At 64.6% G+C, this 56,428-nt stretch carries 52 protein-coding genes and 1 pseudogene (2 of these 53 cut by a window edge); 11 read left to right on the top strand and 42 right to left on the bottom strand.

The features are described 5' to 3' along the window. Positions 1 to 562, bottom strand: the 5' portion of a protein-coding gene (locus ACVWYQ_RS05530) for a peptidoglycan DD-metalloendopeptidase family protein (protein ID WP_404540959.1). The gene continues 824 nt to the left of window position 1, outside the view; the window shows 562 of its 1,386 coding nt (coding positions 1-562); it begins with the start codon at positions 560 to 562; the stop codon falls past the left edge of the window. A gap of 109 nt (positions 563 to 671) precedes the next feature. Further along, complete coding sequence (locus tag ACVWYQ_RS05535; RefSeq protein WP_271537845.1) at positions 672 to 1,322, bottom strand: protein-L-isoaspartate(D-aspartate) O-methyltransferase; 651 nt, start codon at positions 1,320 to 1,322, stop codon at positions 672 to 674. Positions 1,323 to 1,552: 230 nt separating this feature from the next. Between ACVWYQ_RS05535 and ACVWYQ_RS05540 the strand changes: the two genes are divergently transcribed. Next, positions 1,553 to 1,924 carry a response regulator gene (locus ACVWYQ_RS05540; RefSeq protein ID WP_157286091.1) on the top strand — a complete coding sequence of 124 codons (372 nt, stop codon included), beginning with the start codon at positions 1,553 to 1,555 and terminating at the stop codon, positions 1,922 to 1,924. 3 nt (positions 1,925 to 1,927) lie between these two features. Here the strand turns inward: ACVWYQ_RS05540 and surE are convergent, their stop codons facing one another. The 12 genes from surE to ACVWYQ_RS05600 all read right to left on the bottom strand — a co-directional run bounded on the left by surE (position 1,928) and on the right by ACVWYQ_RS05600 (position 13,931). Further along, positions 1,928 to 2,695, bottom strand: coding sequence for a 5'/3'-nucleotidase SurE (gene surE, locus ACVWYQ_RS05545; RefSeq protein ID WP_271537842.1), 768 nt, complete (start codon positions 2,693 to 2,695; stop codon positions 1,928 to 1,930). A 111-nt stretch (positions 2,696 to 2,806) separates the two neighbouring features. Further along, on the bottom strand, positions 2,807 to 3,169 hold the full coding sequence (locus ACVWYQ_RS05550; RefSeq protein WP_157286092.1) for a hypothetical protein: 363 nt from the start codon (positions 3,167 to 3,169) through the stop codon (positions 2,807 to 2,809). A 119-nt stretch (positions 3,170 to 3,288) separates the two neighbouring features. Next, positions 3,289 to 4,620 carry a serine--tRNA ligase gene (gene serS / locus ACVWYQ_RS05555; RefSeq protein WP_271537839.1) on the bottom strand — a complete coding sequence of 444 codons (1,332 nt, stop codon included), beginning with the start codon at positions 4,618 to 4,620 and terminating at the stop codon, positions 3,289 to 3,291. A gap of 137 nt (positions 4,621 to 4,757) precedes the next feature. After that, positions 4,758 to 5,570, bottom strand: coding sequence for a twin-arginine translocase subunit TatC (gene tatC, locus ACVWYQ_RS05560; RefSeq protein ID WP_157286094.1), 813 nt, complete (start codon positions 5,568 to 5,570; stop codon positions 4,758 to 4,760). Further along, the gene (gene tatB, locus ACVWYQ_RS05565) at positions 5,567 to 6,061 is read right to left on the bottom strand and encodes a Sec-independent protein translocase protein TatB (RefSeq protein ID WP_271537832.1); all 495 of its coding nucleotides are present in this window, start codon (positions 6,059 to 6,061) and stop codon (positions 5,567 to 5,569) included. Before tatB ends, tatC begins: the two co-directional genes overlap by 4 nt. An 89-nt stretch (positions 6,062 to 6,150) precedes the next feature. After that, positions 6,151 to 6,384, bottom strand: coding sequence for a twin-arginine translocase TatA/TatE family subunit (locus ACVWYQ_RS05570; protein WP_036012762.1), 234 nt, complete (start codon positions 6,382 to 6,384; stop codon positions 6,151 to 6,153). Between the two features lie 165 nt (positions 6,385 to 6,549). Then, a complete protein-coding gene (scpB, locus tag ACVWYQ_RS05575; RefSeq protein WP_271537830.1) occupies positions 6,550 to 7,305 on the bottom strand; it encodes an SMC-Scp complex subunit ScpB in 756 nt (251 codons plus the stop codon). Between the two features lie 21 nt (positions 7,306 to 7,326). Continuing rightward, complete coding sequence (locus tag ACVWYQ_RS05580) at positions 7,327 to 8,166, bottom strand: segregation and condensation protein A (RefSeq protein ID WP_172783664.1); 840 nt, start codon at positions 8,164 to 8,166, stop codon at positions 7,327 to 7,329. After that, positions 8,163 to 9,191 (bottom strand): beta-N-acetylhexosaminidase, encoded by a 1,029-nt coding sequence (nagZ, locus tag ACVWYQ_RS05585; RefSeq protein ID WP_271537828.1) that lies wholly within the window; start codon positions 9,189 to 9,191, stop codon positions 8,163 to 8,165. Before nagZ ends, ACVWYQ_RS05580 begins: the two co-directional genes overlap by 4 nt. Before the next feature lie 46 nt (positions 9,192 to 9,237). Next, on the bottom strand, positions 9,238 to 10,782 hold the full coding sequence (locus ACVWYQ_RS05590) for an SPOR domain-containing protein (protein ID WP_271537826.1): 1,545 nt from the start codon (positions 10,780 to 10,782) through the stop codon (positions 9,238 to 9,240). 140 nt (positions 10,783 to 10,922) lie between these two features. Next, a complete protein-coding gene (gene argS, locus ACVWYQ_RS05595; RefSeq protein WP_271537824.1) occupies positions 10,923 to 12,713 on the bottom strand; it encodes an arginine--tRNA ligase in 1,791 nt (596 codons plus the stop codon). A gap of 9 nt (positions 12,714 to 12,722) precedes the next feature. Then, positions 12,723 to 13,931: a deoxyguanosinetriphosphate triphosphohydrolase gene (locus ACVWYQ_RS05600; protein ID WP_271537822.1), complete on the bottom strand. Its 1,209-nt coding sequence runs from the start codon at positions 13,929 to 13,931 to the stop codon at positions 12,723 to 12,725. A 110-nt stretch (positions 13,932 to 14,041) separates the two neighbouring features. Between ACVWYQ_RS05600 and erpA the strand changes: the two genes are divergently transcribed. Continuing rightward, positions 14,042 to 14,371, top strand: coding sequence for an iron-sulfur cluster insertion protein ErpA (erpA, locus tag ACVWYQ_RS05605; protein ID WP_024342679.1), 330 nt, complete (start codon positions 14,042 to 14,044; stop codon positions 14,369 to 14,371). A 5-nt stretch (positions 14,372 to 14,376) separates the two neighbouring features. Here the strand turns inward: erpA and ACVWYQ_RS05610 are convergent, their stop codons facing one another. Beyond that, on the bottom strand, positions 14,377 to 16,686 hold the full coding sequence (locus ACVWYQ_RS05610) for an ATP-binding protein (RefSeq protein ID WP_404540955.1): 2,310 nt from the start codon (positions 16,684 to 16,686) through the stop codon (positions 14,377 to 14,379). A 155-nt stretch (positions 16,687 to 16,841) separates the two neighbouring features. Here ACVWYQ_RS05610 and xth point away from each other — a divergent pair, with 155 nt between their 5' ends. Continuing rightward, on the top strand, positions 16,842 to 17,639 hold the full coding sequence (gene xth, locus ACVWYQ_RS05615) for an exodeoxyribonuclease III (protein WP_271537818.1): 798 nt from the start codon (positions 16,842 to 16,844) through the stop codon (positions 17,637 to 17,639). Positions 17,640 to 17,654: 15 nt separating this feature from the next. Here xth and ACVWYQ_RS05620 read toward each other — a convergent pair whose 3' ends face one another. From ACVWYQ_RS05620 to ACVWYQ_RS05645, 6 genes are all read right to left on the bottom strand, one after another. Further along, positions 17,655 to 18,482, bottom strand: coding sequence for a tetratricopeptide repeat protein (locus ACVWYQ_RS05620; protein WP_157286102.1), 828 nt, complete (start codon positions 18,480 to 18,482; stop codon positions 17,655 to 17,657). After that, positions 18,469 to 20,190 carry a dihydroxy-acid dehydratase gene (gene ilvD / locus ACVWYQ_RS05625; protein WP_404540953.1) on the bottom strand — a complete coding sequence of 574 codons (1,722 nt, stop codon included), beginning with the start codon at positions 20,188 to 20,190 and terminating at the stop codon, positions 18,469 to 18,471. Before ilvD ends, ACVWYQ_RS05620 begins: the two co-directional genes overlap by 14 nt. A gap of 1,516 nt (positions 20,191 to 21,706) precedes the next feature. Further along, on the bottom strand, positions 21,707 to 21,964 hold the full coding sequence (locus ACVWYQ_RS05630; protein WP_036009816.1) for a hypothetical protein: 258 nt from the start codon (positions 21,962 to 21,964) through the stop codon (positions 21,707 to 21,709). 121 nt (positions 21,965 to 22,085) lie between these two features. Next, complete coding sequence (locus tag ACVWYQ_RS05635) at positions 22,086 to 22,298, bottom strand: hypothetical protein (RefSeq protein ID WP_036044357.1); 213 nt, start codon at positions 22,296 to 22,298, stop codon at positions 22,086 to 22,088. Between the two features lie 151 nt (positions 22,299 to 22,449). After that, positions 22,450 to 22,626, bottom strand: a complete 177-nt coding sequence (locus ACVWYQ_RS05640; RefSeq protein WP_167361664.1) for a hypothetical protein — start codon at positions 22,624 to 22,626, stop codon at positions 22,450 to 22,452. Positions 22,627 to 22,748: 122 nt separating this feature from the next. Next, positions 22,749 to 24,485, bottom strand: a complete 1,737-nt coding sequence (locus tag ACVWYQ_RS05645) for an adenylate/guanylate cyclase domain-containing protein (RefSeq protein ID WP_404540950.1) — start codon at positions 24,483 to 24,485, stop codon at positions 22,749 to 22,751. Positions 24,486 to 24,803: 318 nt separating this feature from the next. Here ACVWYQ_RS05645 and ACVWYQ_RS05650 point away from each other — a divergent pair. Beyond that, positions 24,804 to 26,985, top strand: a pseudogene (locus ACVWYQ_RS05650) (lytic transglycosylase domain-containing protein). Positions 26,986 to 27,161: 176 nt separating this feature from the next. On the opposite strand, the gene ACVWYQ_RS05655 reads toward ACVWYQ_RS05650, so the two are convergent. The 3 genes from ACVWYQ_RS05655 to ACVWYQ_RS05665 are packed head-to-tail and all read right to left on the bottom strand — an operon-like array spanning position 27,162 to position 28,098. After that, on the bottom strand, positions 27,162 to 27,524 hold the full coding sequence (locus tag ACVWYQ_RS05655) for a hypothetical protein (protein ID WP_157283653.1): 363 nt from the start codon (positions 27,522 to 27,524) through the stop codon (positions 27,162 to 27,164). After that, positions 27,521 to 27,709 carry a hypothetical protein gene (locus tag ACVWYQ_RS05660; protein WP_271537802.1) on the bottom strand — a complete coding sequence of 63 codons (189 nt, stop codon included), beginning with the start codon at positions 27,707 to 27,709 and terminating at the stop codon, positions 27,521 to 27,523. The genes ACVWYQ_RS05655 and ACVWYQ_RS05660 overlap by 4 nt, the downstream gene beginning before the upstream one ends. Next, positions 27,706 to 28,098, bottom strand: a complete 393-nt coding sequence (locus tag ACVWYQ_RS05665) for a hypothetical protein (protein WP_244941489.1) — start codon at positions 28,096 to 28,098, stop codon at positions 27,706 to 27,708. Before ACVWYQ_RS05665 ends, ACVWYQ_RS05660 begins: the two co-directional genes overlap by 4 nt. Before the next feature lie 639 nt (positions 28,099 to 28,737). Between ACVWYQ_RS05665 and ACVWYQ_RS05670 the strand changes: the two genes are divergently transcribed. The 3 genes from ACVWYQ_RS05670 (at position 28,738) to ACVWYQ_RS05680 (ending at position 31,874) form a co-directional block, all read left to right on the top strand. Then, positions 28,738 to 30,723, top strand: coding sequence for a PAS domain-containing sensor histidine kinase (locus tag ACVWYQ_RS05670; RefSeq protein WP_456725500.1), 1,986 nt, complete (start codon positions 28,738 to 28,740; stop codon positions 30,721 to 30,723). Beyond that, complete coding sequence (locus ACVWYQ_RS05675; protein WP_404540945.1) at positions 30,720 to 31,391, top strand: response regulator transcription factor; 672 nt, start codon at positions 30,720 to 30,722, stop codon at positions 31,389 to 31,391. Before ACVWYQ_RS05670 ends, ACVWYQ_RS05675 begins: the two co-directional genes overlap by 4 nt. A 96-nt stretch (positions 31,392 to 31,487) precedes the next feature. Beyond that, positions 31,488 to 31,874: a response regulator transcription factor gene (locus ACVWYQ_RS05680; protein ID WP_404540943.1), complete on the top strand. Its 387-nt coding sequence runs from the start codon at positions 31,488 to 31,490 to the stop codon at positions 31,872 to 31,874. A gap of 54 nt (positions 31,875 to 31,928) precedes the next feature. Here the strand turns inward: ACVWYQ_RS05680 and ACVWYQ_RS05685 are convergent, their stop codons facing one another. From ACVWYQ_RS05685 to eno, 15 genes are all read right to left on the bottom strand, one after another. Then, a complete protein-coding gene (locus tag ACVWYQ_RS05685; protein ID WP_456725501.1) occupies positions 31,929 to 32,900 on the bottom strand; it encodes a tripartite tricarboxylate transporter substrate binding protein BugD in 972 nt (323 codons plus the stop codon). A 174-nt stretch (positions 32,901 to 33,074) separates the two neighbouring features. Next, positions 33,075 to 34,316 (bottom strand): threonine synthase, encoded by a 1,242-nt coding sequence (locus tag ACVWYQ_RS05690; protein ID WP_271537789.1) that lies wholly within the window; start codon positions 34,314 to 34,316, stop codon positions 33,075 to 33,077. Positions 34,317 to 34,460: 144 nt separating this feature from the next. Beyond that, entirely contained in the window at positions 34,461 to 35,882 is a 1,422-nt protein-coding gene (gene lpdA, locus ACVWYQ_RS05695) for a dihydrolipoyl dehydrogenase (RefSeq protein ID WP_275499688.1), read from the bottom strand. Positions 35,883 to 35,899: 17 nt separating this feature from the next. Then, positions 35,900 to 36,106 carry a hypothetical protein gene (locus tag ACVWYQ_RS05700; protein WP_404546205.1) on the bottom strand — a complete coding sequence of 69 codons (207 nt, stop codon included), beginning with the start codon at positions 36,104 to 36,106 and terminating at the stop codon, positions 35,900 to 35,902. A 49-nt stretch (positions 36,107 to 36,155) separates the two neighbouring features. Next, complete coding sequence (locus ACVWYQ_RS05705; RefSeq protein ID WP_157283647.1) at positions 36,156 to 37,505, bottom strand: pyruvate dehydrogenase complex dihydrolipoamide acetyltransferase; 1,350 nt, start codon at positions 37,503 to 37,505, stop codon at positions 36,156 to 36,158. A 63-nt stretch (positions 37,506 to 37,568) separates the two neighbouring features. Beyond that, on the bottom strand, positions 37,569 to 38,021 hold the full coding sequence (locus ACVWYQ_RS05710; protein ID WP_157283646.1) for a nucleoside deaminase: 453 nt from the start codon (positions 38,019 to 38,021) through the stop codon (positions 37,569 to 37,571). A gap of 2 nt (positions 38,022 to 38,023) precedes the next feature. Continuing rightward, positions 38,024 to 38,326 carry a DUF5076 domain-containing protein gene (locus ACVWYQ_RS05715; protein ID WP_008547332.1) on the bottom strand — a complete coding sequence of 101 codons (303 nt, stop codon included), beginning with the start codon at positions 38,324 to 38,326 and terminating at the stop codon, positions 38,024 to 38,026. 3 nt (positions 38,327 to 38,329) lie between these two features. Beyond that, positions 38,330 to 39,712, bottom strand: coding sequence for a pyruvate dehydrogenase complex E1 component subunit beta (locus tag ACVWYQ_RS05720; protein ID WP_074447972.1), 1,383 nt, complete (start codon positions 39,710 to 39,712; stop codon positions 38,330 to 38,332). A 28-nt stretch (positions 39,713 to 39,740) separates the two neighbouring features. Beyond that, positions 39,741 to 40,763 (bottom strand): pyruvate dehydrogenase (acetyl-transferring) E1 component subunit alpha, encoded by a 1,023-nt coding sequence (pdhA, locus tag ACVWYQ_RS05725; RefSeq protein WP_404540938.1) that lies wholly within the window; start codon positions 40,761 to 40,763, stop codon positions 39,741 to 39,743. Between the two features lie 362 nt (positions 40,764 to 41,125). After that, complete coding sequence (gene adh / locus ACVWYQ_RS05730) at positions 41,126 to 42,643, bottom strand: aldehyde dehydrogenase (protein ID WP_275499695.1); 1,518 nt, start codon at positions 42,641 to 42,643, stop codon at positions 41,126 to 41,128. A gap of 151 nt (positions 42,644 to 42,794) precedes the next feature. Beyond that, positions 42,795 to 43,754 (bottom strand): GAF domain-containing protein, encoded by a 960-nt coding sequence (locus ACVWYQ_RS05735; RefSeq protein WP_404540936.1) that lies wholly within the window; start codon positions 43,752 to 43,754, stop codon positions 42,795 to 42,797. A gap of 201 nt (positions 43,755 to 43,955) precedes the next feature. After that, a complete protein-coding gene (locus tag ACVWYQ_RS05740; protein WP_025036496.1) occupies positions 43,956 to 44,273 on the bottom strand; it encodes an FtsB family cell division protein in 318 nt (105 codons plus the stop codon). 178 nt (positions 44,274 to 44,451) lie between these two features. Next, positions 44,452 to 45,003 (bottom strand): NADPH-dependent FMN reductase, encoded by a 552-nt coding sequence (locus tag ACVWYQ_RS05745; protein ID WP_271537770.1) that lies wholly within the window; start codon positions 45,001 to 45,003, stop codon positions 44,452 to 44,454. Between the two features lie 203 nt (positions 45,004 to 45,206). Then, positions 45,207 to 46,340, bottom strand: coding sequence for a zinc-binding dehydrogenase (locus ACVWYQ_RS05750; RefSeq protein WP_271537768.1), 1,134 nt, complete (start codon positions 46,338 to 46,340; stop codon positions 45,207 to 45,209). 46 nt (positions 46,341 to 46,386) lie between these two features. Next, a complete protein-coding gene (gene eno / locus ACVWYQ_RS05755) occupies positions 46,387 to 47,670 on the bottom strand; it encodes a phosphopyruvate hydratase (protein ID WP_157283638.1) in 1,284 nt (427 codons plus the stop codon). 174 nt (positions 47,671 to 47,844) lie between these two features. Between eno and ACVWYQ_RS05760 the strand changes: the two genes are divergently transcribed. From ACVWYQ_RS05760 to ACVWYQ_RS05770, 3 genes are read left to right on the top strand one after another with little or no spacing between them, the layout of a single operon-like run. Continuing rightward, a complete protein-coding gene (locus ACVWYQ_RS05760) occupies positions 47,845 to 48,822 on the top strand; it encodes a Vgb family protein (protein ID WP_271537766.1) in 978 nt (325 codons plus the stop codon). Between the two features lie 40 nt (positions 48,823 to 48,862). After that, entirely contained in the window at positions 48,863 to 49,327 is a 465-nt protein-coding gene (gene queF, locus ACVWYQ_RS05765) for a preQ(1) synthase (protein ID WP_271537764.1), read from the top strand. Between the two features lie 15 nt (positions 49,328 to 49,342). Further along, positions 49,343 to 50,140, top strand: a complete 798-nt coding sequence (locus ACVWYQ_RS05770) for a substrate-binding domain-containing protein (RefSeq protein ID WP_271537762.1) — start codon at positions 49,343 to 49,345, stop codon at positions 50,138 to 50,140. A gap of 48 nt (positions 50,141 to 50,188) precedes the next feature. Here the strand turns inward: ACVWYQ_RS05770 and ACVWYQ_RS05775 are convergent, their stop codons facing one another. Further along, positions 50,189 to 53,572 carry an autotransporter domain-containing protein gene (locus ACVWYQ_RS05775; RefSeq protein WP_456725502.1) on the bottom strand — a complete coding sequence of 1,128 codons (3,384 nt, stop codon included), beginning with the start codon at positions 53,570 to 53,572 and terminating at the stop codon, positions 50,189 to 50,191. A gap of 465 nt (positions 53,573 to 54,037) precedes the next feature. Further along, positions 54,038 to 55,126 carry a cyclase family protein gene (locus ACVWYQ_RS05780; RefSeq protein WP_456725503.1) on the bottom strand — a complete coding sequence of 363 codons (1,089 nt, stop codon included), beginning with the start codon at positions 55,124 to 55,126 and terminating at the stop codon, positions 54,038 to 54,040. A gap of 116 nt (positions 55,127 to 55,242) precedes the next feature. On the opposite strand from ACVWYQ_RS05780, the gene ACVWYQ_RS05785 reads away from it, so the two are divergent. Next, the gene (locus ACVWYQ_RS05785; protein ID WP_271537756.1) at positions 55,243 to 56,313 is read left to right on the top strand and encodes a CobW family GTP-binding protein; all 1,071 of its coding nucleotides are present in this window, start codon (positions 55,243 to 55,245) and stop codon (positions 56,311 to 56,313) included. A 57-nt stretch (positions 56,314 to 56,370) separates the two neighbouring features. On the opposite strand, the gene ACVWYQ_RS05790 is transcribed toward ACVWYQ_RS05785, so the two are convergent. Further along, positions 56,371 to 56,428 carry the end of an MFS transporter gene (locus ACVWYQ_RS05790; RefSeq protein ID WP_271537754.1) on the bottom strand. The gene runs 1,151 nt beyond the window's last position, so 58 of the gene's 1,209 nt are visible here — the last part of the coding sequence; the start codon falls outside the window, past its right edge — the gene reads right to left on this strand; the stop codon is at positions 56,371 to 56,373.

The raw sequence follows: 56,428 nt of genomic DNA on the forward strand, positions 1-56,428 counted from the left end.
TCGCCGGCGACGGAATGATCAGCTGCTGGCCGGGCGAGAGCGTCCGCGGACCCTTGTAGCCGTTGGCGGCAAGGATCGCCTGCGGCGTGACGCGATAGCGCTTGGCGAGCACGTCGAGCGTGTCGCTGGTACCGACGATGATCTTGGTTCCGCCGGCCGGCTGGGCGGCCGCGACCGACCGCGGCGGGACGGTGGCCGTGGTCTCCAGGTGCGGTTGCGCCGGGGGCGCATATGAGCTGACGCCGCGTCCGCCACCGGACACCCCGCCCCCGGAGGCAACGGGATAGGACTGCGGGGCAGACACCGCGGGCGGAGGCAAAGCCTGCGACTGGTAGTAACCGGGCTGCGTCTGCGGCCGCGCATATTGCGGCAGCTCACGCTGCGGCGGCGGTGGCTGCTGCACCGAACCGGTCTGCTCGGAGGCGAAAGGATTGGAGAAGTTCGTCTGGGACAGCCGCGACGACATGTCGGCGCTGCACCCTGCAAAGCTGAAGGAGATCAGCGCCAGCACCGCGACCTGCGGCACGCGGCGCGAGTAAAGCAACTCGGCGACAGCGGACATGGTTACTCACTCGTACGCAACAGAACTGGTGTTTTAAGTAAACACGCGCCGAGTAAATAACGGCTTAACCCTCACAATAAGATGTTGGCGGCACTGCCGATCCGGGATTCTACAGCTCCCGCGCCACCCCGGGCAGTGCCGGCACGAAGCGGACCTCGACGAGTTCCTTGCGCTCGATTCCGGTTTCGCTGCGGGCCAGGCGGGTCAGCGTCTGCACGCCCTGATGCGGGCCGACCGGGGCGATCAGGATGCCCCCGACCTCCAGCCGCTCGACCAGGTTCTCCGGTATCTGCTCCATCGCGGCGGTGACGATGATGCGGTCAAACGGGCCGATGTTGGGAGGCAGATTGAGACCGTCACCGAGCATCACCTCAACATTGTGACAATCGAGCTTCTCAAGCCGGGCGCGTGCCGTGTCGGCGAGCTTGCGATAGCGCTCGACGGTCAGCACCTGGCCGGCGAGCCGCGACAGCACGGCGGCCTGGTAGCCGGAGCCGGTGCCGATTTCGAGCACCCGGTGCTGCTTCTGGAGCTGGAGCTGCTCGGTCATGTAGGCGACGACGAAGGGCTGGCTGATGGTCTGCCCGCAGGCGATCGGCAGCGCGCTGTCATGATAGGCGCCCTCGCGATCGGCCTCGTCGACGAAAAGCTCGCGCGGCACCTCTTCCATGGTCCGGAGCACGGCCTGATCGCTGATGCCCCGACGCCTCAGGGTGAGCTGAAACATCATCTTTTCCGGCGGGTGCTGGTGGGGCGTCATTGCTGCTATTGCTCATCTCGTCCGGGCGGATCGCGGCACTGCACCGCAAGAACCCGAGACGAGAATCTTGTTCCGGCTCAGGAACTCATGATAGCGTTTCAGTGCAGCATTTGACCACAACAAGGCTTTCAAAGCGCTAAGCCATTTGCGAGGTTTGCGTTCGCCGAAACGCGCATTGCGTCGCCTATCGTTATCTGCGAACGTTTACGGGAATGGGCAAGGACTCAACCATGACTGCGACAGGGCTTTCGGGCCGCTCTGTTTTCCTCGTCGAGGACGAGGTCATGATCAGAATGATGGTTGCGGACATGCTGGAGGAGCTCGGCTACAGGGTTGCCGCCGAAGCGGGCGACATCAATGAGGCCATGCGGCTTGCGCAATCCACCGAGTTCGATCTCGCCATTCTCGACGTCAACGTCAACGGCAAGGTCATCTCGCCGGTCGCCGATGTCATCATGGCCAAGGGCTGCCCGTTCATCTTCGCTACCGGTTACGGCTCCTCCGGCTTGCCCGAGCAATATCGCGACCGGCCGGCGCTCCAGAAGCCGTTTCAGCTCGACGCGCTCGGCAAGACCATCGAGGCCGCGCTTCGCGGCAGCTAACCCTTATTTCAGGGTGAGGCCAAGCGCTTCCGAAAACGCCTCGTCGGTGCGGTCGAGCCTGAGCGGGGTGACCGAGACGTAGCGCTCGCGCAGCGCCGCGAGATCGGTGCCGTCGGCGGGCGTGTCGAGCATCGCGGTCCGCTCGAATCCGATCCAGAAATAAGGATTGCCGCGGCCGTCCCGGCGCTCGTCGATCCTGAGGAAGCCGAGATTGCGCTTGCCTTGCCGCGTGACGCGGATGCCCAGCACATCCTCCGGCGCGCAGGACGGGAAGTTGATGTTGATGACGGTGTCCTTCGGAACGCCGGCGGCGATCACCTTGCGCAGGATATCCGGCCCGAATTTGCGGGCCGTGTCCCAGGGCGGCCGTTCGCGGGTCTCGACGCTGAACTCCTGCGACAATGCGAATGACGGCAACCCCAGGATGGTGCCTTCCAATGCGCCGGCAATGGTGCCGGAATAGACCACGTCCTCGGCGACGTTGCGGCCCTTATTGACGCCGGACAGCACGACATCGGGCAGCTTGGCTCCCAGAATATGGCGCGCTCCCATGATGACGCAGTCGGTCGGCGTGCCGCGCACGGCGAAGTGCCGTGGGCCGACCTCGCGCAGACGCAAGGGATCGTTCAGCGACAGCGAGTGCGACACGCCAGACTGGTCGAGCTCGGGCGCCACCACCCAGACATCATCGGTCAAAGCGCGCGCAATCTCCTCCACGACCTTGAGGCCGGGAGCGTGGATGCCGTCGTCATTGGTGCAGAGAATGCGCATGCGGAAGGTTCGATTCCTGAAAGCGGGTCTGAGCCGTCTTATCCGGCCAGCGCCGATCAGGCAAACCGGACGATTGCGGCGGGCCGGCGGCTGGTTCCCTGGCTGGTCCCGCTAGCGGCGAACGCGCCATTGCGGCAGGAAGCGCGCAAGCCGGCCTTCTGCACGCAGTTGCATCGCCGGCACGACCGGGTTCACGACGGAAGCCTCGATGACGCCGAGCGCCTTTAGCTGCGCGACGAACGGATCGGACGTCGGCTCCTGCGGAAAGCGTTCGCGTGCCACGCTCAGCGCCTTGTCGAAATCCGCAGCATTGACCCCGGGCTTGGCCCGCCGGCTCTGCACGAGATCGTCGTCCCAGAGCCGCGCGATCTCGATGTCGAGAACGCCGCGGAGGCGCTGATCGATGGCCTGGATCCCGGCCCCCGTCACCGCCCATTGTCTGCCGACCCAGAAGATGTCGCGGTGCAAGGCCATGAACGGAGGGTTCGCGTGGACGGGCCGGCAGGATAGCGGGCCGCCCGATCTTCGCAACGCGATTCTCGTCATGCCGCGTTTTCGGACGCGAACCGGTGTCCACTTCGCAGGAAAACGCTTTAGTCGCGCGCGATCACCTTCAGCCCGCCCATATAGGGCTGGAGCACGTCCGGAACCGCGATCGAGCCGTCCTCCTGCTGATAGGTTTCCATCACGGCGATCAGCGCGCGGCCGACGGCGGTGCCGGAGCCGTTCAGCGTGTGCACGAAGCGCGGCTTGCCGTCGGGCCCGCGCGAGCGCGCATCCATGCGCCGTGCCTGGAAGTCGCCGCAGACCGAGCAGCTCGAGATCTCGCGGAACGCCCCGCCCTCGCCCTGCCCGGGCATCCAGACCTCGATGTCGTAGGTTTTTTGCGCCGAGAAGCCCATATCTCCTGCGCAGAGCGTCATCACACGGTAATGCAGGTCGAGCTTCTGCAGCACCTGCTCGGCGCAGGACAGCATCCGCTCCAGCTCGTCCTTGCTCACTTCCGGCGTCGTGATCGAGACCAGCTCGACCTTGGTGAACTGGTGCTGGCGGATCATGCCGCGGGTGTCGCGCCCCGCCGCACCCGCCTCGGCGCGGAAGCATGGCGTCAGCGCGGTCAGCCGCATTGGCAATTGCTTCTCATCGAGGATGGATTCGCGGGCGAGATTGGTGAGCGACACTTCGGCGGTGGGGATCAGACCGAGGCGCTCGGTCTTCAGCCGCTCATGGTCCGGCGAGGCGAGCAGCTCGCCCTTGATCGCCCAGAACTGATCGTGCTCGAATTTCGGCAATTGTCCGGTGCCGAACATCACCTCGTTGCGCACCAAGAGCGGCGGATTGATCTCGGTGTAGCCATGCTCGGTGGTGTGCAGATCGAGCATGAACTGGCCGATGGCACGCTCGAGCCGCGCCAGCCCCTTCTTCAGCACGACGAAACGCGCGCCGGAGAGCTTTGCCGCCGCTTCGAAATCCATGTAGCCGAGAGCGGTGCCGAGATCGTCATGCAGCTTCGGCGCGAATGCGTAGTTGCGCTTGTTGCCGTACACGTGGTGCTGCACGTTGCCGTGCTCGTCGACGCCGTCGGGCACGTCGTCGAACGGGATGTTCGGGATCGCGGCCAGCTCTTTGTTCAGCTCATCGTCGGCGGCTTTCGCCGCCGCTTCGAGCTCGGGCATCGTGGTCTTGAGCTCGGCGACCTCGGCCATCAGCTTGGCCGCACGCGCCTCGTCCTTGGCCTTCTTGGCATCGCCGATTTCCTTCGAAGCTGCATTGCGCCGCGCCTGCGCCTGCTCGGAGGCCAGGATCGCCGCACGCCGCTTCTCGTCGATCGCGAGCAGCGAGGCCGACATCGGCGTCAAGCCACGCCTCGCGAGGCCGGCGTCGAAGGCTTGCGGATTGTCGCGGATCGCTTTGATGTCGTGCATGGCTGTCTTCCCGTCATGGCCGGGCTTGTCCCGCCCATCCACGTATCTGCCGCCTTAGATCAAGTCGTGGATGCCCGGGTCAAGCCCGGGCATGACGAATCATGGGCTGGACAACGACATGATAGTGCGAAAGTGCCCTACTCCGCCGGATTGGCCGGCGTCGACACGTCAGTGCCGGTGGCAGCCTGTGCGGCGGCCGCTTTCCTCTCCACCATCGCCACCGCGAGGATCGAGCCCTCGTAGAGCGCCATCAGCGGAAACGCGAGGGAGCACTGGCTGAGCACGTCGGGCGGCGTCAGCACGGCTGCGATCACGAAGGCCATGACGATGAAGTAGCGGCGCTTCTCGCGCAACATTGTCGAGCTGACGATGCCGATCCGCCCGAGCAGCGTCAGGATCACCGGCAATTGGAAGGCGATGCCGAAGGCAAAGATCAGCGACATCATCAGCGACAGATATTCGCCGACCTTGGGCAACAGCTGGATCTGCGCAGTCTCGTCGCCGCCGGACTGCTGCATGCCGAGCGAGAAGCGCACCAGCATCGGCAGCACGACGAAATAGACCAGCGCCGCGCCCAGGACGAAGAAGAACGGCGTCGCGACCAGATACGGCAGGAACGCCTGCTTCTCGTGCTTGTAGAGGCCGGGCGCGACGAACTTGTAGATCTGCGTCGCCACGATCGGGAACGAGATGAAGCCGGCGCCGAACAGCGCGAGCTTGAGCTGGGTGATGAAATATTCGAGCAGCGCCGTGTAGATGAATTTCGAGTTCTCCGGACCCGCAATCCACACGAACGGCCAGACAAGGACGTTGTAGATCTGCTTGGCGAAGAAGAAGCAGAAGATGAACGCAATGCCGAAGCCGAGCAGCGCCTTGATCAGCCGCGAGCGCAGCTCGATCAAATGGTCCATCAGCGGGGCTTTGCTGGCCTCGATATCGGCGTCGGTCATGACGCTTTGGCGTCCTTGATCGCTTCGGATGGCGCGGTGTCCTGCGCAACCTTTGCCTGTTCGACCTCACGGGTGATCGCGAGCGGCTCGTCCGCGGCCGCATGCGCTTCGGCTTCCATGAAGGTCGACGGCGTCGGGGTCTCCGGTGTCGTGGGCGTGACGGGCGGATCGACGGCGGTGGCCGCCGGCGTCTCGGCCGGCTTGTCCAGCGCATCGATGCGAAGCGCGTCGCTCACGTCCTTCTGGAGCGAGCTCATCGGATTAAAACCCGTGGCGGCTTCCTTGACCTCGTCGAAGCTTTTCTTGAGGTCGGCCATCTCGGCCTCACGCATCGCCTCCTGGAACTGGCCTTGGAATTCGGCCGCCATCTTGCGCGCCTTGCCCATCCACTGCCCGACCATGCGCAGCACGCCCGGCAGCTCTTTCGGGCCGATGGCAATCAGGGCCACGACCCCGATGAGGACCAGTTCACTCCACCCGATGTCGAACATGAGGTCTTCCGTTCACGCGAAGCCGGAGCCGGCCCATCCCTTGCGCGCAGGATCGGGCCGCTACCCGCGTCTCGCGTGCTTCTTCCGGCTCAGACGGCCTTGCTGCCGACGTCGGACCGTGTCGCGGTCGGCGCAGCATTGTGCTCGATCGACTTCGCCGGCTCGGGCTTCTCGGCAGCCTTGTCGTCGTCCTGCATGCCCTTCTTGAACGCCTTGATGCCCTGAGCCACGTCGCCCATCAGATCCGAAATCTTGCCGCGGCCGAACAGCAGCAGGACCACTGCGATCACCAAGATCCAGTGCCAAATGCTGAGTGAACCCATCCTGCAACCCTCCAAACGCGCATAGCCGGGGACCCGGCCGATCTCACCGAAACCTAGGCTTGGCAGGCCTCAAAAACAAGGACCAAGGCAGCGCCAATTCGCTGTCGGTGCTACGCAATCTTGCTAGTGTTAACTGGTCGCAGGGGCCCGTAATTCGCCGGTACGTCAGTCCTCGGCGCCGCCTTCGCTGCCACCCTCATTGCCGCCTTCTGGCGGGCTCTCAGGCTCGACCGCAGGCGCAAGGGCGAGATCGAGGTCATCGCCGGGTTCCAGCGGATCCTCGTCCTCACGCAGCGCCGGATCGTCCGACGGCGTCGGCACGCTGAACCCGGTGGGCAGGCGCGAATCCAACAGGCCCGTCCCCTTCAGCTCTTCCAGGCCCGGCAGGTCGCCGAGCTGTTCCAAGGTGAACTGCGACAGGAACTCCTCGGTGGTTCCGAAGGTCAAGGGCCGGCCCGGCGTCTTGCGTCGGCCGCGCGGCTTGATCCAGCCGGTCTCCAGCAGCACGTCGAGCGTGCCCTTTGACGTGACGACGCCGCGGATCTCCTCGATCTCGGCCCGCGTCACCGGCTGGTGATAGGCGATGATCGCGAGCACCTCGATTGCGGCCCGCGACAGGCGGCGGGTCTCGGTGCTCTCCCGCGTCATCAGCCAAGCCAGATCGCCCGCGGTGCGGAACGTCCATTTGTTGGCGACGCGAACGAGATTGACGCCGCGCGAGGCATAATCGGCTTGCAATTGCTCGAGCGCCGTCTTGACGTCGACGCCCTCGGGCATGCGCTTGGCCAGCGTCGCGGTGTCCAGCGGTTCATTCGAGGCGAACAGCAGCGCCTCCAGCAGCCGCAACTCCTCAGGACGCGCCTGGGATTCGTTCTCCATCGGCTCGGCCTCTTCTACCCGCACTTCAGCCAGGCTTGCCATGGCAGATTCTCCTTCTTGCACTTAAGCGACCGGCGCATCAGGCGCAGGAGCTGCGTCCGGGACCGGTTTTGGGCGCCCCTTCCGGAAATAGATCGGCGCAAACGCTTCCTTCTGATTCAGCTCGAGCTGACCTTCGCGCACCAGTTCGAGCGCGGCGGCAAAGCTTGAGGCGAACACCGTCGCGCGCTGCGTCGGGTCGGCGACATGCCGGATCAGGAAGTCGTCGAGAACACCCCAATCGTCCTGCTCGGTGATGCTGCCGACCAGCCGCTCCAGCGTGGCGCGCGCTTCGGCGAGCGACCACACCGTGCGCTTGGCCAGATGCACGCTCGCCAGCACGCGCGACTGGCGTTGCGCGGCATAGGCGGTGAGCAAATCATAGAGCGTGGCCGTGTATTTCGGGTGCTTGATCTCGGCGATGTGCTCGGGCTCGCCACGCGGGAAGATGTCGCGCTGCAATTGCGGCCTGTTCATCAGCCGGTTGGCGGCTTCGCGGATGGCTTCCAGGCGGCGCAGCCGGTTGGCGAGCGCCGTCGCCATCTGCTCGGCGCTCGGGCCTTCCGCGCTCGGCGGCTCCGGCAGCAGCAGGCGCGACTTCAGGAAGGCAAGCCATGCGGCCATCACCAGATAGTCCGCGGCGAGCTCCAGCCGGATCTTTCGCGCGGCTTCGATGAAATGGAGGTACTGGTCGGCGAGCGCGAGGATCGAAATCTTGGCGAGATCGACCTTCTGCTGCCGCGCCAGCGCGAGCAACAAATCGAGCGGGCCCTCATAGCCCTCGACGTCCACCACCAACGCCGGCTCACCCTCGGCGAGCTCTGCGGGCCGCCCGGTTTCGAACGATAGGATTTCTGCAGTCATGCCGATGCCGTGTTTGCCCGTGCGATCAATGCATCCAGTTCGGCGCGTGCGGCCACGCGGTCGAACGGCTGCGGCGGCTTGCGTGCGGCGAGCGCGGCGTTCGCCCGCTCCAACGCCCCACCGGCCAGTTCAGGTGTCTCGCCGGCGACGTCGCGCATCTCCTCGATGTTGCCGTTGCAATGCAGGGCCACGTCGCAGCCGGCCGCCAAGATCGCGCGAGTCCGCTCGGCGATATTCCCCGACAGCGCGTTCATCGACACGTCATCACTCATTAACAAACCCTGGAACCCGATTGCGCCGCGAATCACGTCAGCAATCATTGTCGCAGATGTCGTCGCCGGATGGGCGGGGTCGAAGGCGCTAAACACAACATGTGCAGTCATGGCCATCGGCAGATCAGCCAGCGGCTTGAATGCGGCGAAATCGGTCCGCTCCAGCTCGTCCCGGGGCGTGTCGACGGTCGGCAGCTTGAAATGGGTGTCGGCGGTGGCGCGGCCATGCCCGGGAATATGCTTGAGCACCGGCAGCACGCCGCCCTGCTCCAGGCCCTCGGCGACGGCGCGGGCGATCGCCGCGACCTTGCCCGGCTCGGTGCCGTAGGCTCGGTTGCCAATGACCGCATCGGCGCCCGGCACCGGCACATCGGCCAGCGGCAGGCAATCCACGGTGATGCCCAGATCGACGAGATCGGCTGCGATCAGGCGGGCACTGAGGCGCGCCGCGGTGAGCCCGAGGGCCGAATCACTGTCGTACAAATTCGCGAATACGGCCCCCGGCGGATAAACCGGCCAGTGTGGCGGCCCCAGCCGCTGCACCCGTCCCCCCTCCTGGTCGATCAGGACCGGCGCGTCGGGGGCCTTCGCGACCGAACGCAATTCCGCAACCAATGCAGCAACTTGAGCCGGTGTCGCGACATTGCGCTTGAACAGGATGAAGCCCCATGGGCGTTCGGCACGGATAAACTCCCGCTCGGCGGCGGTCAGTTCCGTTCCGGATACGCCGGTAATGAAGGCCCGCGTTCTCATAACGGCCGATTAACCCTGCCCCGCGAGGGGGTCAAGGAAACGGCCGTTAATTCCTCTGGACGAAGCAGGCAGACAGGCCTGCGGACTTCAGATTGTTGCAGGCCTGCGTCGCTTCCTCGGCCGAACCGTAGGGGCCGGCGAAGGCGCGGTAGACGACTCCCTTGCCCTTGTCGGTGAGGTCGACACGCTTGATGACGGGCGAACGGGAACCGAGCACGCTGCCGTATTTGCTCTGAAGCACCCGGTAGGATGCGGCGGCGCTATCCTCGCTCTGCTGCGAGGAGACTTGCACGATGTAGCCGCCACCGCTGCTGGTCGGCGCGATCTGCGTCGGGTTGGTCGCAGCCATCCGCTGCGGCGGCTCGGCCGCCGGGGACGATTGCGGCGCCAGCGACATCGGCTGGTTGGCGCTGGCATTGGCCGAGGTCGGCGGATTGCGCGGCGCGGCGGGCGCAACCGGCGCGGCAACGGGCTTCGGCGCCGCGGGCGCCGGCTTGGCGGCGGCAGATTGCGGCACGGCGCTATCGGTCTGATCGCCCTTCACCGCAACGGTCCTGATCGCGCGCGGCGAATTGTTCGGCAGCGTGCCGTTGCTCGGGCTCGGACCCGCGCTCGGCGGCGGCACGGTGGATGGCGACACGCTCGCCACCGAGGGCGGGTTCGCATTCTGGTTCAGCGGCGGGAACACCACGCGCGGCCCGCCCGCCGTGGCGTTGACGTCGACGGGCGCCTCCTCGCGCGGCACGATCTTTTCAGTGCCGTCACCGCTGACCATGCGGTCCGGCACCTTGGCCGCGGAGTCCGTCGGCGCCGGCACGATCTTGGTCGGGGTGTTGTCGGCCTTGATGATCGGCGGCTCGCCGCTACGAGGCGAGCCGATATAGGTCTTGTAGGCGAATGCAGCACCGGTGCCGAGCACGGCAAGCGCCAGGATCGCCGCAACCGTCATCATGCCGCCGCGCTGCTTCTTCGGCTCCTCGACCTCTTCCTCGGGATAGTCGCTTTGGTAGGCGTAAGGGTCGTCGGGATAGGCCGGCTCGCGCTGATAGTCCTGCTCGCTCGTCTCCAGCCGACCATAGAGCGCATCGTCGTAGCGCGACGGATCGGGCTGCGCATACGGTTCCTGATAGGACTGCTCCTGGTAGGCCTGACCATGCTGCTGATAGGCCTGCTCCGGATGAGCCTGATCTTGATAGGAGTCCTGGTAGGCCTGCGGCTGATGAACGACAGGCTCGGGCGCGGCGGGCTTGGCCGCGTAGCGATGCAGCGGATGAACCGGGCTTACGGTGACCGGATAGTCAGGCTCGGGCGCGGGTGCCGGCTGCGGTTGTACGTTGGCACGCCGCATCCATGAAGGCGGCGACGGTGCCTGCTCCGCGTAGTCCTGCTGATCATCGAGCTGGCGGTAATCGTGGTCCTGATAGCTATGGGCGGGCGCCGCCGGCGGACGCGACTGCGCTGCAAACGGATCGGTCTGCCCGATCAGACGGGCGAGCTCGGCCAAGGGATCGCTATCCGCCTTCCCATGCTGGTCGCCGCCGCGACCATAGTCATCGGAAGGAAACGGTCTGTCCTGATATCGTTCGGCCATCGTGATGATGCGTCCCTTCGGGAAAGCCGCGCGCCCCTCGACCAAGGCACGGCTTTCGACCCACAAGGCTTTCAACCAAGTCTAAGCGATCCGGCTTCTGCCGGTTACCCCCGAATTCCCCTTAAGTAGTTCGCCCCAAACTACCGCATCTCGTCCGGGGCATGGACGCCGAGGATGGCGAGGCCCGATGCCAGGACCGAGACGACGCCCTGGACCATTGCCAATCGCGCCTTTGTAAGATCTGCATCATTATTGATAATGAAGCGTAAATAGGGCAAATCGCGCCCTTTCGTCCAAAGTGCATGAAATTCGCTGGCTAAATCATAGAGATAAAAGGCAATTCGGTGCGGCTCATGGGCAGCGGCGGCAGCTTCTAGCATGCGCGGATAAATTGCGAGGCGCTTAAGAAGATCGAGCTCGACAGGGTCCGACAGGCGTTCCATCGCCGACTCAGCGAGCCATGCGATCCGCGCGCCGGCATCCTCTGGGAGTTCCGGGAACACCTCGGCGCGGGCATTGCGGAAGATCGAGTGACCGCGGGCATGGCCGTACTGGACGTAGAACACCGGATTGTCGCGCGACTGTTCCATGACCTTGGCCAGGTCGAAATCGAGCACCGCGTCGTTCTTCCGGTACAGCATCATGAAGCGGACGGCGTCCTGGCCGACCTCATCCACCACTTCACGCAAGGTGACGAAGTCCCCGCTTCGCTTGGACATCTTCACCGGCTCGCCGTTGCGCAAGAGCTTCACGAGCTGGACGATCTTGACGTCCAGCGCTCCCTTAGCCGACGTCGTCGCCTTCACCGCGGCCTGCATGCGCTTGATGTAGCCGCCGTGGTCGGCGCCCCAGACGTCGATCATCTCGGCAAAGCCGCGGTCGAACTTGTTCTTATGATAGGCGATGTCGGAGGCGAAGTAGGTGTAGGAATTGTCCGACTTGATCAGCGGACGATCGACGTCGTCACCATAGGCGGTCGCCCTGAACAGCAACTGCTCGCGGTCTTCCCAATCCTCGACCGGCGCGCCCTTCGGCGGCGGCAGGCGGCCTTCGTAGATGTCGCCTTTGGCCTTCAGGAAGTCGATGGTCTCGGCAACCTTGTTGTTGCCGGTCTCGATCAGGGAGCGCTCGGAGAAGAACACGTCGTGGCGGATGTTGAGGGCGGCGAGATCGTCCTTGATCTCGTCCATCATCATCGCGATCGCCTTGGCGCGCACGGTCGGCAGCCACTGGGCCTCGCTCATCGCGAGCAGCTTGTCGCCATGCTCCGTCGCCAGCGCCTGCCCGACCGGCTTGAGGTAGTCGCCGGGATAGAGCCCTTCCGGGATCGCGCCGATGTCCTCGCCGAGCGCTTCGCGATACCTCAGGAAGGCTGAGCGCGCGAGCACGTCGACCTGGGCGCCGGCGTCATTGATGTAATATTCGCGCGTGACATCGTGGCCGGCGAACTGGAGCAGGCTCGCCAGCGCGTCGCCGAACACGGCGCCGCGGCAATGGCCGACATGCATCGGCCCGGTCGGATTGGCCGAGACGTATTCGACATTGACCTTGGCGGCGCCCCGGATGCGGCCGTATTCGGCACCCTCGCGCAGCACCGTGCGCAGCGCCTCGGCCCAGGCGGCGGGCTTCAGAGTCAGATTGATGAAGCCGGGACCGGCGACATCGACCTTGGCGATCAGCGCGTCGGAACGCAGCCGTTCGGCAATCTGCTCGGCGAGATCGCGCGGCTTTGCCTTTGCCTCTTTCGCAAGCACCATGGCGGCGTTGGTCGCCATGTCGCCATGGGAGGTATCGCGCGGCGGCTCGACGACGACGCGGGAGAAATCGATGCCCTCGGGCCAGCTGGAATCCGCCGCAAGCGCGCGGCAGGCGCCGTGCACGCGTGCGAGCACGTCGGCGAACAGATGCAGCGATGAGGATGTCTGGGGCATGGCCGCCGCCTAACGCAAATCCGGGGTCGAGTCAAAGAGCCGCTGGTGCTCGGTCAGGGCGAAGCGGTCAGTCATTCCGGCAATGAAATTGCCGATCCGGCGGGCCCGGTCGCCCTCGTCGTCCGCCTCAGCCCCCAGCAGCCATTCCGGCGGCAGCTCGCTGGGGGATTTCAGGTATTTCGCGAACAGGTCAAACAGGATCTGCTCGGCCTCGCCCATCACCCGCATCACCCGCGCGTGGCGATACATGTGCTGGTACAGGAAGCGTTTGATGGCGGCCTCTTCCTCCGCCACCTCGGCGGGAAACGCGACCAGCGCCCGGCTCTGCCGCCGGACATCCTGGGCCGATTGCGGCTTCACGGCCGCGAGGTTCTTCTCTGTCTCCGCAAACACCGCTCCGATCAGGTGCGAGATCAGCTCCCGCACCAGCTCGGCACCGCGCCGGACGTCTTCAAGATCGGGATAATGCGCCGCAGTCTCGGCGATGATCTCGGCCGTCAGCGGCATCACCTTGAGATCGTCGAGCTGGAACAGGCCGGCGCGCAGACCGTCATCAATGTCATGGGCGTCATAGGCGATGTCGTCGGCGATCGCGGCGACCTGCGCCTCCAGCGAGGCGAAGCTCCACAATTCGAGATCGTAGGTCTTGACGTAGTCGGCGATCCCGACGGGAACGCCATGCTCGCGGTAGCGCCCGACCGGGGCGCCGCTGCGATCGGTCAGCGGCCCGTTGTGCTTGACGATGCCTTCCAGCGATTCCCAGGTGAGGTTGAGCCCGTCGAACTCGGGATAGCGGTGCTCGAGCGAAGCCACGACGCGCAGCGTCTGGGCATTGTGGTCGAACCCCCCGAACTGCTTCAGGCAAGCATCCAGCGCCCGCTCCCCCGCGTGCCCGAACGGCGGATGACCGAGGTCGTGGGCCAAGGCCAATGTTTCGGTGAGATCCTCGTCGAGCCCGAGCTGGCGGGCCAGCGCGCGGGCGATCTGGGCCACCTCCAACGAATGGGTCAGCCGGGTGCGGTAGTGGTCGCCCTCGTGGAACACGAACACCTGGGTCTTGTACTTCAGGCGTCGGAACGCGGTGGAATGGATCACCCGGTCGCAATCGCGCCGGAACGGGCTGCGGGTCCGGCTCGGGGGCTCGGCGACCAACCGGCCGCGGCTGCGATCGGGGTCGCAGGCATAGGGCGCTCGGGGGGCTGCCATTCCGACGGACACGGCGAATTTAGTCCCTATCCATTTGATTCTGCGTATGGTGGCACTTAACTATGTCGGGTGCGGGATACCAAATGAATTGGGTATGACGCCGGGACTATCGGAGACCAGCAATGACGACTGCCGTGACCATCAGCGACCGGGCCGCACGCCGGATTGGGGAGATCCTCAAGGGTGAAGGTTCTGGCGCGATGCTGCGCATCTCCGTCGAGGGCGGCGGCTGCTCCGGCTTCCAGTACAAGTTCGACATCGACCGTGCCCGCACCGACGACGATCTCGTGATCGAGCAGGACAATGCGGTGGTGCTGGTCGATTCCGCCTCCCAGCCGTTCCTGGCGGGGTCGCAGGTCGATTTCGTCGATGACCTGATCGGCGCCTCGTTCCGCGTCAACAATCCCAACGCCACCGCGTCCTGCGGCTGCGGGACGAGCTTCTCGGTCTAACGCGGCTACGCGCCCGTTATCTGCCTTTCCTCGTCCGTCCAGGCCACCTCGGTCGGCATCAACGCCGGCTGGAGCGGCGCGTCCTCCGACATGACGTGGCCGTCCAGCGCCCGCAGCAACGCTCCGACCAGCGCCGGCTTGCGCAGCGGCTTGGCCAGGAAGTCCGACATGCCGGCTTCGCGGCAGATCTTGATGTCCTCGGGGAAGGCATTGGCGGTCAGCGCGACGATCGGCAAGGTCTCGAAGCGCCCGCCTTGCGCGCGGATGGCCCGGGTGGCGGCGAGCCCGTCCATGTCGGGCATGCGCACGTCCATCAGCACGACATCGTAATTGCCTTCGCAGGCAGCCGCGACGGCTTCGGTCCCGTCGGTGACGACGCGCTGCTCGATGTCGAAAGCCCCCAGCATCTTGCTCACGACCATGCGGTTGACCGCATCGTCCTCCGCGACAAGCACCTTCAGCGGCCGGTCGAGACCGGCGATCCGGGCCTTGAGCTCGTCGGCTTCGTCGCGGCCGCCAGCCTGATCGGACGCCTGCGCCTGGCTCCAGGGCAGGACCAGCGTGAAACGGAAGGTCGAGCCCTCTCCCGGCGTCGAGATGACGCCGATCGTGCCGCCCATCTGCTCGATGATCCGCCTGCTGATGGCAAGGCCGAGGCCAGTGCCGCCGAAGCGGCGGCTGATCGAGGCATCGGCCTGGGCGAAATCGCTGAACAGCAGACCGAGCTTGTCGGGCGCGATACCGATGCCGCTGTCAGTCACCGTCCATTCGACGGTCGCCAGCAGGTCGCGCCGCGCCTGGCAGGTCGCCGATATCGTCACCTCGCCTTCGTCGGTGAACTTCACAGCGTTGGAGGCGAGATTGAGCAGCACCTGGCGGATGCGCGCGACGTCGCCGCGGAGCGTCGGCGGCAGGTTCGGATCGAGCTCGACCTTGACCGTGAGCCCCTTGCTCTTGGCGCTGGCGCGCACCACGGTCGCAACCGTCTCGACCAGCGCTTGCGGCGCGAAGTCGATCGCCTCGAACTGGAAGCGGCCAGCTTCCAGCTTGGAGAGGTCGAGAATGTCGTTGAGGATGCGCTGGAGGTTGTCGCCGGACTCGCGGATCGTGGCGACGGCCTCGCGCTGCTCCGGATCGAGCCTGGTTTCGAGGAGCATGCTGGCAAGACCGAGCACGCCGTTCATGGGCGTGCGGATCTCGTGGCTCATCACCGCCAGGAAGTCGGACTTGGCGCGGCTTTCGGCCTCGGCCTTTTCCGCGCGCCAGCGTTCGGTGACGTCGCGTCCGAAGCCGCGATAACCGAGGAAATGACCGTCACGGTCATGGGCCGGCTTCGCCGTCAGCGACCACAGCCGGGCCTCGCCGCCTGCGACGACCTTGAGATTCATCTCGTGCAGCGGCTCGGCCTGCTCCATCAGGCCGACGATGTTGTAGGCCGCTGACTTGTCCTCGGGGCAGAGCATGTCGAGCACGTCGGCGAACTGCGCGCCTTTCAGCAGCGGAAGCGGCAGCTGCGCGACGTCCGCGAATCGTTGCGGCACGTCGACGAGACGTCCCTCGGCATCGGTCTGCCAGAGCCAGTCGCTGGCGTTCTCCTGAAAATCCTTCAGCAGCAGCGAGATGATCTCCGTCTGGCGCTCGAGCTCGAGCTGGGCCTTGAGATTGCCGAGGAAGAGGTTGCCCTGGGAGACGATGTTACGCGCCATGAAGAATGCGAACAGCAGCAGGAACACGGCGGTCACCAGATATGGGCCGGTGCCGCACAGGAGCAGCGCGCCGGCGCAGGCGATCGTCATGGTCGCGAGATAGACGAGGCCCGCGCGCGGGAAGGTCGAGAGCGTGAAGGCGCCGCCGGACATCATGCCGACCATCAGGCAGGCGAGGAGCAATTGACTGGTCGGCTCGATGCGGCTGAACAGAGCGAGCGGCAGCGCGCCCCAGATCGCGGCGAGAAAAAACGCCTGCCGCAGCGTCTGCCGCGCCGCGCGGGGCGAAGCCTCCTGCGGCGGGTCCTGATGCGACCTGTGCCACGCGCGCACCGCGAGCGAAGCGGTGACGGCGAGCGTCAGGCCCCAGATCGCGAGGAAGTCGTTCCAGCCCCTGCCCCAGAACAGGATCAGTACGATGGCGACGTTCAGCATCGTCACCGCCATCGTCACGGGGATCAGCTGGGTCACCGCGTCGATCTGTTTGGCGCGGATGCGGCGGATCTCGCGCTCGCTGAGATCGGCGGTCAGACCGTCCTCGATCTCGAAGCCGCCGAGCCAATACAGGAACGCGCCGATCAGGCCGTCACGCGGCTGAGTTCGATTCATCGCCTTGTCCGGCCATCCATCCGAGGAACCTCTTGACGATCAATGGCCTGCGGCCTGCTTAAGCCGGGTTAATTTTGTGGGAGATTTTGCGGACGGCTTGACGGGCGCGTTTGCATTTTGTTCTAACCCAAGACCCCCTGCGCGGAGCCCTCCCAATGCCCATCAGAGTAGCCACCTGGAACGTGAACTCGGTCCGGCAGCGGATCGATCTGCTCCTGACCTGGCTGAAGGAGTGCCAGCCGGACATCGTCTGCCTGCAGGAGATCAAGTGCGTCGACGAGGCCTTTCCGCGGCTGGAGATCGAGGCGCTCGGCTACAACGTGGTGACGCACGGGCAGAAGACGTTCAACGGCGTCGCCCTGCTCTCCAAGCTCAGGTTCGACGAGACCAACTCGGGCCTCGCCGGCGACGACGAGGATAGCCATGCCCGCTTCCTCGAAGGCGTGGTGACGCTCAAGCGAGGCGTGCTGCGCATCGCCTGCCTCTATCTGCCCAATGGCAACCCGGTCGGGACCGACAAATATCCCTACAAGCTCAAATGGATGTCGCGGCTTCTTGATTATTCGAAGGAGCGACTCAAGGAGGAGGTCCCGCTGATCCTGGCCGGCGATTTCAACGTCATCCCGCATGCCCGCGACGTGCACAATCCGGCCGCCTGGACCGAGGACGCGCTGTTCAAGACCGAGACGCGGGAGAGCTTCCAGTCCCTGCTCGGCCTCGGCCTCAGCGACGCCTTGCGCGCCGTCACCGACGAGGGCGGGCTCTACACGTTCTGGGACTACCAGGCCGGGGCCTGGCAGAAAAACCAGGGGCTGCGGATCGACCACCTGCTGCTGTCGCCGCAGGCCAGCGACAAGCTCGCCAATGTCGGCATCGACAGCTATGTGCGAGGCTGGGAGAAGCCGTCGGACCACGTTCCGGTGTGGGCGGATCTGGATCTCGAGGCGGCTTGAGGCCGCCTCAGCCGATCACTCCCGACGCCCCTGCACCCATTGCTCCAGCATTTGCAGGGCCATGGCGCGGTCGTCGTCGGAGGCCTTGGCGAAGGCGCGGTTGTAGCTTTCCTTGATCCAGACCTCGTCGGCACCGGCGCTGTCGCGCGCCAGCGTCAGCCACATCAGGCCGCGCGCGGCCTGCCGCGGCAGGCGGTCGCCGTTGAACAGCATCTGGCCGAGCAAGGCCTGGGCCTGGTGCTGGCCCTTCTGCGCGGCGAGGCCAAGCCAGCGCGCGCCATAGCGGTAGTCCTCGCGCGAGGCGTCCGGGGTCTTCAGGTACAGACGGGCGAGGTCGTATTGCGCGTCCGCGTTGCCGAAATAGGATGCGGCATAGGAGAACATCTCGCGGGCGCGGTCCGGGTCGGCCTTGACCTTCGAATTCGGGATGCCGGCCAGATAGTAGCGGCCGAGCGCGACGAAGGCGTTGGCCACGATCTGCGCCTGCGGCGCCGACGGGCTGTCCTCGGCATGCGCATTGGCGATCCGGCTGAAATATTCGAAGGCCCGCAGGTCGTCCTGGGCGACGCCGTCGCCGTTGGCGTACATGCGGCCGAGCTTCCACTGCGCGATGGGGTGGCCGCCCTCGGCGGCATATTGCAGGGCGCTGAGCGAGGTCTCCTGGGTTGCGACCTGCGGCGGAACCTTGGTGCGCACCGCACCCGCAGCGCCGGGCAAGGTCGTCACGACCGGGATTGTCGCATCCTTGGGATTGACCGGCGAACCGTCGAAGGCGAACGCCGGCACGGCCAGCGCAGCCGCCCCCAACACAAACGCAACTGTGGCACGCCTAAATGTCCGCATAGCACTGTTTCTCGTGCGCGCCGCCCGGATGGGTCACTGCCCCCCCGATCGCCGGTCCAACCTGCTGAGCATATTTCCAGAGCGCACCCGACGTGTGGTTAGTCGCGCGGGCGCTCCATTTGGTTCTGCGCTGGGCGAGCTCGGCGTCGCTCAATTTTACGTTAAGGGTACCGGCCACCGCGTCGATTTCGATGACGTCGCCGTCCTCGAGCAGCCCGATCGGGCCGCCGACCGCCGCCTCCGGCCCGACATGGCCGATGCAGAAGCCGCGGGTGGCACCGGAAAAGCGACCGTCGGTGATGAGCGCGATCTTGCCGCCCATGCCCTGGCCGGTCAGCGCTGCCGTGGTCTGGAGCATTTCCCGCATGCCGGGACCGCCCTTCGGCCCCTCGTAGCGGATCACGATGACTTCGCCTTCGCGGTAGGTGCGGTTCTGGACCGCCTCGAACGCGTCCTCCTCACGGTCGAAGCACCTGGCTGGACCGGTAAACCTGAGGTTGGACATTCCCGCGACTTTCACGATCGCACCTTCTGGCGCCAAATTGCCCTTCAGGCCGACCACACCGCCTGTCACGGTGATGGGCTTGTCTGCCGGGTGCACCACGTCCTGGTGCGGATTCCATTTCACGCTCTTGAGGTTTTCAGCGATCGTGCGGCCCGTGACGGTAAGGCAATCACCGTGCAGGAAGCCGTTGTCGAGCAGCGTCTTCATCAGAAGCGGTATGCCACCTACTTCAAACATGTCTTTGGCGACATAACGGCCACCCGGCTTCAAATCCGCGACATATGGTGTCTTTTTGAAGATTTCAGCGACGTCGAACAGGTCGAACTTGATGCCGACCTCGTGCGCGATCGCAGGCAGGTGCAGCGCAGCATTGGTCGAGCCACCGGACGCGGCGACCACGGCGGCCGCATTCTCCAACGCCTTGCGGGTGACGATATCGCGCGGCCGGATGTTCTGGGCGATCAGGTCCATCACCTTCTCGCCCGCGGTCATGCAGAAGGCGTCACGAATCTCGTACGGCGCCGGAGCACCGGCCGAGTACGGCAGCGCCAGCCCGATCGCCTCTGAGACGGTCGCCATGGTGTTGGCGGTGAACTGCGCGCCGCAGGCGCCGGCCGAGGGACAGGCGACGCGCTCGATCTCGTCGAGGTCCTCGTCCGACATGGCGCCGACCGAATGCTTGCCGACCGCCTCGAACATGTCCTGCACGGTGACCTGCTGCCCACGGAAATTGCCGGGCAGGATCGAGCCGCCATAGATGAAGATCGAGGGCACGTTGAGGCGGACCATCGCCATCATCATGCCCGGCAGCGACTTGTCGCAGCCGGCGAGCCCGACGAGCGCGTCATAGGCATGGCCGCGCACGGTCAGTTCAACCGAATCGGCGATGCATTCGCGCGACGGCAGCGAGGAGCGCATGCCGTCATGACCCATGGCGATGCCATCGGTCACGGTGATGGTGCAGAATTCGCGCGGCGTGCCGCCGGCGGACGCGACGCCCTTCTTCACCGCCTGCGCCTGACGCATCAGCGCGATGTTGCAGGGAGCAGCTTCGTTCCAGCACGAGGCGACGCCGACGAAGGGCTGGTGGATCTGCTCGGTGGTCAGACCCATGGCGTAGAAGTAGGACCGATGCGGCGCGCGCGCAGGGCCTTCCGTCACGTGACGGCTCGGCAGCCTTTGCTTGTTGATCTTCGCGCCCATCGCAACCAGCTTCCCCTGCCAACCCTTTCAGACCCGAAAAATCAGAGCCAAGATTTGAATCGACCTTGGGATTTTCTCGTCGCCTTCGAAGACCGCCACTGCCCTTAAAACATTAGAGCGATTTTATTCATGTTCGGGTGTGGCCAAAAAGCGGCGGCGATGCGAACCGCCGGTGATGAGGGTTAAATCCGATGTGGGTGTTGCACAGGCAGCACAATCGTTACCGGGAAGACACGGGCTTCCTTACGTGGATACCTCGCTAAAATGACGATCCACAACCTGAGATCTTTCGGAAGGCACAGAACATCCGCTCTGGACGACAGGCGGCATACCGGAAGTGAGTCGGCGGCGGCCCCACGCGAAGCGATGCACATCGCTCGTGTCCCGGACAAGCTGCAACGCGGGGCGTTGCGGCGCAGAGCCGGGACCCAGGGTGACATGGTACGGCGCAGATTGATGGGCCCCGGCTCTGCAGCGCATCGTCGAACCGGACGATGCTTCGCATCGCCGGGGGGACGCTGCGCTGCGTCCGGGGCACGAGAGAGTGTAGCGCTCGCACTCTCCTCCTCGTCGTTGCGAGGAGCCCTTGCGACGAAGCAATCCAGAATCCCGCCGCGGAAAGATTCTGGATTGCTTCCGCCTTCGCCAAAGGCTTCGGCGGACAAGTCGCTGCGCTCGCAATGACGGAGTGTGAGGCGACGCTGCGTTCTCCAAGTAACACTTGTCATTCCCCGCGAAGGCAAGGAATCCAGCACGCCGCGCCCCCTCGTTTCAATCACTGGCGTCTCGGCGTACTGGATCGCCCGCCTTCGCGGGCGATGACAGCGAGTGTGGAGGTGCAGACATGCCTTCGCATTCTCGCGGCTGATTTCGCCCGAGCTTTGCTTGGTCACTTCACCCTCTTTTCCAAGAGGGCGCAGGGAAGGCCGGGTGCCGGCGGCACCCGCGGTCCGCTGCGCGAAAAGCACACGCAGGAAGAACCGCACAGCAGCATACAGGTGAAGCCCAACACACGGCCTTCCCTGCGCGATGGTCGGACGGCTTATGCCGCGCTCTCCCGGGAGCCGAGTTCCCTCTGGCCTCCCTCGCTCCCGCGAAAGTCACCGGCACCGCGCCGGTTGACGCCAATGCCGCATTCGCCAGAGCTTGACCGTAGCAACGACGGCCAGGACCACACGGTTTTGCCGTACGCGCGGTTCGTTGGCGCCGCAGGGTTCGACGGCGTTGTGCACGTTGCCATCGAAATGCCGGCGCGACGAACCTGACAGCGCCGCTCGTCCGTACGAAGCTTAGGGGCTCACGGAGAGCAATCCGCCCTGCCCTCAGCTCTTGTACACGACGCTGCCGCGTCCACCGCAAGCCCGGCTCGCGACAATGACGACCTCATGATCGCCCCTCGAGATTGAGCCGGGATGGGCGACACATACGCCATTTCCGAATTTCGGTAAAGCGGAATATTTTTATGCGGGCGGGTTGACAGAGAAGCGAAACACCGACGAGACGACGACGCCGAACATCAGGACCGCCCGCGCGAGCGTTGCGCCTGGGCCCAGGCGACAGCGACATCGCGTGGCGGGGCATCCACGCGCTTGATGGGGGTCAATTCGCCGGAGGCCGAGACGATCGCCGTTTCTTCGCGGCGGCAACGCGTGCAGACGAAGCGGACCTCGTGCGGCGACGCCGACCAGCTCGACCGTTTCACATTGGCCGCCATCGGCCAGGCATCGCAATGCGAGCACGACACCAGAAATCGACCGGGATCGAGCATACCCATTCCATTGGACTCCGCGTCCTGCCGCCTCCTTCAATGATTAATGCATGTGAATCGTTCCGGTGCTCCAGCACCGCCGGCATTGGCTCGAGGGCCCTACCGGTTCCGCGCATCCGCAAAATGCTCAGCGAGCGCCCTTGAGGGTGCAGGAGGTCGTGCAGGTGACCGTCGTGCCGCGGTCGCACGTTTTGCAGGCGCTGACGCACTGGTTCATGTCGCGTGGATTGTAGCTGTAGTTGCGCAACGGACAGGCCGGCGTCGTCGAGCCGGTGATGTCCTGCTCCTGATCGCAGGCCGCCGTCATGAGCGCGAATATGATCACTGCAACGAGGCGCATGGGATTGCCCTGTCAGACATGGCAAATCACACTCACGAGGCGCGCTGCATTGCAGCGAACCCCGGCCTTCCCACCAACGAGTGTCGCCGACCGGCGGTGCTCGCTTGCTCCAAGGATGCGCGCCAAACGTTAAGAACGGATTTCAGCCGGCTCAGGCCGCAGCCGTCGTCGCGATCGCCTGCCGGATATCGACGGCCAGCTGACGGTACTGTTCCCCGAGCTTCAAATAGAACTCGCGCTTGCTGCTGTCGGTGGCGAGCTTGGCGATCAGCTCGCATTCGGCGGTGAGCGTCTCGAACCGTTCCAGCCTGTCTTCGAGATGTGTCATCGGCGTGTCCCCATCAGACGCCTCATGGACATCCAACCTAAGCCCGGGAAATAGGTCACGGCGAACATCGTTATGGAGTAGCATCTTTTTTCCGGCGCGGCGTGCCCGACCGCAAAGCACGGCTATTTCTGCTCCAGCCGCCAGACGCCGTCCCAATCGGGATCCGGCGGATTGGCCACAAATTGAGCGATGCGGCCGAGCATCGTGCGCGAGGGGCCGTCGCCGGGGACTGCCTCGAGCGCCGCGTTGAAGGCGGCGCGGGCCTCGTCGAAGCGCCGCGCACGATAGGCGGCGAGACCATCGGCATAATGCGTGCGCAAGCTCACTTGCGCATTGCTGAGCGCGCCTGGTCTCGCCATCAGCTCGAAGATCGCCTGCGGCGCGCTTTGGCCCGCGACCGCCAGACGATCGATCTCGCGCAATTCCAGGCGCGATCCGATCCCGTCCGCGGTCGCCTGCGAGATCAGGATGCGGGTGCCGTAGACCTTGTTGACGGCCTCCAGCCGCGAGGCGAGATTCACGGCATCGCCCATCACGGTGAAGCTCATCATCAGCTCGGAACCGATACTGCCGGTCAGGACCTCGCCCGTGGCGATGCCGACGCGAAGATCGCACGGCGCCGGCATGGCGCGGATGCCGAGCAGGTCCGGCAGCTGCTTCTGCAGCGCGGGCACCTGATCGGTCATCTCGACGGCGGCGAGCCCTGCGAGCAGACCCTGCTCATCCTCCTCGATGAAGGGCGGCCCCCAATAGGACATGATGGCGTCGCCGATATATTTGTCGATGATCCCGCGATTGTTCCTGATGGGAGCGGACATCACGGTGAAGTAGTGGTTCATCACCTTGACGAGGCCGCGCGGCGTCATGCCCTCGCTCATCGAGGTGAAGCCGCTCATGTCGCAGAACAAGATGGTCATCACCCGGCGCTCACCGTCGATGGCGACCTCCGGCCGGTCGATCAGGCCCTGCACCACCTTCGGGTCGATGTAACGGCCGAAGGTCTCGCGAATGCGCTCGTTGTGCCTGAGCTGCTCGATCATGCGGTTGAAGGCGGCAGCGAGCTCGCCGATCTCGTCCTGTGTCGAGACGGTGATGGGCTTGTCGAACCGGCCCGCTTCGACCTCGCGGGCGCCGGCCAGCAGCAGGCGCACCGGTCGCGTGATGCCGCTACTCACCAGCAGCGCAAACACGAAGCCGACGATCGCCGCGAGCAGGGTTACGACCCCAGAGACGATGATCGTCTGGTGCTGGCGGCCGATCACCTGAGACGTCGAGAAATAGACCTGCGCCAGCATGTCGGCGCGGATCGCATCGACCTTCCGGTTGAACGCATCGCGCAGCGTGTCGAGGTGTTCCAGCGTGCCGCGGGCCGCGGCCATATCCTTGGCCTCGACCTGCTTGAGCAGTTTCGCATTGCCCTCGTCGAGATCGCGCCGCAGCTCGGTGACGGAGCTTTCGATCCGGACGTCGAGCCGTGCCAGCGCGGCGTTGTCGGAATACGTCCTGGAGTCGTCGATGATCGCGTTGATGAGCTTGCGAGCGGCCTCGGCCTCCCGCTCGAAATTGCGGTCCAAGGCCTCGAAGTCGCGAAGCCGCGCCGTGTAGGCCTCCTCGTCCGACGGCGCCTCCATCCTGGTCATCACCATCCGCCGCTGCGCCAGCGCCCGTTCCAGCGAGCGGATGTTCGCGCGCGCCAGATGGCTATAGGCCGGGATGTAGCGGTTGGTCAGCTCGTCGAGCAAAATGCCGACCTGGCTGGACATCACCATCGACAGGATCGAGGTGACCAGCATCAGAACGATCAATCCGAGCGCGATGCCGACGATCTTGCGCCGGATCGACTGGTTGAAAATCGGCATAGGTACAGGGCAAAGGCTGAAAGGATGAAGCGAGGGAACTCATACACCGGATTTGGCCGAGGCAACACGTGCAATCTGGCCGTTCTGGCGTCCTGTACCGCGCGCAATCGTCGCGCGAAGCCTGCTCGTTAACAAAAGGTTAAAACCGCTGCCTCTTCCGTCCTTTCGGAAGTTCCCCAGCTCCTATCCGTATTTTGCCGCATTGTTGCGACAGCTTGAGGATGCGACACGATCCCGACGCATCGTTCGGTGTTTTGATTCGCAAGCCGCATGTCGCGGACCTTGGTTTGTAGTGGTTTTCGCAGGGGGGACCATCCAATGAACCAGTGCCTACGCTCGCTCGCGTGTGTCGTTGCCGTGGCCGCGATGGCCCTCCTTCCCACCGAGCTGGCGGCGAAGAGCAGTCAAAAATCATCCGCACCGAAGAAGACGCATGAGGCGAAAGCGGGCAAGCACCGCCACGCTTCCGCCGGCAAAGCGCGACACGGCAAGCACGCCGAGGCCAAGCGCAAATCGAAGAAGGCGGTCGAGGAGCCCGCGGCCAAGCCGGCGCTGACCGGCGATCTCGCCGCGCTGAAGGACGCCATCGACCTGACGCGCAAGGGCAAGACCGAAGACGCGAGCGCTGCGCGCGACCGCATCACGGACCCTGCCGGACAGAAGCTCGCCGACTGGTTCATGCTGCGCCATCCCGACAGTACCGCGAATTTCAAGCGCTACGCCGCCTTCCTCGCCGCCAATCCCGGTTGGCCGAGCAGCGCCCTGCTCCGCCGCCGTGCCGAGGCACGGCTGTGGCAGGAGAAGGCCGACGCGGCCATCGTGCACAAGTTCACGATGGATCGCCCGACCAGCGCCAAGGGCAAATTCGCACTCGCGCGCGTCCTGCTCGCCGAAGGCGAGACCGACAGGGCTGCGCGGCTGGTCCGGGAAACCTGGCGCGCGGAGGAACTGTCCGAGCGGAGCGAAGAGGATTCCTATGCGGCGTTCGGCGACCTTCCTGTCCGCCGACGATCACCGCGCGCGCATGGACAAGCGCCTCGGCGCCAAGGATTATGCAGGTGCGCGGCGCGCGGCGAAGCGGCTCGGCGAGGACGCGCTCGCGATCGTGAAGGCCTGCGCCGCCGTCACCGGCAAGGCGAGCAAGGCCAAGGATCTGCTCGAGGATGTCGCGGCCGAGGAGCGACGCGATCTCGGTTACGTGCTGTGCCGCGCGCAGTGGCATCTTCAGAACGACCGCATCGACGACGCGGCCGAGGTGATCCTCGCTGCCAAGCCCGACATGATGGCAGCCCAGGACACCGACGCCTGGTGGCGCGAGCGCCGCATGCTGGCGCGCAAGCTGCTCGACCAGGGCAAGGCCAGGACCGCCTATGACGTGGTGCACACGGCCGCGGTGCCGGAAAAGGAGGTCTACCGCGTCGACTATCACTTCATGTGCGGCTGGATCGCGCTACGCTATCTCGACGATCCCAAGACGGCGATGGTGCATTTCGCCTCGATCGACGCTGGCTCGTCCAATCCGATCGCGCTGTCGCGGGCGCATTACTGGCGCGGCCGCGCGGCCGAAGCCATGGGCGCGACAGCCGACGCGCGCATGAGCTACCGGGCGGCGGCGCGCTATCACACCGCCTATTACGGCCAGCTCGCCCGCGCCAGGCTCGGCCTCGACGGCATCGAGCTGCGTCCGCCCTCGCCGGTGCTGGCCTCGACCGATGCGCAGCTTGCGGACGAGCGCGTGCGCGCCGCCGACATGCTCTACGGCATCGGCGAGCGCGACATGGTGTTCTATTACGCCGAGGATTTCGCCAAAGAGAGCACCGACGTCGCCGCGCTGGAAGCGCTCGGCGAGCTTGCGGGCCGGCGCAACGATGCGCGCGTGATGCTGGAGGTCGGCAAGACCGCGCTGGCGCGCGGGCTCGCGCTCGACCATTACGCCTTCCCGACCATCGGCATCCCCGAGCACAAGCAGGTCGCACCGGCGATCGAGACCAGCGTGATCTATTCGGTGGCACGCACCGAGAGCTCGTTCGAGCAGCGCGACAAGTCGCATGCCAACGCGGTCGGGCTGATGCAGGTGACGCCGGAAGCGGGACGCGACACCGCGAAGCGCTTCGGCCTGACTTACGACTGGGACAGGATGGTCTCCGACCCCGTCTACAACACGCAGATGGGCGCCGCCGAGCTCAGCGCGCTGTTCTCGGAATATCGCGGTAACCAGATCATGACCTTCGCCGGATACAATGCCGGCCGCGGCCGCGTGCGTGAATGGGTGCAGAAGCGCGGTGATCCCCGGGACCCCAACGTCGATCCGGTCGACTGGGTCGAGCGCATCCCGCTGTCCGAGACGCGCAACTACGTCCAGCGCGTGATGGAGAACGTGCTGGTCTACCGGGCAAGGTTCGAGGGCAGCAGCATGATCGCCGGCAAGAGCGACCAGCGCGTGGTGACTCACGAGGCCAGCGCAACGGAGCCAGCGGCGGCCGCAGCACCCATTCCCTGATCGACGCCGCCGGGGCTGGACGCGGCGCTTGCAAGGATACGGTGCTGCGGCTTCTACGCGCGTGCAGTCGCGCAGCTAAAGCGCGATGCGATTAGGATGAATCGTCATTGCGCTTTAGATTATTGTTTGAGCATGATCGTTTCGGAAAACCGCTTTACACTTTTCCGGATCATGCTCTAGGTGTCACCTCCTTCCATCGTGATCGGGTCGCGACTGTCCAAATATGCGGCGGTCAAAGCTCTCGCGAAGGTCCAGGCAGTGATCGTGCAGCTCCAGCACCAGACGGCACTCATCACCGTCAACGTCTGGATCATGCTGCCAGCGGCGAGCTCGACCTTGCCGGCAATTGGTTCCGTCCGCCCAGGCACCGGCCAGTGCATGAACAGCGTGGAGAATTCGCCGCGCCGGTAACAATCGTCGTCACAGTAACGGCGCTGCGTCCGCGCATGGCGGACATAGCCGGAGCGGAGCGACCGCGAGCATGTGCTGCACGCGGCCGCGTGCAACGGCGGCTCGTGATTGACCACCACGAATTTCATGAAGCCGCTCTCACGCCATCTTTCGCGAGCGTCTCGCAGAACAGCGCGTAGCACTGATGATCGCAGTAAGGCAGACGGGTCGCGATCTCGCGCAAATAACTGCTGCTGATCGGCTCGCAGCACTGCATACACGAGGTCTGCCGGAACGGGGTCCGGCCGTTGACCAGCACGAACGCGAATCTCATGTGGCACCTCCCAAAGCGAAGCAGTAAACGCTGTCGAGCGGAGACAGGGCGGGCGGTGGAGCGCACAGATGATTCCGGCCGTCCGGATTATCCCTGTTTCTCTCCACCTTTTGCGGTGGGATCAGAATGTATCTCCCGTCCTCCCGGCGCCGTGCATAGATCTGGTCGCCGATGTACTTGATGTCGGTCGGATAACAGTCGGCGCTGTTGCAGCAACTGACGCCCGGATTGTCCGGCATGCGCCAGGTCGAATAGAATTTTTCGTGCAGCGCCTGGTCCTGGGGCGGATGCCGGCGATGAACGGCACCGTGTCCTGCCTCCTGTCCGTGGGCGGCCGCGATGGGGGCGATGAGAACGATCCAGCAGAAGAGCTTGCATGAGCGGTTCAACGCACGGCCTCCCGGATCAGCTCTCCAATCCAGCCTTATGCGACCTGGGCCCGAAACAACCACCGGCGGTCGCGTTCGCTTCGCGTGCGGAAACGATCAACGCACTTCTTGGAGCAGAGCGCCGTGCGCCAGGAATAGTAGCGGATCAGGCCAAACTTGCCGCCGCACACCGCACAGCCATTCCCTGAGGAGCAACTTTCGGACTCCGATAGGCGACGCTCAGGAAGTACCGACATATCACACATTGCTGTCTCCCTCTGTTGCTTGCGCTTTTCTCAGTTGTTGCCTTCGAGACTTCCGATGGTCGCGAGGCTAGTCCGCCGGGCACGAAACGCTCAATTGTACGGAGGTAAATGGCCGACATGACTAGGAATGGAGGAGCTATACCTAGGTTTGTCCCGTATTCGCCCGGGGCCCACCCTGCCCGAGTTCAACGTGATGGCGCATGACCCTCTGGCTGCACGGTCACCGTGAAACGTTGGCCGGCACGGTGTCCTTGAGGCGCCGCCATGGACTTTGGCGGCGAGCGGACAGTCCAAAGGCGAACCATGACCGCCGATCCGACTTTGGCTGGAATTGCTCCTCTCGTCGCAACGTGCTCTACTTCTGTTCACGCAGAGAGTGCCGGGAGCGCCAGCGATGAAGCCTGGCCGGGCAGCGACATTCGGGAAGTCAGCCGCGCAATTCCTCGTCGGCTGCCTGAGGCAAACTGTTCCCGCCAAGCAGCACACCGAGCCCAGTGGTGCCGACTTGCTCGAGGCGGTCAAGCAGTGGCAGCAGGTCTTCGAGCACACGCCGGTCATGTACTTCATGGTCGATCCGGCCGGTACCGTGATCAACGTCAACACCTTCGGCGCCGAGCAGCTGGGCTACACGCCGGGGGAGTTGATCGGCCGATCCGTGCTGGATGTCTTCCTCGCCGAAGATCGCGCCACTGTCCGCGCCTGTGTCGCGTTGTGCCTCAAGACCCTTGATCAGTCACACACCTGGGAGATCCGGAAGGTTCGCAAGGACGGCTCGATGTTATGGGTGCGCGAGAACGCCAAGGCCATGCTGCGAGCCAATGGCGGGCCGATCGTGCTGGTCGCCTGCGAGAACATTACCGAACGCAAGGAGGCCGAGAACGCGCTGCGACAGAGCGAGGCTTATCTCGCCCAGGCGCAGGAATTGAGCCACACCGGCAGTTTTGGCTGGAAGGCCAAAACCCGCGAGATCACCTGGTCCAAGGAGACTTATCGCATCTTCCAATGCGAAGAAGGGACGAAGCCCAATATCCCGTTCATGCTCCAGCGGATCCATCCGGAGGACCGGCTCGCCGTGCAGCAGACGACGGGCCAGGCGGCGCGCGAGGGGAAAGACTACGATCACGAATACCGGCTGGTGATGCCCGACGGTTCCATCAAATACGTTCGGGCGGTGGCACGGGCGACGCGAGATGCAAGCGGCTACGTCGAATTCGTTGGATCAGTCAGCGACATCACGGCGGCCAAAGAGGCAGAACGCAGGCTCCGCGACAGCGAGCAGCGCTTTCGCGATTATGCCGAAACTGCCTCTGACTGGTTCTGGGAAACCGGGCCGGACCACCGGGTCACCCAGGTATCGGAACACTCGGATACCAACACTGTTCCCGCGGGCCTGATCGGGCTCACGCGGTGGGACATTGCGCCCGACGCCGCTCTTGAGCCCGAGAAATGGCGACAACATCGCGCGGCCCTCGACGCCCACGTCCCGTTCCGCGACTTGGTGTATCGCAGCAAGGACCGCAACGGGCAGCCGATCTATGTGCGGACCAGCGGCAAGCCGTTCTTCGACGCGGACGGCGCTTTCCTGGGCTACCGTGGCGTTTGCACGGACGTAACCGCGGCCATCCGGGCCAATCAAGCCGAAGACGCGCTACGGAAGGCCCAGGCCGAGCTCGCCCATGTGACGCGTGTCACGACACTGGGTGAGCTGACCGCTTCGATAGCCCACGAAATCAATCAGCCGCTCGCTGCAGTGATCGCAAACGCCGACGCCTGCCTCGCCTGGCTGCAGCGCAATCCACCGGACCTCAAAGCGGCCCGCCGCTCCGTCGAGTGGATCATCGAGGACGGCAGGCGTGCCGGCGACGTGATCCGTCACGTTCGGGCGCTCGCCAAGCGTTCTGACATCGAGATGGTACCGCTCGACGCCAATGCGGTCGTGCGGGAGGCCGTCGCGCTCGTTCAGCGCGAGATGGCCAGCCACGGCGTGTCCGTCCGCATGGAGCTGTCCTCGGCGCTGCCGAAGATCTTTGGCGATCGCATCCAATTGCAGCAGGTCCTGATCAACCTGATCATGAACGGGATCGAGGCCATGGCAGACGTCCACGATCGCCCGCGCGAACTGGCGATCCGCTCACAGGCGAGCGGCGATGGCGCGATGCAGGTGAGCGTTTCCGACTGCGGAACCGGCATCAGCGAACAGGCGATAGACCGCCTGTTCACGCCGTTCTTCACCACGAAGTCCTCCGGCATGGGCATGGGCCTGTCGATCTGTCGATCGATCATCGAGGCCCATGGCGGGCGACTTTCCGCCATACCAAATCAGGAGCGCGGCGCGACTTTTCAGATCACCTTGCCCCTCCACCGAGAGGAAGCACCGTGACCGAGCGCGCGGAATCTTCGCCACCGCAGAAGGACGGCGATCAGCCCCTTGTCCTCATCGTCGACGACGACGCGTCCATGCGCCGTGCGCTCACCAATCTGTTCGAGTCGGTCGGTCTCAAGGTCGAAGCATTCGGCTCGGCGCCGCAGCTCCTCCAGGCCAAGCCGCCAGACGTCCCGAGCTGCCTGGTGCTCGACATCCGACTGCCCGGAACGAGCGGCCTCGAGCTGCAGGCCGACCTTGCCAAGGCAAATATCCACACGCCTATCATCTTTATTACCGGTCATGGCGATATTCCCATGACGGTTCGGGCCATGAAGAGCGGGGCGATCGACTTCTTGACCAAGCCGGTCCGCGATCAGGACATTCTCGACGCAGTCCAGGCCGCCATCGAGCGAGACCGCAAGCGCCGCGACCTCAACAGGACGGTCTCGACGGTCAGATCACGCTTCGAGTCACTGTCCTCGCGGGAGCGAGACGTATTGTCACTGGTGACGTCCGGCCTGATGAACAAGCAGGTCGCCGCCCAGCTCGGATTGGCCGAAATCACCGTCAAGATCTACCGCGGCCAGATCATGCGGAAGATGGGCGCGAAGTCGCTGGCCGATCTGGTGAGAATGAGCGAGGCGCTCGGGATTGGCCCGAACAAGCCCGATGCACAAACCTAAGTATGAGTTTCCAATCGTGACCGGCAGGTCCACCTTGCGCCTTTATGTTCTAGCCGTGGCGACGGCAAGCGTAATTCCCGGCGAGGAGCGGACGTCTTGTCAGTGGCTTCGGTCATCTCGGTGCTTGACGACGACCCCTACGTTCGGGCCGCGATCAACAATCTCCTGGAATCGCGCGGATACAACGTCCACACGTTCGCCTCGGCGGAAGAGTTCCTGAGCTCGACCGATTCGAGCGACACCTCGTGCGTGATCGCCGACGTACAGATGCCGCTGATGAGCGGAATCGATCTGTTGACGAAGATGCGGTCGCAGGGTTCGGCTACGCCGTTCATATTCATCACAGCTTTCCCGGATGAGGGCGTGCGTGTGCGGGCGCTCGATGCGGGCGCAATCTGTTTTCTCGGCAAGCCGTTCGCCGCCTCGGATCTGATGCAATGCCTGGACCGTGCGCTGGCACCAGGTCACCAAACCACGTCTTGAGCGCCCGCCGCCAGCAAACGCGGCGGTGACGCCGCGAGGAGTGCGCCGCCCGGTTCAATCTACCTTGATGTTCGCCGCCTTGATGATCGGCCACCATTTGGCGATCTCGGCCCTTTGCTGCGTGCCGAGCGCTTCGGGCGTGAGCTGATCCTTGGGTGTCATCTCGAGACCCTGGCTTTCCAGCTGCTTCCTCACTGCCGGATCGTTCAGCGCCTCCACGGCCGCAGCGTTGAGCTTTGCGACGATCTCCTTTGGCGTGCCCTTCGGCACCCACATGCCCGACCACAGCGTCATGTTGAAGCCTTTCAGGCCCGCCTCCTCCGCGGTCGGGATCTCGGGCGCGGAGGCGAGGCGCTTGTGGTCGGTGACGGCGTAGGCGCGGATGGTGCCGGCGCGGACCTGGCCGATGGAATTGGAGGTCTGGTCGACGATGATGTCGATCTGGCCGGCGATGAGATCGTTCAATGCCGGCGCAGTGCCGCGATAAGGCACGTATTGCAGCTTGATGCCGGAGACGCTCTCGAAATAGACGCCGGCGATGTGGCTGCCGGAGCCCGCGCCGGCCGTGCCCGCGGTCGGCGGCGATGGCCGCGACTTCAGCCAGTCGATCAGCTCCTTCAGCGAGGTCGCGGGCACCGCATTCTTGCTGACCACGATCATCGGGTTGCTCGGCAGCAGCACCACCGGCTCGAGGTCGGCGACGAGGTCGAATTTGAGCTTGTAGACGGCGCCGTTGGCGACATGGGTGCCGAGATGGCCAAACGAGATGGTGTAGCCGTCGGGCGGCGATTGCACGGCACGGCCGACACCGATCGAACCGCCTGCTCCGGTGACGTTCTCGACCACGACCGGCTGGCCGAGCGGCACCCGCATACGCTCGGCGAGCACCCGCGCCATCGCGTCCGAAGGCCCGCCCGCCGCAAACGGCACGATGATGGTAATGGGACGCGAGGGAAAATCGTCGGCGCGCGCGGCGCCTGCAACAGCGAGAACAGCAATCAGCGCAGCCCAGACGGCCTTCTTCATTGTCTTCTCCCCAGATGTTTTTTTCTTCACCTCGCCCCGCTTGCGGGGAGAGGTCGAATTGCAAAGCAATTCGGGTGAGGGGGAGTCTCCGCGAGCTCAACTTTCACTGTGTTTGCGGAAGCAGCCCCTCACCCCGACCCTCTCCCCGTAAGAACGGGGAGAGGGAGAAGCAAGTTAGAATTTCGAATAGTCAATCGGCTTGTGGCGATCGAGCGTGCGGGTGACCGGCGGCAGCGGGTATTTCAGGCCGGTCGCGCAGTTGAACAGCATGACGCGATCGGTCTTGCTGACCCGGCCGTCGGCGAGACTTTCCTTGTAGGCGGCGTAGGTCGCGGCACCCTCGGGGCAGAGCAAGAGCCCCTCCTCGCGCGCGACCTCGCTCAGCGCCGCCGAGATCTTGTCGTCATCGACCGCAATGGCAAAGCCCTTGCTCTCGCGCACCGCGCGCAGGATCAGGAAGTCGCCGATCGCTTGCGGCACGCGGATGCCCGAGGCGATGGTGTGGGCGTCCTCCCAGCGCGTCGCGTGCTCGGTCCCGGCCTCATAGGCGCGCACCATCGGCGCACAGCCGGAGGCCTGCACCGCAACCATGCGCGGGCGCTTTGAGCCGATGAAGCCGATCTTCTCGAGCTCGTCGAACGCCTTCCACATCCCGATCAGGCCGGTGCCGCCGCCGGTCGGATAGAAGATCACGTCGGGCACGTCCCAGCCGAGCTGCTCGGCGAGCTCGAGGCCCATCGTCTTCTTGCCCTCGATGCGGTACGGCTCCTTCAAGGTCGAGGTGTCGAACCAGCCGACTTTCGCCTTGCCCTCGCCGACGATCTTGCCGCAATCGTCGATATAGCCGTTGACGCGGTAGACGGTCGCGCCCTGCAGCTCGATCTCGCTGACGTTCACTTCGGGCGTATCGGCCGGGCAGAAGATCGTGGTCTTGATGCCGCAGGACGTGGCGTAGGCCGCCAGCGCCGCGCCGGCATTGCCGTTGGTCGGCATCGCCATGTGCTTGATGCCGAGCGCCTTGCCCATCGACACCGCCATCACGAGGCCGCGCGCCTTGAATGAGCCGGTCGGCAGCCGTCCCTCGTCCTTGACGATGATCTCGCCGCCGCCGAGTTTTGCACCGAGCTTCGGCAGTCGGATCAGGGGCGTCGTGACTTCGCCGAGCGAGACGATGTCCTTGCATTTGCGCACGGGCAAGAGCTCGCGGTAGCGCCACATGTCGCCAGGGCGCTGGGCGAGCGCATCCTTGGTCAGCGCCTTCTTCACGCCCGCGAGGTCGTAGCGCACCAGCAGGGGCTTGCCGGCCTTGGAGAGGTTGTGGACCTCGTCGGCCGCGTAATGATCGCCCTCCATCGCGCATTCGAGATGGGTGACGAAGGTCGGGCGTTCGATGGTGAGATTGTCGTTGTCGTGCATGGGATGATTTCCTTCTTGTTCTGCAAACAGCTCTCTCTGCTCGTCATTGCGAGCGAAGCGAAGCAATCCAGAATCTTTCCGCAGCAGCAGTCTGGATTGCTTCGCTTCGCTCGCAATGACGGCGGCGGGCGACGCGCTCGCCCCTCAAATGTTTAACACCCGTCCATAGGCATCCAGCACGGCTTCCTTCATCATCTCCGACAGGGTCGGATGCGGGAACACCGTGTGCATCAGCTCTTCTTCCGTGGTCTCCAGATTCATGGCGACGACGTAGCCCTGGATCAGCTCGGTGACCTCCGCGCCGACCATGTGGGCCCCGAGCAGTTGGCCGGTCTTCTTGTCAAAGATGACCTTGACCAGGCCCTGATCCTCGCCGAGCGCGATCGCCTTGCCGTTGCCCACGAAGGGAAAGCGGCCGACGCGGATCTCGCGGCCGCTCTCTTTCGCTTTGGCTTCGGTGAGGCCAACCGAGGCGACCTGGGGGTGGCAATAGGTGCAGCCCGGGATCATGTTCTTGTCCATGGGATGCGGATTGAGGCCCTTGATCGCCTCGACGCAGATCACGCCCTCATGCTCGGCCTTGTGCGCCAGCATCGGGGGGCCGGCGACGTCGCCGATCGCGTAGATGCCGGGGACGTTGGTCTTGCCGTGACCGTCGACCACGATGATGCCGCGGTCGGTCTTCACGCCGACTTTTTCCAAGCCGAGATTCTCGATGTTGCCGACGACGCCGACCGCCGAGATCACGCGCTCGAACTCTGATGTGACGGGCTTGCCCTTGCCGTCGTCGATGGTGGCGAGGACGCTGTCGGCCTTCTTCTCCAGTTTTGTGACCTTGGTCGAGGACATGATCTTGATGCCCTGCTTCTCCAGCTGCTTGCGGGCGAGGCCCGCGATCTCGGCGTCCTCGACCGGGAGGATCTGCGGCAGCACCTCGACCACGGTGACGTCGCTTCCCATGGTGTGGAAGAACGAGGCGAACTCGATGCCGATCGCGCCGGAGCCGACCACCAGCAGCGACTTCGGCATCCGCTCCGGCACCATCGCCTCGAAATAGGTCCAGACCAGCTTCTTGTCCGGCTCGAGGCCCGGCAGCACGCGCGGCCGCGCGCCGGTGGCGACGATGATGTGCTTGGCCTGATAGGTCCCCTCGCCTAGCGCGCCCTTCGGGCCCTCGACGTCGGACTTCTTCACCGTGACCTTGCCGGGCGCGTCGATCGAGGCGGCGCCCCAGATCACGCTGACCTTGTTCTTCTTCATCAGGAAGCCGACGCCGTCGTTGAGGCGCTTGGAGACGCCGCGCGAACGCTGCACCACCGCCTTCGGATCAAACGAGACCTTCTCGGCGGAGAGCCCGTAGTCCTTGGCGTGCTGCATGTAGTGGTAGATCTCGGCTGAACGCAGCAGCGCCTTGGTCGGAATGCAACCCCAGTTCAGGCAGATGCCGCCGAGATAGGACTTTTCGACGATCGCGGTCTTGAAGCCGAGCTGCGCGGCACGGATGGCGGTGACATAGCCGCCGGGGCCGGAGCCGATGATGATGACGTCGAAGGATGTGTCGGCCATAGCGGCTCCCGTTCAACTCAAGAAGCGCCGCGGGCGCGGCGCTTGACCAGAAAAGACCTCACCAGCCATTCGAACAGCACCACCAGGACTATGATGGCAAGCGCGGTGAGCACGATCGGCTGGGCGATGTTTCGTGCCAGCTGCTCGCCGGCAAAGAACGCAGAGTGAAGAAAATCGAGCCCGACCGGGTTGAGCGCGACGATGGCTCCGAGCAATAGCGATATCCATGGCCAGCGGGTCCGGACATGCAAGGTTGCCCCCTCTGCCGCCGCGTCAGACCATCATCATGACGGGGTTTTCGATCAGCTGTTTGAACGCGCCGATCAGTTCGGCGCCGAGGGCGCCGTCGATGGCGCGGTGATCGCAGGACAGGGTCACGCTCATCATGTGCGCGATCTCGATCTTGCCGCCGCGCACGACGGGACGCTCCTCGCTGGTGCCGACCGCAAGGATGGTCGCATGCGGCGGATTGATCACGGCGGTGAAGTGGCTGATGCCGTACATGCCGAGGTTGGAGACGGCGGTGGTGCCGCCCTGATATTCCTCAGGCTTCAATTTGCGGGAACGAGCCCGCGCGGCAAAATCCTTCATCTCGTTGGAGATGGTCGAGAGCGTCTTGGTCTCCGCTTTCCGGATGATCGGCGTGATCAGGCCGCCGGGCATCGCGACGGCGACGCCGACGTCGGAATGGTGGTGCTTGACCATGCCGCTTTCGGTCCAGCTGACGTTGCAGTTCGGGATCTTCTGCAGCGCGACCGCCATCGCCTTGATGACGAAGTCGTTGACCGAGATCTTGTAGAGCGGCTTCTTCTCCTTGTCCTTCGGCGCGGCGGCATTGATCTCCTCGCGGGCCGTGAGCAGCTTGCCGATGTCGCAGTCGATGGTGAGGTAGAAGTGCGGGACGTTCTGGATCGACGCGGTCAGGCGCTGCGCGATGGTACGGCGCATGCCGTCATGCGGGACGATGTCGTAGGAACCAGGCTCGAACAGCGACAGGATCTGCTTGTCCGACATGGTCGGCGCGATCGCGGGCGCGCCTGACGGCGCAGCAGCGGGCGCTTTCAGACCCTTGCCGGACTTGGCCTGCTCGACGTCGCGCGCGACCACGCGGCCGTGCGGGCCGGTGCCGGTGACCATGCCGACGTCAATGCCGGCTTCCTTGGCGAGACGCCGCGCCAGCGGCGATGAGAACACACGACCGCCGTGGCCATTGGCCTGCGCGGCCGGAGCTGCGGGCTGCGGCGCGGGCGCAGCTGCCGGCGACGCCGCGGCCTTGGGCGCAGCAGGCGCCGGCGCCGGCGCAGCAGCAGGTGCTTCAGCAGCTTTCGGCGGCGCGGCCGAAGCGCTGGGCTTGGCGCTCCCTGCAGCCTTCACATCCTCGCCCTCGCCGGCGAGCACCGCGATCACGTCGTTCACCGGAACGTCCTGCGTGCCCTCGGGCACCAGGATCTTGGCGATCGTGCCCTCATCGATCGCCTCGACCTCCATGGTCGCCTTGTCGGTCTCGATCTCGGCGATGACGTCGCCGGACTTGACCTTGTCGCCCTCCTTCTTCAGCCACTTGGCGAGGTTGCCCTTCTCCATCGTCGGCGAGAGAGCGGGCATCAGGATGTTGATGGGCATGCTGACCTCAAGAAGAACTTTGCAAAACGTCGTCTTTCGACAGCGAAGACGAACAGACCAGGTTTAGTTGCCGATGTCGCCCTGCCACAGGCGCTCATTGGCGGGGATGGAGCGCCAATTCTTCATCATGGTGATGGAGCGGTCGTCGGCAAGGTCGATCCAGGGGATGCCGAACTTGTCGAGGATGTCCTTCGAGCCGGGGAAGGTGATGGACTCTCCGATCACCACCAGCTTAACCTTGAACAGCGCGAGCGCGCCGGCGCACATCGAGCAAGGCGACAGCGTGGTGTACATGACGGTGTCATGGAACGAGATCGCGCCGGCCTCGCGCAGGCAGCTCATCTCGCCATGCAGGATCGGATTGTTCTCCTGCACGCGGTTGTTGTGGCCGCGGGCGATGATCTTGTTGTCGCGCGTCAGCACCGCGCCGATCGGCAGGCCGCCCTGCGCGATCGAGGCTTCCGCCTCGCGGATCGCCTCCAGCATGAAATCGTAATGATGGGCTTCGATCGCCATGGTCAGTGCCCCTTGCCGCGCGGCGTGGTGGTGCCGGTGTCGGTGGGACGCTCGATCTCGGCCTGGAACATGTCGAGGATCCGGTTCAGCGCGTCCTCCTCGGTATATTCGCTCTCGCGCGCATAGGCGCGCGCGGCATGACGTGCGAGATCGACGAGCAGGAGGCCCCACATGTCCGGCTCCTCGAAGGCGCGCTGGAACGCCATCGACAGCCCGCCGTCGAGCACGAACACGCGCAGGATCTCGACCGCGTCGTCGCGGGTCATGACGTCTGGCGGCAGTGGCTGCTCCTTGGGGCCTGCCATGGTCTACCTGTAGCAGACGGCTTTGGCGGCCTCGACGACGTCCGCCGCCGAGGGCAGCGCGAGCTTCTCCAGGTTCGCGGCATAGGGCATCGGCACGTCCTTGCCAGACACGCGCGTCACCGGCGCATCAAGATAGTCGAAGGCGTTCTCCATGATGCGCGCGGCAATCTCGGCGCCGACGCCGCTCTGGGCCCAGCCCTCTTCCACGGTGACGGCCCGGCCCGTTTTCTTGACCGAGTTGATGATGGTCTCGGTATCCATCGGGCGCAGCGTGCGCAGGTCGATCACCTCGGCCTCGATGCCGTCCTTGGCAAGCTCGTCGGCGGCCTTCAGCGCATAGGTCATGCCGTTCGACCAGGAGATGATGGTGACGTGGCTGCCGGCGCGGACGATGCGTGCCTTGCCGATCGGGATGATGAAATCGTCGAGCTTGGGCACTTCGCCGGTGTGACCGTACAGCACCTCGTTCTCGAGGAAGATCACCGGGTTCGGATCGCGGATCGCAGCCTTGAGCAGGCCCTTGGCGTCCGCGGCCGAATATGGCGCAACCACCTTGAGGCCGGGGACGTGCGAATACCACGCCGAATAGTCCTGGCTGTGCTGCGCGGCGACGCGCGCGGCCGCACCGTTCGGTCCGCGGAACACGATCGAGCAGCCCATCTGGCCACCGGACATGTAGAGCGTCTTGGCCGCGGAATTAATGATCTGGTCGATCGCCTGCATGGCGAAGTTGAAGGTCATGAACTCGACGATCGGCTTGAGGCCGGTCATCGCGGCGCCGACGCCGACGCCAGCAAAGCCGTGCTCGGTGATCGGCGTGTCGATCACGCGCTTGGCGCCGAACTCCTGGAGCAGGCCCTGGGTCACCTTGTAGGCGCCCTGATATTCGGCCACCTCTTCGCCCATCACGAACACATCCGCGTCGCGGCGCATCTCTTCGGCCATGGCATCGCGCAGCGCTTCGCGGATAGTCTGCGTCACCATTTCAGTGCCGGCGGGGACTTCCGGATCGGGCTCGGCGACGGCCTGCGGAGCAGGCGCGGCTTTCGGCGCGGGCGCCTCGGCCTTTGCTGCGGCCGGCGGCGCGGACTCCGCAGCCTTCGCCGCCGCTGCGGGTGCCTTGGCGAGATCAGCCGCGCTCTCGCCGTCGGCGAGGATGGTCGCGATCGGGGTGTTCACCGCGACGTCGGCGGTGCCCTCGGGGATCAGGATCTTGCCGAGCGTGCCCTCGTCGGTCGCCTCGACCTCCATGGTCGCCTTGTCGGTCTCGATCTCGGCGATGACGTCGCCAGACTTGATCGTCTCGCCCTCTTTCTTCAGCCATTTGGCGAGGTTGCCCTTCTCCATCGTGGGCGACAACGCGGGCATCAGCACTTGAATTGGCATATCTTCTCCAAAGAAAGCTTGCGCGCGTTCAGCGGTACACGTCGGTCCAGAGCTCGGCGGCATCCGGCTCGGGATCATGCTGGGCGAAATCGGCGGAGGCGTTGACGATGTCGCGCACTTCGGCGTCGATCGCCTTGAGATCGGCCTCGCTGACCTTGGCAGCGAGCAGGCGATTGCGAACCTGCTCGATCGGATCCTGGTCGTGGCGAACCTTCTCGACCTCCTCGCGTGTGCGATATTTTGCGGGATCGGACATCGAGTGGCCGCGATAGCGGTAGGTCTGCATCTCCAGGATGAAGGGACCCTTGCCGCCACGGCACCAGGCCGCCGCCTCCTCGCCCGCCGCCTTCACGGCGCGGACGTCCATGCCGTCGACCTGCTTGCCCGGGATGTTGAATGACGCCCCGCGCTTGGAAAAATCCTGCTGCGCCGAGGCGCGCGAGACCGAGGTGCCCATGGCGTAGCGGTTGTTCTCGATGACGTAGATCACCGGCAGCTTCCAGAGCTCCGCCATGTTGAAGCTCTCATAGACCTGGCCCTGGTTGGCCGCACCGTCGCCGAAATAGGTGACGCTGACATTGTCGTTGCCGCGATAGTGGTTGGCAAAGGCAAGGCCGGTGCCGAGCGAGACCTGGGCGCCGACGATGCCGTGACCGCCGTAGAAGTGCTTCTCCTTGCTGAACATGTGCATGGAGCCGCCCTTGCCTTTGGAATAGCCGCCGCGACGACCCGTCAGCTCGGCCATGACACCGTTGGCATCCATGCCGGTCGCGAGCATGTGACCGTGGTCGCGATAGCCGGTGATGACCTGATCGCCCTCTTTGAGGGCCATCTGCATGCCGACCACCACGGCCTCCTGGCCGATATAGAGGTGGCAGAAGCCGCCGATGGCACCCATGCCGTAGAGCTGGCCTGCCTTTTCCTCGAAGCGCCGGATCAGGAGCATGTCGCGGAGCGCCTTGAGTTCCTGCTCCTTCGTGAATTCCGGGGGCGAACCGCCGTCGGTCTTGTCCTGTGCAGCGCTTGCGGCGGCTTTCTTGAGTGCGGCCATGGGAATTCCGGGTCAGAGAAAACTTTCGCCCTCTCTAACCCAAGTCAAACGCCCTTGGAAAGCACCGCGGCGGCATGGCACGACTTTCATTATGCCGCACTGCAACGTGATCGAAATATTGCAAAATCTTTGGCGCTGATCGGGCAACAAATCTATGCGCGCCATCGTGCGCGCAGATTCGTGACCGGATCAAGAAGTGCTGCGCAGTCATCCTGCCGCCAAATCTCATAAATTGAGCGCTACAGCTTCCACGACGTCATGGCCGGGCTTGTCCCGGCCATCCACGCCTCGCCCCGCGCACGAAGAACGTGGATGCCCGGGACAAGCCCGGGCATGACGACCTCGTGAGTGCGGCTTCCCGATCAGAAGAAGCCGAGCTTCTTCGGGCTGTAGCTGACCAGGAGGTTCTTGGTCTGCTGGTAATGATCGAGCATCATCTTGTGGGTCTCACGCCCGACGCCCGACTGCTTGTAGCCGCCGAACGCCGCATGGGCGGGATAGGCGTGGTAGCAGTTGGTCCAGACCCGGCCGGCCTGGATCTCCCGGCCGAAGCGGTAGCAGCGATTGGCGTCGCGGCTCCAAACGCCGGCACCCAGGCCGTAGAGCGTGTCGTTGGCGATCGCGAGCGCCTCTTCGTCGGTCTTGAAGGTCGTGACCGAGACGACGGGGCCGAAAATCTCCTCCTGGAAGATTCGCATCTTGTTGTGACCCTCGAACACGGTCGGCTGGACGTAGAAGCCGCCGGTGAGATCACCGCCGAGATCGGCGCGTCCGCCGCCGGCCAGCACCTTGGCGCCCTCCTGCTTGCCGATGTCGATATAGGAGAGGATCTTGCTGAGCTGCTCGCTGGAGGCCTGGGCGCCGATCATGGTCGTGGCATCACGCGGATCGCCCTGCTTGATCGCGGCGACGCGCTTGAGCGCCCGCTCCATGAAGCGGTCATAGATGTCGGCGTGGACCAGCGCCCGGCTCGGACAGGTGCAGACCTCGCCCTGGTTCAGCGCGAACATGACGAAGCCCTCGATCGCCTTGTCGAAGAAATCGTCGTCCTCGGCGGTGACGTCCTTGAAGAAGATGTTCGGCGACTTGCCTCCGAGCTCGAGCGTGACCGGGATGAGGTTCTGGCTGGCATATTGCATGATCAGCCGGCCCGTCGTGGTCTCGCCGGTGAAGGCGATCTTGGCAATGCGCGGGCTCGACGCCAGCGGCTTGCCGGCCTCGAGGCCGAAGCCGTTGACGATGTTGAGCACGCCAGGCGGCAGCAGGTCGGCGATGATCTCGGCGAAGACCATGATCGAGGCCGGGGTCTGCTCGGCGGGCTTGAGCACCACGCAATTGCCGGCGGCCAGCGCCGGCGCGAGCTTCCAGCAGGCCATCAGAAGCGGGAAGTTCCAGGGTATGATCTGGCCGACCACGCCGAGCGGCTCATGGAAATGGTAGGCGATGGTGTCGTGGTCGATCTCGCCGATCGAGCCTTCCTGCGCACGCACCACACCGGCGAAATACCGGAAATGGTCGATCGCGAGCGGCAGGTCGGCGGCACGCGTCTCGCGGATCGGCTTGCCATTGTCCCAGGTCTCGGCAATCGCGAGGCGCTCGAGGTTCTCTTCCATGCGGTCGGCGATCCGGTTCAGGACCGCGGCGCGCTCGGCGACGCTGGTGCGGCCCCAGGCGGACTTGGCGGCATGCGCCGCGTCGAGCGCTGCCTCGATGTCCTGCGCGTCGGACCGCGCGATCTTGCAGACGACCTGGCCAGTCAGGGGCGAGGCATTGTCGAAATATTTCCCGGAGATCGGCGCGACGAACTTGCCGCCGATGAAGTTGTCGTAGCGTTCGGCAAAGGGCACTTTGGTGACGCTGAGGAATTCCACCTTGTTCATTGATCACTCCCGATGTTGCTGTTTGCGCTTGTCGTCGCCTGTTCGCGACTTGCGCAGACGATGATGCGGGAGGCGTTTTCTGTCAGCCCGGGTGGACGCGATCGCGGAGCGGACCTGTCGCAGTTCTGCGACAGTCGTGGCGCGGCGCCGCTCAGTGGTTCAGCTCGAACCGCTTGAGCTTCCGGTGCAGCGTGGCGCGGCTGACGCCGAGGGCCTTGGCGGCTGCGGAGACATTGCCGCCAGCGCGCAGCAGCGCGCGCTGCAGCACCGCACGCTGGCCACCGACAAGATGATCGCGCGCGGCATCGCCGCCGAGAAGATCGGCCGCGGGCACCGGCCGCAACGCACCGCCGGGCACGATGCCGAGCGCTGCCCGCGCGGAGCGCGTTGCGCCGATCACCAGATCGTCCGCATCGACCGCAACGAGGCCGCCGCAGCTTCCATCCGCCGCTTGTGTCAGCACGATGCGGGCATGGGCGAAGACCTTGCGAAACAGGTCGGCCTCGATCCGCCTGGCCGCCTCGCCTGCCGCGAGCGCGATCAGGCTGGCGAAGGCATCGGTGCGGTCGGCGCGGCAGGAGGAGACGTCGAGCACGCCCGCGAGCGCCGCCTCGTGATCGTAGATCGGAACGGCGGTGCAGCTCAGAAGCGTGTTGCGCGCAAAGAAGTGCTGGTCGCGATCGATGGTCAGCGGACGCTGCTCGACGAGGCAGGTGCCGATACCGTTGGTGCCCTCGTGCTCCTCGCTCCAGAGTGCACCGGTCCAAAGGCCCCAGGACTGAAACGTCGCATCGTCCGCCACCGTGCCGCGGCGATCGACCGGCACGCCCTCGCGATCGGCGAGCAGCACGCAGCAGCCCGCTGCGCCGACCGCCTGGTAAAGCCGGTCCATGGCGCCCTGGGCGGCCGCCAGAAGCGGCGCGATGCGCTCGCGCGCCTGCTGCAGCTCGGCTTCGGTCAGCCGCATCGGCGCGGCGTGGCCGCCGGGATCGAGATGATGCAATCGGGAGGAACGGCGCCACGAGGCCACGAGCGCGGACCGGGCCGCCTGGCCTGACGCGATGGCGGCCTCGACGCGGGCCGCGTGATGCCGGGGCATTGTCCCATTCACCACAGTTTCCTCCGGATATCGATTGTAGGACGCGCCGCTGCTCCCCGGTTGATCTACGTCAACTTCAGCCAGCGCCTGCAAATGGCATGAGCCCGCCGCGGCGCCGCCGTCAAGGCGACCGCCCGGTTCCGGAGTTACGACCTTCGCAGGAGGAGGCAGGTTGCCGGATCCCAGCAGCGGCTTTCGGAAGCTGCGGATGCGCTAATTCGCCGGGATCATCCGAACGAGATCGCGCGGATGGACATAGTCGAGCTGGAAGCGCGCCCGCTCGTCCAGCATGTCCGGGTCGATCTTCTCGGACCGCAACAGCGACACCCGTTGTTCGCTCCTGGCGCGCTCGCGCTTGAGCTGAGCCAGCTCACTGGTCAGCGCGATGATCTCCTGGTCGAGCTCTTGGCGGGCGTTGAGGCCGTATTTGCCGGTATAGGCGTTGACGCCGAAATAGCCGACGATCGCCGCCGCCATCGCATAGAGGGCAAGACCGGTCAGGATCGATTTCAGGCGCGCGCGGGAGACCATCTTCGGAAGATGGGACAGGTTGGTTAAGGGAGTGCTAATTGCCAGAACGAGGCACTATCCCCACGACGCGTCATGGCCGGGCTTGTCCCGGCCATCCACGTGCTTTGCCGGCGATAACGAAGAACGTGGATGCCCGAGACAAGCCCGGGCCTGACGGAGCGTCGGCTTGGCCGGAAGCTCAACCCTGATTCTTCGCCACATGCGCGGCGAAGGCGTCGATATATTGCTGCAGCACCGTCTTGAGGGAGTCCTTGGTCAGGTTGCCCTCCGCATCGAAGGCATCGCCGACGCCACTGAGGTAGATTTCCGGCTGCTGGAGGACCGGACCAGAAATGCCCGGCAGAATGTTCTGCAGATGCTTGGCCGCGCTGACGCCGCCGAGCAGCCCCGGCGAATTGGAGACGATGCCGACCGGTTTGCCGAGGAACGAGCTCTTGCCATAGGGGCGCGAAGCGACATCGATGGCATTCTTCAGAACGCCCGGGATCGAGCGGTTGTATTCGGGCGTGACGAACAGGACGCCATTCGACGTCTTGAGCTTCTCGCGGAAGGCGAGCCAGTCCGCGGGCGGCGCGCCCTCTAGGTCCTGGTTGAAGAACGAGATGCCCGCCGGCGTGATCACCTCGAGCTTGAGCGAGGCAGGCGCGAGCTTGGCGAGCGCATTGGCGATCTTGAGCGAGAAGCTGTCCTTGCGCAGGCTGCCAGCGATCGTGACGATGTTGTAGGCCATTGGGTGTCCTTGAAGGCTTGAGCGGGAATGCCGGGACGGCACTTAAGCCATCCGGGCCAATAGATGCAAGTGCATGAACTGGTCCGATTTGGAAACGCTGCGTTTCTGGAAATGGGTCCGCGTGCCCTCCATCCGGGCCAATACAAAAAGGAATCAGGCCGCCAAGCGGCGGCCCGATGTGTCACGATAACCGTCCAAGCCGATCACTTGTTCGGGTTGATCAGGAATTTTTCGCCGGTTGCGCGCTTAGCGTAGACCGCGATGTTGGCGGGATCGAGCGCCTCGGCGAGCGACACCACCTTGGTGTAGTGGCTGGCGAAGGTGGTCTTGAGCTCGGATGCCACGCGCTGGCGCAGGCGGCCGATCTCGGCCGGGCCGATGTTCTGAAGGAATGGCGTGAGCAGCCAGCCGCCGACGCCCCAGCTGAGCCCGAACGAGCGGTTCAGCTCCGTGGGCCGGGTGTCGAGGCTGCCATAAATATAGACCTGCTTGTACACGTTGGAGCCGTAGCGGCTGTATTCCTTCGTGGTCTTGTTGGCCGCGATCTCCATCGCGGTCAGGATCTGGCTCGCCAGCTTGCCGCCGCCGATGGCGTCGAAGGCGATGGTGGCGCCGGTCTCGACCAGCGCGTTGGTGAGATCGTCCATGAAGCTGGGCGCGCTGGAATCCACGACGTATTTCGCGCCGATCTTGTGCAGGATGTCGGCCTGCTCCTTGTTCCTGACGATGTTGACGAGGCCGATGCCGTCCTTGATGCAGATCTTGTTGAGCATCTGACCGAGATTGGAGGCTGCGGCCGTGTGCACGAGCGCCTTGTGGTTCTCCCGCCGCATCGTCTCGGTCATGCCGAGTGCGGTCAGCGGATTGACGAACCAGGAGGCGCCGTCCGCCGCCGTGGTGCCCGGCGGCAGCTCCATGACGTCGCGGACCTTGAGCACGCGGTACTGCGTGTACATCCCGCCGCCGATCATCGACACCGTCTTGCCCATCAGGGCCTTGGCCGCATCCGACGATCCGGTCCTTATCACCGTGCCGGCGCCCTCGTTGCCGACCGGCAGCGACTGATCGAATCTCGCCGCCATCATCCGCATCGCCGCCTCCGGCATCGTGGCGGTGATGACCGGCATCTCCTTGGTGCCGGAGGCCTTGGCGGCCGACATGTCGGCGGGACCGATCAGGAGCCCGAGGTCGGATGGATTGATCGGGGTGGCCTCGACGCGAACCACGACCTCATCGTCGGCCGGCTCCGCGGTCGGGACCGTCACGAGAGACAATTCCAGCTCGCCGCTCTTCTTCAGCAGCGAACGCAATTCCAGTCCGGTCTTGCCGTCACTCATGTCGATCCTCCCCTGTCCTTCCGTTTGCGCGGATCGAGACGCCGGCTTACGCCAGCGCCTTCAGTGCCGCCTTGCCGCCATAGAGCGCCTGCTTGCCGAGCTGCTGCTCGATGCGCAGGAGCTGGTTGTATTTGGCGGTGCGGTCGGACCTTGCAAGGGAGCCGGTCTTGATCTGACCGCAATTGGTGGCGACCGCGAGGTCGGCGATGGTGGAATCCTCGGTCTCGCCGGAACGGTGCGACATCACCGAGGTGTAGCCGGCCTTGTGCGCCATCTCGACCGCGGCGAGCGTCTCGGTCAGCGTGCCGATCTGGTTGACCTTGATCAGGATCGAGTTGGCGCGGCCGGTCTTGATGCCTTCGGCGAGGCGCTTGACGTTGGTGACGAAGAGGTCGTCGCCGACCAGCTGGCACTTCTTGCCGATCAGGTCGGTGAGCTCCTTCCAGCCGTCCATGTCGTCTTCCGACATGCCGTCCTCGATGGTCACGATCGGGTAGCGCGCGACGAGGTCTGCAAGATACTTCGCCTGCTCGGAGATCGAGCGGGTCTTGCCCTCGCCCTCATAGACGTATTTGCCGTCCTTGAAGAACTCGGTCGAGGCGCAGTCGAGGCCGAGCATGATGTCAGTGCCCGCCTTGAAGCCGGCCTTGCCGATCGCGTTCATGACGAAGTCGAGCGCGGCGTCCGCCGACGGCAGGTTCGGGGCGAATCCGCCCTCGTCGCCGACATTGGTGTTGTGGCCGGCCTTCTTCAATTCGGACTTCAGCGTATGGAAGACTTCCGCGCCGTAGCGGAGACCTTCGGCGAACGATGATGCGCCGACCGGCAGGATCATGAATTCCTGGAAGTCGATCGGGTTGTCGGCGTGCACGCCGCCATTGATGATGTTCATCATCGGCACCGGCAGCAGGCGCGCGGAGGTGCCGCCGACGTAGCGATAGAGCGGCATGTCGAGCGAGTTCGCGGCCGCCTTGGCGCAGGCCAGCGAGACGCCGAGAATGGCGTTGGCGCCCAGCCGGCTCTTGTTCGGCGTGCCATCGAGGTCGATCATGATCTGGTCGATCTGGGCCTGTTGCTCGACGTCGAGGCCGCTCAGGGCCTCGAAGATCTCGCCGTTGACGGCGCCGACCGCTTTGGTCACGCCCTTGCCGAGATAGCGGGTCTTGTCGCCGTCGCGCAGTTCCACGGCCTCATGGGCGCCGGTGGAGGCGCCGGACGGAACCGCGGCGCGGCCAAGCGCCCCGTCCTCCAGCACGACATCGACCTCGACGGTGGGATTGCCCCGGCTATCGAGAATTTCGCGGCCGATGATGTCGATGATGGCGGTCATGATGTCCACTTCCGTTCGTTAGGGCTGATCGGTGCCGCGGGTCTTACACGGGCCGCAAGCAAATGTGAACGCTTGGACGCACCGCTCCGCCTGACGCGCAAGGCGCCTCAGAATATGCTCGACCGCATCTGGTCCGCGTGCCCAACCTCAATCTCAAACAGTCGGGGTAACGCCATGAATCGCCGCCAATTTCTTGCCTCAAGCGCCGCGCTGCTCGCCGCCCGCCCAGGTTTTGCGCAGGAAGGCGCGTTCCGGACGAGATACTACCCCATCAGCCCGGGTATCGGCCTGCACGATCTCACGCCCGCCCCTGACGGCACGATCTGGTTCACGGCGCAGGGCAAGGGCCTGCTCGGCAGCCTCGATCCACGCGATGGCCGCTTCAAGACGGTCAGCCTCGGCCAAGGCGCGGCCCCACACGGCGTGACCATCGGGCCCGACGGCGCGCCCTGGATCACCGAGGGCGGACAGAACGCGATTGCGCGGGTCGACCCTGCCGATCTCAAGGTGACGTTGTTCCGCCTGCCGGAAAGGTTCGCCTCCGCCAATCTCAACACCGGCGTGTTCGACAAGGATGGCACCTACTGGTTCACCGGCCAATCCGGCTATTACGGGCGGCTGTCTCCGAAGACCGGCGAGATGAATGTGTTCAAGGCGCCGAAGGGGGTCGGCCCCTACGGCATCACGGTCACGCCCAACGGTGATGTCTGGTACGCCTCCCTCGGCGGCAGCCATATCGCGAAGATCGACCGCGCGGGCGGCAATGCGACCGTGGTCGAACCGCCGACCCCGAACCAGGGGTCGCGGCGCGTCTGGTCGGATTCGAGGGGCCGGATCTGGGTCAGCGAGTGGAACAGCGGCCACGTCTCGGTGCATGATCCCGCCGACGGCTCGTGGAGGACCTGGAAGCTGCCGGGCGAACGTCCCCGCGCCTATGCCGTGTACGTCGACGACAAGGACAAGGTCTGGCTGACCGATTTCTCCGCCAATGCCATTGTGCGCTTCGATCCCGCCACCGAGAAGTTCAACGTCTTCGCCAGCGACAAGGCCAACGCCAATGTCCGCCAGCTCGACGGCCGGCCGGGCGAGCTTTGGGGCTGCGAGTCCGGCAACGATCGCATCGTCATGATCCAGACAATCGCCGCCGGTTGACGACGAGCCCGTTTGCGTCCATCCCGGCATCCGAAACAGGATGTTGACGACGATGGCGAAAAAGTCCCTCCAGCTCGGCCGCGCGGTCGAATGGCCGCACACGCCGGAAGAGGCCCAACTCGACCGCGTGCCCAATCCGCAGAAAGGCACGGATTATCTGATCCGCTTCACGGTGCCGGAATTCACCTCGCTCTGCCCGGTCACGGGCCAGCCGGATTTCGCGCATCTGATGATCGACTACGCGCCAGGCGCTTGGCTGCTGGAATCGAAATCGCTCAAGCTCTACATCGCGAGCTTCCGCAATCACGGCGCGTTCCACGAGGACTGCACCGTGATGATCGGCAAGCGTATCGCGTCGGAGATCAAGCCGAAATTCCTGCGCATCGGCGGCTATTGGTATCCGCGCGGCGGCATCCCGATCGACGTGTTCTGGCAGACCGGCCGCGTGCCGAAGGGCCTTTGGGTGCCCGAGCAAGGCGTCGCGCCCTATCGCGGACGGGGCTAGTTAGAGGCGAAGACGATGACATCAATCTCGGCAACATTCCGTAATTTGGCGCTAGGCCTCTTCGGCCTCCTCTTGCTGACCGGCACATCAGATGCCGCTGAGGTGCGGGTGATGATTTCGGGCGGGCTGACGGCGGCCTACAAGGCGCTCGTGCCGGAATTCGAAAAGACCAGTGGCCACAAGGTGCTCACCGAATATGGGCCGTCGATGGGAATGACCGCGAACGCGATTCCGGTCCGGCTCGAGCGCGGCGAGCCGGCCGACGTCCTGATCATGGTGGGCTATGCCCTCAGCGACCTCGCGAGCAAAGGCAAGGTCGTCGCCGGCAGCCAGGTCGATCTCACGAAGTCGCCGATCGGAATCGCGGTGAAATCGGGCGCGCCGAAGCCGGACATCAGCTCGGCCGATGCGGTCAAGCGCGCGCTGCTGGCGGCGAAGACGATCGCCTATTCCGATAGCGCCAGTGGCGTCTACGTCTCGACCGAGATGTTCGACAAGCTCGGCATTACTGAGTCCATGAAGGACAAGGCGCGCAAGATTCCGGCGACGCCGGTCGGCGAGATCGTCGCGCACGGCGAGGCCGAGCTCGGCTTTCAGCAGATCAGCGAGTTGAAGCCCGTCAAGGGCATCGACATCGTAGGTCCCCTGCCGGACGAATTGCAGAGGATCACGATCTTCTCGGCTGGGATTGCGACGGGCGCGAAGGAGCCGGAGGCTGGCCGCGCCTTGATAAACTTCCTCGCCTCCCCCGCCGCGCACGACGCCATCATCGCGAGCGGGATGGAGCCCATCGCGACCGGCGGGGCGAAATAACGCCTCTCTCAGTGCGTCTGTCCAGGTCCTGTCCCGACAGGATCCGTTTCACCACGCGTACCGCACCACGCCCTTGCCTGCGTAGGAGCGCGTGACGTTCGAGAACTCGCCCTCGAACGTACCGGCAGCCGACCAGCCGCTCAGCCACTTCTTCTCGACCGATCCCGTCACCAGCGCGGAATCGGCGGCCATCGCCGCGCCGTTCACGACAAAGCTCGCGCCGGGCAGAGCTTGGAACGTGGCTCCGATGGCGCGGTCCGGATTGAAGTCGTGCGCCCAGGCGAGCCGCCCGCGCAAGGTGACGATCCCGTCGGCCTGGGCGAAGGATTTGTCCGTGCGCAGGCCGAGCTCGGTGCGGGTGTTAGTGACGCTCTTGGCACCATAGGCCAGCGCGAACAGGTTGCCGCCGACGATGGCCTGTTCGGCGTAAGCCGGCAGGTCGAACGTCGTGAACTGCGCTGCGGCGTAAGGCGTAAGGCCGACGCCCTGCGTGACGAAGCGGTAGCCGCCCTCGAGGCGGCCGGAATAGGCGTTGGCGTTGAACTCAGCGCGCAGGCGATCGACGCCGGCAACCGTCACGGTGCGATCTGTGGTGATGTCCTGCCATCCATAGGCCAGCGCACCGGTGATGTAGGCAGGGCCGACGATGTGCCGGAGGAAGGCGCCGGCCTGGAACAGGTCGGACCGGCCGCCGCCGAGCGCGTTCGCCACGGTAAAGTTGGTGCCGCCGCCGGCGAGCGCGAAGCCAACCAGCGTATCCGGCGAGATGCGATAATCCGCACCGACGGCGGTGCCATAGAGGTTGCTTGTGGTGGTGTTCGATCCGACGATGGCGTTGCCGTCGGTCTGCTGCGCGCCGCCGAAGCCTGCCGCCCAGACGCTCCAGCGCTGCTCGAACGACGGTGCAACCGGTGCCTTGGTGTAGATCGCAGCCAATGCGTCGTCCGGCTTGCGCTTGCGCGCGTACGCCAAGGCGGTCTCATCCGCATAAGCATTCGGCGTGCCGCCCGCACTGATGGGATCGCCGCGGCCCGCGATGAATGGATCGGTCATCACGCCCATGAACTGGTTCATCGCGTTGAAGGTCGCCTGCTGCGGCGCGCTGCCGACCTCGCCGGAGAGCTGGGTCAAGCCGGCGGGCGTCAGGCTACCGAACACCATCGGGATGGTGCCGTTGGCGTTGAAATAGTTGATGATCGCGTTGCCGACGTTCTGCTGATTGCCGTTGAGGTTGCCGGACGGGGGCACGAAGTTCAGCGCGAGGTCCAGATAAGCATGTGTGGTGTCATAGCTCACGCTGGTGTGAAAACCTGACGGCAGGCCAATATTGGTCACCGTAGGACTGAACGCGCCGGTGATGCTGGTCGCATTCAGGATCGTGTACTGCTTGGCGACGTAAGAGCCGGCCGCAAAATTTGCACTAACGGTGGCGCCGCCAAGCGATGCATTGCCGGCAACATTGGCAAAGGTGGAGGTTGTGGGATTGACGAAGACATTGAAGTACGCCCCAGGTTGCATCACGAGGCTTGTCACTGCCATCGAGGTTCCCGGGCTACCCGGCGCACCCGGCGAGAAATAGCCTCCCGCGATCAGGGCGGCTCCGACTGCACCGTTTCCGGTCAGGTATCCATCGGAATTGACGGTGGTGAGAGCCGACGACGCCATCGATCCCGACACGACGAGCGTGCCGCCGTCAACCGTGGTGGTGCCGGTGTAACTGCTGCTATCGCCGGACAGGATCAGGGCGCCGGACCCGGTCTTCACGAAGCTGCCGGTGCCAATGATGGATCCGGCGAACACAGACGTCGAATTGTCGCCCCCGACGGTGAAGGCAAATGCGCCCGTATTGAGCTGGGTGCCCGCCACGCCGGCGAGTGAGCCGTAGGTCGCGCCGCCCGAGGTCGAGTAGACATTCGCACCGGCAGCCGTCATGTCCACCCGCCCCGTGACGGTGCCGCCATAGGTGTTCATCGAAGCGAGACCGCCGGACAGTGTCACGTTGCCGTTGATCGTCCCATAGAGCTGCGTGTATCCGCCGGCGGCGTTGATCGATCCATTGATCGTCCCGGTGGGGTCGACGACGATATTGGCGCCGATGGCGTTGCTGATCGTGTTTGTCGCATTCAGCGTTCCCGTGACTCCAAGATTGCCGTCGTTGGTCACGGTCGTCGCATTGACCGTCCGGCCGGCGTCGATCCAGGTGGCGTGAATCATCGCGCTGGCCTGGTTGATCAGCGTCGTTACGGTGAGATCGCCGCCTGAGACAAAAAGGTCGGATATTGCACCGGTGGTCAGGGTCCCGTTGACGGTGAGCGCACCGGTCACCGTGAAGGTACCGCCTTGATGGTCGACGTTGCCGTTGATCGTGCCGGCTGCGTTCGTCGTGCCGGAATTCGTCAGTCCGCCATTGACCGTTCCAGTCGTCGTGAAGGTACCGGCGGCTGCGTTCGTCGTCCCGGCGGTCGTCGTCACCGTACCTGCGTTGGTGAAGGAACCGGCGTTGTTGACGATGCTGGTCGCGCTCAGCGTCCGGCCTGCCGCCACCTGGACCGCCGTGGCCGAGGTCGAATTGTTCGTCAGCGTCGTGATGCCGGTGAAGCTGCCGAACTGCACGGCCAGGCTCGATGTCCCGTTGTTGGTCACCGCACCATTGGTGGTCAGGTCGCCGCTCAGCGCGAAGGCGCCGCTGCCCTGGTTGGTGATGCCGTCATTGAACACGCCCCTCGCGTTGGCCGTGCCCGCATTCGTCAGTCCGCCGTTGACCGTGCCCGTCGTGTTGAAGGTGGCGCCGGCGGCATTGGTCGTGCCTCCGGTCGTCGTGATCGAGCCATTGTTGAAGAACGTGCCACCGTTGTTGGCAATCGTCGTCGCGGAGATGATGCCGGCTGGAAGATTGGAGAAACCGGTGGTGGTGGTGATGTCGCCGATCAGGGTACCTTGATTGCTCGCGATCGCACTGACGGTCAGCGACGTCGTCAGGCTGCCGGTGTTGACGAAGGTTCCGGCGGTAACGCTGGTGGTGGTGAACGAGTTGGTGCCGGACAGCGTCAACCGGCTCGACCCTGCCTGCGAGATCGTCGCGCCCGTCATGTTGTTGCTGATCGAGATGAAAGTACCGACACCGACGGCATTGTTGGTGATGCCGGCGACAAAATTCACCGCCTGACCGCTGATTGTGTAGCCTTGTGAGGCAGCGTCGAAAATCCAGGACTGGGGCGCGATGGGGCCAAGGGTGACTGTGACGGCCGTCGTGCCAGTCGAGGAAAAGGTCGCGGTTTCACCCGCGGTGTCGGGGACCGTACCAGTCGACCAATTGGACGGCGCGTTGTAATTGCCGTTGTCGATGCCACCGTCCTGCCAGACCTGCGCTCGCGCCAGGGACGGCACCAAGGCAACCGTCGCAAGAGCTGTGCCGGCGAGAAAAGCCTTCAAGAGCGCCCCACGCGTGGGCCCAACCCCGTCCGCCCGGATCATTGAAAATTCCGCTGGGCCCTGCGCTGCAGCTGCCCTCGATTGTCAGATAATTCAAACAGCGAATATCTAGCTGCTTCGCCACCCGCGAACCATCGATGATCGGTGTCATCACGCATGGCTGAACGATTTTCGGCGCGATGTGTTTGTCGAGCAACAAAAATTTGCATATTTTCTGAGCACCCGCGACACCGGAACAGCGCGAAGCGGCGCAGCCGGCGCGGCTCGTCGGTCCGGACGGCGATCGCGCTCCCCTACCGTGGAAGTAGTCTCGAAACCGGAGAGGATGGTGGTGAGGCCGGCATTGCCGAGCGCGGTCAGGATGGGGAGCAATGCCTCCCGGCCTCGCGCCTATCGCGGGCGGGGCAGATCGGGCGGCCTTTCGCGGGTGCGCGGGGAAGCCCGCCCACCCGCGTTTTATCCGCCTCAGGTGATCGCGATCGGACAGCCATTGCTGCCGGTCGCGCCTTTGATCGGCGACGGCGTGAAGCAGTAGACGAACTGGTACTTCTTGTCGGCAATCAACTCGTCGAAGATCAGGTTCTCGTGGTTGAGAATGCCGTGCTTGGTCTGCAATTCGGAATGAACCGCGAAAGCGAGCGACTTGTCGGGATTGGGCACCACTTCGACCGCCCAGGTGTCGGCCGCAGTCAGCGCGAGATCCTTCTCGATGATCCACTTCGCGGCATCGAGGCCGATCCCGGGCTCGCCGCTATTGTAGCGATCATTGTTCTTCATCCACAGGGAGCCCCAGCCGGTGTGGAACATGATCGCATCGCCTGGCTTGATGTCGCTCTCCGCGATGCTTTGCTTCGCCAGCGCCGCCTTGATATCGGCCGAGGTGATCTCTTGGCCCGCATCCATCATGCCGCCCTTCAGCGCGACCATATCGATCAGGTGGGCGCGTGTGAACAGCGGCTTGAGCTTCTCGGTGCCAAGCTTCTTCAGGCCGTAGGCGTCGCCGATCTCAGCGGCAGTGAAGCCGTTGTAGAAGCGCATCTCGCTCTTGTCGCCGTCCTTGCCCAGCTGGATACCGATATGGCCGAGTCCGTCGAATTGTGTGCCGGTCTGGCCGATTTCGGTGGCGAGAAACTCGTCGTGATAGACGAGCTTGTTGTCGCCGAACGGGCCGCCAGTCGGCCCGCCGGGAATGCGCAACGAGAATGCGCGGGCGCCGAACAACGGCATGCCTTGCTCGTAAACGCGGCCGATCTTGTAGATCTTGCCATCCTTGATCCACTTCACGGCATCGAGAACCTTCGCTGGCGTGATGTGGTTCGACGCGCCAGCCTCGTCGTCCTTGCCCCATTTCGAGGGCCACCAAGGCTTGTCCACGCCCCTTGGCATCGCCGGGGTTTGGGCTTGGGCCGCGGTGATCGGTGCGAGTGAGAACTTGCCGTGCATCGCACCTGCGAACGCCGCCCCAGCCGCACCAGCAAGACCTGCCGTGCGGAGCAAGGTCCGCCGATCGGTCGCCGCACCGCCCTTCTCTTCATCGCCTTTGGTATGGTCCATCGCTTCCTCCCGGGGTGTGCCCGCTGAGATCGGGCTTAAGATCCTGTTTTCGGAATGCTCGTCCTCCATTAGGCTGTTGTCCAGCGACAAAAATAAGACCAGGGTTGAGGACGCCGATGAGCCTGTTCGAGAGCGACAAATCCGCCGAGCGGACTCCGGTGTCACTGATCACCGGCTTTCTTGGCAGCGGCAAGACCACATTGCTCAACCGCCTGCTGCGCCACGACGCGATGAAGGACAGCGCCGTCATCATCAACGAATATGGCGAGGTCAGCCTCGACCACCTCCTCGTGGAACGCGTGGACGGCGAAGTCGCCGTGCTTGCGAGTGGTTGTATTTGCTGCACTATTCGCAGCGATCTGGAAGAGACCCTGCGCGCGCTGCTGGTGCGCCGCGATCGTGGCGAGGTCCCGCCGTTCCGCAGGATTTTGGTTGAGACGACGGGGTTGGCTGACCCCGCTCCCATCGCTCAGCTGCTGCTGAACAACCCCTTGGTCTCGCATTTCCTGCGGCTAGACACCGTGGTGACCACCGTCGACGCGGTCAATGCAGCGCGGCAGCTCGACCGCCAATACGAGGCGGTGAAGCAGGTCGCGCTCGCTGACCGGCTGCTGATCACCAAGCGCGATTTGGTCAATGACACTGACGCACTGGACTTGCGGCTTCGTCGGCTCAATCCCAGCGCCAGGATCGAGAACGTGGCGCATGGCGAGGTCGATCCGGCTCAACTGTTCGGCGCCGCCCTCATTGACCCCGAAAAGAAGACAGCCGATATCGAGCGCTGGCTCAACGAGCAGGCGTTCGCCGACATCGCCAAGGCTGCGCATGAGCGCGGCCATCATCACGATGACGGTCATGCCCATCACGAGCATCATAGCCACGACGCGTCGATCCTCAGCTTCATGATCGCATTCGACGATCCCCTTGACTGGATGGCCGTATCGCGCTGGCTCGCACATCTGCGTGCCACCCGGGGCGAGGACCTCTTGCGGGTCAAGGGCATCTTGAATCTTCGCGATGAAGCCACACCGGTCGCGGTCCATGGCGTCCACCACGTCTTCCATCCGCCGGTGGCGCTGGCAAAATGGCCCAATGCCGACCGCCGTTCACGCATCGTGTTCATCACCCGTGGCATTACGCGCCACGAGGTGCTTGACCTCTGGCGGGAGGCCCACGCGAGCGCCTGAGCACCACAAAGACTGCTCGCGAAGCTTTTTGAGAGGGCGCTTCTTCCGGACGCGCGCTCAGACGCGGGCGTCTGACGGCGCCCGCTGCTTGAGCAGCCGCGCGCAGACGAGGCCG

The sequence above is a fragment of the Bradyrhizobium sp. USDA 3397 genome (genome assembly GCF_054060965.1).

Excerpts from the sequence above, each read along its gene's own strand:
- ACVWYQ_RS05535 (WP_271537845.1), bottom strand. The coding sequence starts at position 1,322 with ATGACGCCCCACCAGCACCCGCCGGAAAAGATGATGTTTCAGCTCACC.
- ACVWYQ_RS05540 (WP_157286091.1), top strand. The coding sequence starts at position 1,553 with ATGACTGCGACAGGGCTTTCGGGCCGCTCTGTTTTCCTCGTCGAGGAC.
- surE (WP_271537842.1), bottom strand. The coding sequence starts at position 2,695 with ATGCGCATTCTCTGCACCAATGACGACGGCATCCACGCTCCCGGCCTC.
- ACVWYQ_RS05550 (WP_157286092.1), bottom strand. The coding sequence starts at position 3,169 with ATGGCCTTGCACCGCGACATCTTCTGGGTCGGCAGACAATGGGCGGTG.
- serS (WP_271537839.1), bottom strand. The coding sequence starts at position 4,620 with ATGCACGACATCAAAGCGATCCGCGACAATCCGCAAGCCTTCGACGCC.
- tatC (WP_157286094.1), bottom strand. The coding sequence starts at position 5,570 with ATGACCGACGCCGATATCGAGGCCAGCAAAGCCCCGCTGATGGACCAT.
- tatB (WP_271537832.1), bottom strand. The coding sequence starts at position 6,061 with ATGTTCGACATCGGGTGGAGTGAACTGGTCCTCATCGGGGTCGTGGCC.
- ACVWYQ_RS05570 (WP_036012762.1), bottom strand. The coding sequence starts at position 6,384 with ATGGGTTCACTCAGCATTTGGCACTGGATCTTGGTGATCGCAGTGGTC.
- scpB (WP_271537830.1), bottom strand. The coding sequence starts at position 7,305 with ATGGCAAGCCTGGCTGAAGTGCGGGTAGAAGAGGCCGAGCCGATGGAG.
- ACVWYQ_RS05580 (WP_172783664.1), bottom strand. The coding sequence starts at position 8,166 with ATGACTGCAGAAATCCTATCGTTCGAAACCGGGCGGCCCGCAGAGCTC.
- nagZ (WP_271537828.1), bottom strand. The coding sequence starts at position 9,191 with ATGAGAACGCGGGCCTTCATTACCGGCGTATCCGGAACGGAACTGACC.
- ACVWYQ_RS05590 (WP_271537826.1), bottom strand. The coding sequence starts at position 10,782 with ATGGCCGAACGATATCAGGACAGACCGTTTCCTTCCGATGACTATGGT.
- argS (WP_271537824.1), bottom strand. The coding sequence starts at position 12,713 with ATGCCCCAGACATCCTCATCGCTGCATCTGTTCGCCGACGTGCTCGCA.
- erpA (WP_024342679.1), top strand. The coding sequence starts at position 14,042 with ATGACGACTGCCGTGACCATCAGCGACCGGGCCGCACGCCGGATTGGG.
- ACVWYQ_RS05610 (WP_404540955.1), bottom strand. The coding sequence starts at position 16,686 with ATGAATCGAACTCAGCCGCGTGACGGCCTGATCGGCGCGTTCCTGTAT.
- xth (WP_271537818.1), top strand. The coding sequence starts at position 16,842 with ATGCCCATCAGAGTAGCCACCTGGAACGTGAACTCGGTCCGGCAGCGG.
- ACVWYQ_RS05620 (WP_157286102.1), bottom strand. The coding sequence starts at position 18,482 with ATGCGGACATTTAGGCGTGCCACAGTTGCGTTTGTGTTGGGGGCGGCT.
- ilvD (WP_404540953.1), bottom strand. The coding sequence starts at position 20,190 with ATGGGCGCGAAGATCAACAAGCAAAGGCTGCCGAGCCGTCACGTGACG.
- ACVWYQ_RS05630 (WP_036009816.1), bottom strand. The coding sequence starts at position 21,964 with ATGGGTATGCTCGATCCCGGTCGATTTCTGGTGTCGTGCTCGCATTGC.
- ACVWYQ_RS05635 (WP_036044357.1), bottom strand. The coding sequence starts at position 22,298 with ATGCGCCTCGTTGCAGTGATCATATTCGCGCTCATGACGGCGGCCTGC.
- ACVWYQ_RS05640 (WP_167361664.1), bottom strand. The coding sequence starts at position 22,626 with ATGACACATCTCGAAGACAGGCTGGAACGGTTCGAGACGCTCACCGCC.
- ACVWYQ_RS05645 (WP_404540950.1), bottom strand. The coding sequence starts at position 24,485 with ATGCCGATTTTCAACCAGTCGATCCGGCGCAAGATCGTCGGCATCGCG.
- ACVWYQ_RS05655 (WP_157283653.1), bottom strand. The coding sequence starts at position 27,524 with ATGAAATTCGTGGTGGTCAATCACGAGCCGCCGTTGCACGCGGCCGCG.
- ACVWYQ_RS05660 (WP_271537802.1), bottom strand. The coding sequence starts at position 27,709 with ATGAGATTCGCGTTCGTGCTGGTCAACGGCCGGACCCCGTTCCGGCAG.
- ACVWYQ_RS05670 (WP_456725500.1), top strand. The coding sequence starts at position 28,738 with ATGAAGCCTGGCCGGGCAGCGACATTCGGGAAGTCAGCCGCGCAATTC.
- ACVWYQ_RS05685 (WP_456725501.1), bottom strand. The coding sequence starts at position 32,900 with ATGAAGAAGGCCGTCTGGGCTGCGCTGATTGCTGTTCTCGCTGTTGCA.
- ACVWYQ_RS05690 (WP_271537789.1), bottom strand. The coding sequence starts at position 34,316 with ATGCACGACAACGACAATCTCACCATCGAACGCCCGACCTTCGTCACC.
- lpdA (WP_275499688.1), bottom strand. The coding sequence starts at position 35,882 with ATGGCCGACACATCCTTCGACGTCATCATCATCGGCTCCGGCCCCGGC.
- ACVWYQ_RS05705 (WP_157283647.1), bottom strand. The coding sequence starts at position 37,505 with ATGCCCATCAACATCCTGATGCCCGCTCTCTCGCCGACGATGGAGAAG.
- ACVWYQ_RS05710 (WP_157283646.1), bottom strand. The coding sequence starts at position 38,021 with ATGGCGATCGAAGCCCATCATTACGATTTCATGCTGGAGGCGATCCGC.
- ACVWYQ_RS05715 (WP_008547332.1), bottom strand. The coding sequence starts at position 38,326 with ATGGCAGGCCCCAAGGAGCAGCCACTGCCGCCAGACGTCATGACCCGC.
- ACVWYQ_RS05720 (WP_074447972.1), bottom strand. The coding sequence starts at position 39,712 with ATGCCAATTCAAGTGCTGATGCCCGCGTTGTCGCCCACGATGGAGAAG.
- pdhA (WP_404540938.1), bottom strand. The coding sequence starts at position 40,763 with ATGGCCGCACTCAAGAAAGCCGCCGCAAGCGCTGCACAGGACAAGACC.
- adh (WP_275499695.1), bottom strand. The coding sequence starts at position 42,643 with ATGAACAAGGTGGAATTCCTCAGCGTCACCAAAGTGCCCTTTGCCGAA.
- ACVWYQ_RS05740 (WP_025036496.1), bottom strand. The coding sequence starts at position 44,273 with ATGGTCTCCCGCGCGCGCCTGAAATCGATCCTGACCGGTCTTGCCCTC.
- ACVWYQ_RS05745 (WP_271537770.1), bottom strand. The coding sequence starts at position 45,003 with ATGGCCTACAACATCGTCACGATCGCTGGCAGCCTGCGCAAGGACAGC.
- ACVWYQ_RS05750 (WP_271537768.1), bottom strand. The coding sequence starts at position 46,340 with ATGAGTGACGGCAAGACCGGACTGGAATTGCGTTCGCTGCTGAAGAAG.
- eno (WP_157283638.1), bottom strand. The coding sequence starts at position 47,670 with ATGACCGCCATCATCGACATCATCGGCCGCGAAATTCTCGATAGCCGG.
- ACVWYQ_RS05760 (WP_271537766.1), top strand. The coding sequence starts at position 47,845 with ATGAATCGCCGCCAATTTCTTGCCTCAAGCGCCGCGCTGCTCGCCGCC.
- queF (WP_271537764.1), top strand. The coding sequence starts at position 48,863 with ATGTTGACGACGATGGCGAAAAAGTCCCTCCAGCTCGGCCGCGCGGTC.
- ACVWYQ_RS05770 (WP_271537762.1), top strand. The coding sequence starts at position 49,343 with ATGACATCAATCTCGGCAACATTCCGTAATTTGGCGCTAGGCCTCTTC.
- ACVWYQ_RS05780 (WP_456725503.1), bottom strand. The coding sequence starts at position 55,126 with ATGGACCATACCAAAGGCGATGAAGAGAAGGGCGGTGCGGCGACCGAT.
- ACVWYQ_RS05785 (WP_271537756.1), top strand. The coding sequence starts at position 55,243 with ATGAGCCTGTTCGAGAGCGACAAATCCGCCGAGCGGACTCCGGTGTCA.